The sequence below is a fragment of the Streptomyces sp. NPDC018693 genome, assembly GCF_044391385.1.
Taxonomy (GTDB): Bacteria; Actinomycetota; Actinomycetes; order Streptomycetales; family Streptomycetaceae; genus Streptomyces.
Genome location: NZ_JBIRZZ010000023.1, coordinates 25,943 through 81,293, shown reverse-complemented (window position 1 = coordinate 81,293; position 55,351 = coordinate 25,943). Strand labels below are relative to the sequence as shown.

The following is a 55,351-nucleotide window of genomic DNA, read 5'->3' as shown; positions in this document are numbered from 1 at the left end:
GAAGGTGTGACGCTGCTGGGCGTACCGGACGCCGAGCTCGAACGCACGCTGCGCGACACCGCAGCCACGTGCCGCGACATTGACGCGGCCCACCTCCACGCCGTCCATCATTTGGTAAAAACCTCGGCCGGTGACCCCGCCGAGCACCCGATCGGCCGGAATCCGCAGGCCATCCATGATCAGCTCGGTGGTGTCGACACCCTTGTAGCCCATCTTCTCGATCTTGCCCGGGATGGTCAGGCCGGGGCGGACCTCACCGAAGCCGGGCTCCTTCTCGATCAGGAAGGTCGTCATCGACTTGTGGGGCGCGGTGCCCTCGGCGTGTCCTTCGTCACTTCGCACGAGTACGGCGACCAGGGATGACGTCCCGCCGTTCGTCAGCCACATCTTCTGGCCGTTCAGTACGTACTCGTCGCCGTCCTTCACCGCCTTCGACGTGATGGCCGACACATCGGAGCCCAGACCCGGCTCCGACATCGAGAAGGCGCCCCGGATGTCGCCGGCCGCCATCCTGGGCAGGAAGTGGTCCTTCTGCTCCTGGGTGCCGTGCTGCTTGAGCATGTACGCCACGATGAAGTGCGTGTTGATGATGCCGGACACCGACATCCAGCCCCGGGCGATCTCCTCCACGCACAGCGCGTACGTCAGGAGCGACTCGCCCAGACCCCCGTACTCCTCGGGGATCATCAGGCCGAACAGGCCCAGTTCCTTGAGCCCGTCGACGATCTGCTGCGGGTACTCGTCACGGTGCTCCAGCTCGGTCGCGACCGGGATGATCTCCTTGTCCACGAAGTCGCGGACGGTGGAGAGGATCTCCTGCTGGATGTCCGTCAGACCGGCGGTCTGGGCGAGACGGGCCATCGTTACTTCCCCTGTTCCTTGAGCTCGGGGCGGCCCGGCTGCTCGCCGCCGCGCTCCTTGATGTACGTCTCGGTCGGCACCATCACCTTGCGGCGGAACACGCACACCAGCGTGCCGTCCTGCTTGTAGCCCTTGGTCTCGACGTGGACGATGCCGCGGTCGTTCTTCGACTTCGACGGCCACTTGTCGAGCACGGTCGTCTGCCCGTAGATCGTGTCGCCGTGGAAGGTCGGCGCCACGTGCTTGAGCGACTCGATCTCCAGGTTGGCGATCGCCTTGCCGGAGATGTCCGGCACGGACATGCCGAGCAGCAGGGAGTAGATGTAGTTCCCGACGACGACGTTCTTGCCGAAGTCCGTCGTCCTCTCCGCATAGTTCGTGTCCATGTGGAGGGGGTGGTGGTTCATGGTGAGGAGGCAGAACAGGTGGTCGTCGTACTCCGTGACCGTCTTGCCCGGCCAGTGCTTGTACGTCGCCCCGACCTCGAACTCCTCGTAGGTCCGTCCGAACTGCATGGCCGTCACGCCTCCGGGATCTCGAACTTGCTGGTGCGCCGCATGCCGGCCGCGCGTCCCTTGCCGGAGATGACCAGCGCCATCTTGCGGCTTGCCTCGTCGATCATCTCGTCGCCGAGCATCGCCGAGCCCTTCTTGCCACCCGCCTCGGACGTGTAGTAGTCGTACGCGTCCAGGATCAGCTCGGCGTGGTCGTAGTCCTCCTGCGACGGCGAGAAGATCTCGTTGGACGCCTCGACCTGGCCCGGGTGCAGCACCCACTTGCCGTCGAAGCCGAGCGCGGCGGCGCGCCGGGCGACCTCGCGGTAGCCGTCGACGTTGCGGATCTGCAGGTAGGGGCCGTCGATCGCCTGGAGGTTGTTGGCGCGGGCCGCCATCAGGATCTTCATCAGGATGTAGTGGTAGGCGTCCGCCGGGTAGCCGGGCGGCTGCTCGCCCACGACGAGCGACTTCATGTTGATCGACGCCATGAAGTCGGCCGGACCGAAGATGATCGTCTCGATACGTGGACTGGCCTGAGCGATCTCATTGACGTTGTTGAGGCCCTGTGCATTCTCGATCTGCGCCTCGATACCGATGCGGCCGACCTCGAAGCCCATCGTCTTCTCGATCTGCGTCAGCAGCAGGTCCAGGGCGACGACCTGCTGGGCGTCCTGCACCTTCGGCAGCATGATGCAGTCCAGGTTCTGCCCGGCGCCCTCGACGACCGTCACGACGTCGCGGTACGTCCACTCGGTCGTCCAGTCGTTGACGCGCACGACGCGGGTCTTGCCGGTCCAGTCACCCTCGTTGAGGAACTTGACGATGGTGTGCCGCGCCTCGGGCTTGGCGAGCGGGGCGCACGCGTCCTCCAGGTCGAGGAAGACCTGGTCCGCCGGGAGGCCCTGCGCCTTCTCCAGGAAGCGAGGGTTGCTTCCCGGCACCGCGAGACAGGAGCGGCGGGGTCGCAGACGGTTGACGGTCATGCGGGGACCTCCAGGGGGTCGAGCTTGTTCGCTTTGCGGATCTCGTCGACGATGCGGCCGATGATTCCGGTGATGTCGAAGTCCTTCGGGGTGAACACCGCGGCCACTCCGGCGGCCCGCAGCTGGTCGGCGTCACCATTCGGGATGATGCCACCGGCGATCACCGGTATATCTGTGGCACCGGCCACACGCAGCCGCTCCAGCACGTCCGGCACCAACTGCGCGTGTGAGCCGGACAGGATGGACAGGCCGACCGCGTGCACGTCCTCCGCGAGGGCCGCGTCCACGATCTGCTCGGGCGTCAGCCGGATGCCCTGGTAGACCACCTCGAACCCGGCGTCCCGGGCCCGCACGGCGATCTGCTCGGCGCCGTTTGAGTGCCCGTCCAGGCCGGGCTTGCCGACCAGGAAGCGCAGCTTGCCGCAGCCCAGCTCGCGGGCGGTGGCGTCCACCCGGGCGCGCACGTCGCCCAGCGCCGAGCCCTCCTCGGCGGGCACGGCCACCGGCGCCGACGACACGCCGGTCGGCGCCCGGAACTCCCCGAACACCTCCCGCAGCGCTCCGGCCCACTCACCCGTCGTGACGCCCGCGCGGGCGCACTCCAGGGTGGCCTCCATGAGGTTGTCGGTGCCCTTGGCGGCCTCCTTCAGCCGCTCCAGGGCCTTGCAGGGACGCGGGTGGTTGAAGGGCGGCTGGTAGCGGGTGTCGCGCCAGTTCTGCAGCGACGCGATGACGCGGGCCTCGACGGCTGGATCGACTGTCTGGATGGCTGTATCGAGATCCGCGGTCAAGGGACTGGGCTCGGTCGTCTCGAAGATGTTGACGCCCACGATCTTCTCTTGACCGGACTCAATGCGTGCCCGCCGCTCGGCGTGCGACGCCACCAGCTGGGACTTCAGATAGCCCGACTCGACGGCGGCCATCGCGCCGCCCATCTCCTGGATCCGCTCGATCTCCGCGAGCGACTCCTCGACCAGCCGGCCCACCTTCGCCTCGATCACCTTCGAGCCCTCGAAGATGTCGTCGTACTCCAGCAGGTCGCTCTCGTGGGCGAGAACCTGCTGGATGCGCAACGACCACTGCTGGTCCCAGGGCCGGGGCAGGCCCAGCGCCTCGTTCCAGGCCGGCAGCTGCACGGCACGCGCGCGTGCGTCCTTGGAGAGCGTCACGGCCAGCATCTCCAGCACGATCCGCTGGACGTTGTTCTCCGGCTGAGCCTCCGTCAGGCCGAGCGAGTTCACCTGGACGCCGTAGCGGAAGCGGCGCTGCCTGGGGTCCTCGATGCCGTAGCGCTCGCGGGTGAGGGTGTCCCAGATGCGGCCGAAGGCGCGCATCTTGCACATCTCCTCGACGAAGCGGACGCCCGCGTTCACGAAGAAGGAGATACGGGCGACCACATCGCCCATGCGCTCCTCGGGCACCTGACCGCTGTCGCGCACGGCGTCGAGGACCGCGATCGCCGTCGACATCGCGTACGCGATCTCCTGGACCGGTGTGGCGCCCGCCTCCTGCAGGTGGTAGCTGCAGATGTTGATCGGGTTCCACTTCGGGATGTGGGAGACCGTGTACGCGATCATGTCGGTCGTCAGCCGGAGGCTCGGCCCCGGAGGGAAGACGTGCGTGCCTCGGGACAGGTACTCCTTGACGATGTCGTTCTGGGTCGTGCCCTGGAGCTTGGTGATGTCCGCGCCCTGCTCCTCCGCGACGACCTGGTAGAGCGCCAGCAGCCACATGGCGGTGGCGTTGATGGTCATCGAGGTGTTCATCTGCTCCAGGGGGATGTCCTGGAACAGCCGGCGCATGTCACCGACGTGCGCGACCGGCACCCCGACCCGGCCCACCTCGCCGCGGGCGAGGACGTGGTCGGAGTCGTAGCCGGTCTGCGTCGGCAGGTCGAAGGCCACGGACAGGCCCGTCTGACCCTTGGCGAGATTGCGCCGGTACAGCTCGTTGGACGCCTCGGCCGTGGAGTGACCGGCGTACGTGCGCATGAGCCACGGCCGGTCCTTCTGACGCTCAGTCATCAATGACCTCGGGTGTCTCAGATGTTGCGGAAGCGGTTGATGGCGTCGATGTGCTGGGCGCGCATCTCCGGGTCACGCACGCCCAGGCCCTCCTCGGGCGCCAGGCACAGCACGCCGACCTTGCCCTGGTGGAGATTGCGGTGGACGTCGTAGGCCGCCTGCCCGGTCTCCTGAAGGGAGTAGACCTTCGACAGCGTCGGGTGGATCTTGCCCTTGGCGATGAGCCGGTTGGCCTCCCATGCCTCGCGGTAGTTGGCGAAGTGGGAGCCGATGATCCGCTTCAGGGACATCCACAGGTAGCGGTTGTCGTACTCGTGGTTGTAGCCGGACGTCGAGGCGCAGGTGACGATGGTGCCGCCCTTGCGGGTGACGTAGACCGAGGCGCCGAAGGTCTCGCGGCCGGGGTGTTCGAAGACGATGTCGACGTCCTCGCCGCCGGTGAGTTCGCGGATGCGCTTGCCGAAGCGCTTCCACTCGCGCGGGTCCTGCTCGTGCTCGTTCTTCCAGAACTTGTAGTCCTCGGCGGTGCGGTCGATGATCGCCTCGGCGCCCATCGAGCGGCAGATGTCCGCCTTCTGGTCGCTGGAGACGACACAGATCGGGTTGGCGCCGCCGGCCAGCGCGAACTGCGTGGCGTAGCTGCCCAGGCCACCGCTCGCGCCCCAGATCAGGACGTTGTCGCCCTGCTTCATCCCGGCGCCGTTGCGGGAGACGAGCTGGCGGTACGCCGTGGAGTTCACCAGGCCCGGGGCGGCGGCCTCCTCCCAGCTGAGGTGGCCCGGCTTGGGCATCAGCTGGTTGGACTTGACGAGCGCGATCTCGGCGAGGCCGCCGAAGTTGGTCTCGAAGCCCCAGATGCGCTGCTCGGGGTCGAGCATGGTGTCGTTGTGGCCGTCGGAGCTCTCCAGCTCCACGCTCAGACAGTGCGCGACGACCTCGTCACCCGGCTTCCAGGCGTTGACGCCCGGGCCGGTGCGCAGGACGACGCCCGCGAGGTCGGAGCCGATGATGTGGTACGGCAGGTCGTGGCGCTTGGTGAGCTCGCTGAGCCGGCCGTAGCGCTCCAGGAACCCGAATGTGGACAGCGGCTCGAAGATCGAGGTCCACACCGAGTTGTAGTTGACCGAGGAGGCCATGACGGCCACCAGGGCCTCGCCCGGACCGAGCTCCGGCAGCGGGACCTCGTCCAGGTGCAGTGACTTGCGGGGGTCCTTGTCGCGGGTGCTGATGCCCGCGAACATCTCCGTCTCGTCCTTGTGCACGGTGATCGCGCGGTACGACTCGGGGAGCGGCAGAGCGGCGATGTCGGCCGGCGTGGAGTCGGGCGACTGGATCGCGTCGAGGATGTCCTTCACGGTCACGGTGTTGCCTCCGGCGATGAGCGCCCTGAGGGAGGGGCGCTGAGGGTTACGTCGGTGCTGCTGAGGTTTGGGGAAAGTGCCGTCGGTTCGGCGGGTGGTGCTGTTCGGCAGCGCTTTGTGGCGCGGGAGGGTGCCTGTGACGCAGGCGTTCGGGCGGACAGGCGATGGCCTGCGGGGACATCCCGAACATCTTCAACGTATGGCACCGCGTGTCACCCCGCAAGGCACTGGGTGCCAGAACTTGCTCTCAGATGAAATCTTTACGTAACAGATGAGCGATGATCGATCGAATGGGGCCGCAGGAACGCTATGAAAGGGGCGTCGACATGCAAAAACGGCCACCCGAGGGGTGGCCGTTGTCACAGCGGTGAGAAGGGGGTCAGCGCTCCTTGAGGGCCTGCTCGATGGTGCGCATCACCTCGTCCAGCGGGGCGTCGGTACGGGCGACCGCGACCAGCACCTCGCCCTGCGCGGAGAGCGCCGCCGCCGGGCCGGCCGACTTCGGCGCGGTCCCCCGCCCCGCGCCGATCCCGGTGCCGAAGGTCTTGCGGACGATCGCGAAGGCGTGGTCGAGCTGCGCCTCCACATCGCCCTGGCCGCCGGCCCGCAGCCAGCGCCGCAGCACGTGGTTGTGCGCGGTGACCACCGCCGAGGCGGCGACCTCGGCCAGCAGCGGGTCGTCGTTGGCGTCGTCGTCGTGCGCGTGCTCGTCGAAGTGGCCGAGCAGATAGCGGGTGAAGAGGCGTTCGTAGCGGGCCACCGACGCGATCTCCGCCTCACGCAGGGTGGGCACCTCACGCGTGAGCTTGTAGCGGGCGACCGAGATCTCCGGCCGGGCCGCGTACATCTTCATGACTTCCTTGATCCCACGGCACACCGTGTCGAGCGGATGCTCGTGCGCGGGCGCCGCGTTCAGCACCGCCTCGGCGCGCACCAGGGTGTCGTCGTGGTCGGGGAAGATCGCCTCTTCCTTGGAACGGAAGTGACGGAAGAAGGTGCGGCGGGCGACCCCGGCCTGGGCCGCGATCTCGTCGACGGTGGTCGCCTCGTACCCCTTGGTCGCGAACAGCTCCATCGCCGCGGCCGCCAGCTCGCGGCGCATCTTGAGCCGCTGGGCGGCGGCGCGACTGCCTGCGGCACTTTCCGGCGCGTCGGGCGTGGCTGGTGTACGTGAGGACTTGGCGGGCTGGGACATGACCCGAACGTACTGCATGTGCGCAGCTCGGCGCGCCCGCCGTGGATCTTCCCCGCCCGCCGCGGGCGGCGGGCCGCCGGTCCGGGCGGGCGCCGCGGCCCCGCCCGGACCGAGCAGCCCGCCCCATTCCTCGCCGGTGCGCAGCCAGTCGCCGACGCCCTCAGCGGCGGGCATACTCGCGGAAGCCGCGGCCGGTCTTGCGACCGAGGCAGCCCGCGGCCACCAGGTGCTCGAGCAGTGGCGCCGGGGCGAGGCCGGGGTCGCGGAACTCGCGGTGCAGCACCCGCTCGATGGCGAGCGAGACATCGAGACCGACGACGTCCAGCAGCTCGAACGGGCCCATCGGGTAGCCGCCGCCCAGCTTCATCGCCGCGTCGATGTCGTCGAGCGACGCATAGTGCTCCTGCACCATCTTGATCGCGTTGTTGAGATACGGGAACAGCAGGGCGTTGACGATGAATCCGGCCCGGTCGCCGCAGTCCACCGCATGCTTCTTGATCCTGCCGCAGACCTCGTGAACCGTTGAGTGGACGTCGTCCGCCGTCAACACCGTACGGACGACCTCGACCAGCTTCATGGCGGGCGCCGGGTTGAAGAAGTGCATGCCGATCACGTCCTGCGGACGCGAGGTGGCCCGGGCGCAGGCCACGACCGGCAGCGAGGACGTGGTCGTCGCCAGCACCGCGCCCGGCTTGCAGACCTTGTCCAGCGCCGCGAACAGCTGCCGCTTGACCTCCAGGTCCTCCGCGACCGCCTCGACGGCCAGATCGACGTCGGCGAAGGCGTCGTAGGACCCGGCCGGGGCGATCCGGTCCAGGGCCTGCGCGGCGGCCTCGGCGGTCATCCGGCCCTTGTCGACGGACCGGGCCAGCGACTTGCCGATCCTGGCCTTCGCGGCCAGCGCCTTCTCCTCGCTGCGGGCGGCCAGGACGACCTCGTAGCCGGCCTTGGCGAACACCTCGGCGATCCCGGAGGCCATGGTGCCGGAACCCGCGACACCGACCGAGCTGACCGAGCGGCCGGGCACCGGGCTGCCGCCGGCCAGCGGCGTCAGCGCGTCCCGCACGACGGTGGCGCTGCCCGGGGCCTCGTAGGTGTAGAAGCCGCGCCCGGACTTGCGGCCGGTCAGGCCCGCCTCGCTGAGCTGCCTGAGGATCGGGGCGGGCGCGTGCAGCCGGTCACCGGAGGCGGCGTACAGGGCGTCCAGGACCGTCCGCGCGGTGTCCACGCCGATCAGGTCGAGCAGCGCCAGCGGACCCATCGGCAGCCCGCAGCCCAGCCGCATCGCCGCGTCGATGTCCTCCCGGGAGGCGTACTTCGCCTCGTACATGGCGGCGGCCTGGTTGAGGTAGCCGAACAGCAGCCCGTCCGCGACGAACCCGGGGCGGTCGCCGACCGCGACCGGCTCCTTGCCCAGCTCGATCGCGAGGTTCGTGACCGAGGCGACGGCCTGCGGCGCGGTCAGCACCGAGGAGACGATCTCGACCAGCCGCATCGCCGGCGCCGGGTTGAAGAAGTGCACGCCCAGCACCCGCTCCGGGCGGGCCGAGTCGGCGGCCAGCCGGGTGACGGACAGGGCGTTGGTGCCGGTCGCGAGGATGGTGTCGGGACGCACGATCCCGTCCAGCTCGCGGAAGATCTGCTGCTTGGTCTCGTACGACTCCGGCGCCACCTCGATGACCAGGTCGGCGTCGGCCGCCGCCCGCAGGTCGGTGGAGGTGCGCACCCGGCCGAGGATCTCGGTGCGCTCCTGCTCGGTGATCCGGCCGCGCTCGACGGCGCGGGCGGTGGCCGACTCCAGGGCGGCGACGGACCTGGCGGCCTGCGCCTCGCTGATGTCGATGCCGATCACCTCGCGGCCGGCCTTGGCCAGCACCTCGGTGATACCGGTGCCCATGGTGCCGAGACCGACGACGGCAACGGTGGTGAGCGGGGACAGGGAAGGGTCGGACAGGGGAGTGGCCATCGCGGGACTCCAGGAATGAGGGTGACGACTGGGAGCGCACCCCGGTGCGCCGAAGGGGCGCACCGGGGGCGGAAGAGATCACGGGTGATGCTGCTGAATGCGGGTGTCGCCGGGCTGCTCGCGCACACGCCCGGTGCCTGCCGTCGCCCCTGGGCGCGCACACGCCCTACGGGGATACGGCGGAGAATCCGACCGGCCCTGTCCCGAGGCCGAGTCGTACTGCGGTACCTGAGGTACCGAACCGACTGCTCTCACGACGGCTGCGTCACCAGGCCGCCGCGAGGGGTGCGAGTGGATAACCCGCTCGTATGAGCTTAACCGCCGGGTAACGAGCGCGCCACCCTCCGGACTTTGTGATCTGGCTCCCATCGCCCGCACGCCCCGCCTACCCTCGGCGTCATGGACGAAGAGTTGCGAACGCTCACGGAACGCTTACGGCGGGAGTCGGGCGGCACGGCGGCCTTCGAGCGGCTGGCGGCCACCGAGGACGCCGATGAACTGGCCGCCGTGCTCACCGAGGCGGGGCAGCCGCTGTGGGCCCGGGAGCTGGCCGCCTTCCGGCTGGGCACGGCCGGGGACCGGCGCGCCTTCGAGTCCCTCGTCCTGCTGCTCAACCACCGCGACCCGCCCCGCTGCGCCTCCGCCGCGCACGCCCTGGCCCGGCTGGACGACCCGCGCACCGCCCGCGCGGCGGCTGCGCTCGCCACCAACGAACTGCGCGTCGCCTACGCCCTGCACCCCGTCCGCCTCCTGGTGGAGCTGCGCGCACCGGAGTCCGTGCCGGCCCTGGTCACCACCCTGCGCCGCCGCCTCACCCCGCACGACCCCTACCGCCGCATCGCCCTCGCCTGCGTGGACGGCCTCGGAGAACTGGCCGACCCCCGCGCCCGCCCCGTCCTCGACGAGGCCCTCGCCCACCCGGCCCTGGCGCAGGCGGCGGTACGTGCGCTGGCCCGGATTCCGGGACCTGGGTGAGCGCCTGGGCGGCGACCCGTCGGCCCGGAAGCCGGCCCGCTCGTAGAAGCGGCGGGCCCGGGCGTTGTCCCTGCGGACCCAGAGGCACATGCGCGGGTGGTCCGAGGGCGGTGCGGTGGGCGCCGTCCCGGTACGGTCCGTGCGCGGCCCAGCCGGCGACCTGGTCCGCCCGCTGTGCGACGAGGTCCGTCCCGCTGCCGTCGGCCTGCGCGCACCGCCCCCGGAGGCGCCGGGCGTCCTCGGCCACGCTCATGGCGTCCGGATACGTCCGCGGGACCAGGCCCTGGTGGGCGGTCTGCCAGCCCCGGACGCGGATCTCGGCGACGCGGTCGCAGTCCGCCGGGGTCGACTCCCGGACCAGCGGCGTCATCGGTCCACCACCGCCAGGGCCTCGATCTCCAGCAGGAACTCGGGACGGACCAGCGCCGCGACCTGCACGGCCGAAGCGGCCGGGAGCCGGTCGTCGGGTATGTGCGCGGCGCGGGCCGCGCGGACGGCCGGCATATGGGCCATGTCCGTGACGAAGTAGGTGAGTTTGACGACGTCGTCGAAGGTCGCCCCGGCCGCGGCCAGACAGCGACGGAGGTTCTCGAAGACCTGACGGGCCTGGGCACCCGGGTCGCCCTCGCCGACCGGCTCGCCGTCCTCGTCGAGGGCGAGCTGGCCGGAGACCGCGACCAGACGGCCGGTGCCGAGGACGACATGCGTGTACTGCGCGGCGCGGGCGACCCCGTCGGGGGCGGGAATCCTGGTCAGCTCACTCATGCGTCCATGGTGGACCACGGGTGTGACAACGCCCGCCCCCGAGGGACCGTCAGCTGCCCGGCCGTCAGCCGCGGAAGCCCAGCAGCCCGTGCAGCACCGAGCCGGAGGCCGTGCTGGTGGCCACCTTGGAATCCAGAGGCTCGGGGTCGGGCAGCGCGGCGCACTCCGCGTCGACCTCACCGATGCCGCGCGGCACCGTGCCGTCGGTCAGATACCGGGCCAGATGCCCGTCCAGGCAGTCGTTCCCGCTCAGCGTGACGCCGTGGTTCCCGCTGCCCCGCTCGACCACGAGGCTGGAGCCGTGCAGCAGCGCGTGCAGCATCGCGCCGCCCTCGTACGGGGTGGCCGCGTCGCCGGTCGCCTGGAACAGCAGGACCGGCGGCAGCTCGCCGTTGGTGACGTTCACCGGGTTCAGCGTGCCCGTCGGCCAGAACGCGCACGGCGCGTTGTACCAGGCGTTGTTCCAGGTCATGAACGGCGCCTTCGCGGACACCACCCAGTTGTCCGACCGCCACTGCGACCAGCGGGCCGGCCATGCGGCGTCCCGGCACTGCACCGCCGCGTAGACGCTGTAGCCGTTGTCCCCGGAGGCGTCGACCGAAGCGAAGTTCTCGTACGCCTCGACCAGCGGACCGGTGTTCTCCTCGTTCACGTACGCGGCGAACGCCTCGGCGAGATAGGGCCAGTAGCCGTTGTAGTAGCCGCCGGGCAGGAACGTGTCCTCCAGTTCGGAGGCGCCCACTGTGCCGTCGGCCGGCTTCTCGGCCAGCGCCGCCCGCATCGCGTACCACTTGGTCTCGACCTCGGCGGGGTCGGTGCCGAGCCCGTACGTCGCGTCGTACCTGGCGATCCAGGCCATCAGCGCGCGGTGGCGGTCGTTGAAGGCGTGGTCCTGGGTGAGGTTGTCGTCGTACCACACGCCCGTGGGGTCGACGACCGAGTCCAGGACCAGGCGCCGCACCCGCTGCGGGAACAGCTTGGCGTACACCGCGCCGAGGTAGGTGCCGTAGGAGTAGCCGAAGTAGTTCAGCTGCTCGGCGCCGAGCGCCGCGCGGACGGCGTCCATGTCCCGTGCCGTGTCGAGGGTGTTGATGTGCGGCAGCAGATCCGCGTGCTTCTCGGCGCACGCCTCCGCGAACGACCGGGCCCGCTCGAGGTTGGCCCGCTCGATGGCGGGCGTGCTGGGCACCGACGCGGGGCGCACCGGGGCGAAGTGGCCCGGCCGGCAGTTCAGCGCGGGTGTGCTCCGGCCGACCCCGCGCGGGTCGAAGCCGACGACGTCGTACTGCGCCGCCACCGACTTCGGCAGCGACGACGCGACGAACCCGGCGAGGGACAGCCCGCTGGCGCCGGGGCCGCCCGGGTTGACCAGCAGGGGCCCCTGGGAGGTCCGCGCGGTGTGCGGGACGCGGGACAGCGCCAGCGTGATCTGTTTCCCGTGCGGGTCGTCGTGGTCGAGCGGCACGTCCAGGGACGCGCACTGCAGCGTCGGATAGTCGGTGGTGGCGCACTTCTTCCACGTGAGCTTCGGGGCTGGGGCGGACTCCGCGGGACCGGCGTTCGCGGGCACGGCGGTGAGCGTCCCGGCCACGACGGCGGCGGCAGCGCACAGCACGGCTGCGCGTTTCTTCATGGGGTCTCCCAGGGCGGAGGGGGAGCGGACCGCGTGGGTCACGGCCCTCGCCGCATCGTCCCGGAAAGGAAGCCCGGAAGAACCCGTTCTGGCAATACTTGACCCGATTGGGTCGCCGGATGCGCTCGAACGCGCTCAGATCAGAGTGAGTTGGGTCGGCCCGGCCGGCTCGGGCTCCTCCGCCGGTTCGGGCGCCGCCGTCCGACGGGGCAGTCCCGCGCGCGTGGGGCCGATCCCGTACTCCCGTGCCAGGTCGTGGACCTGACGGGTGATCCGGCGCTGGTACCACTTCGGGGCGTAGGCGCCGTCCGCGTACAGCCGCTCGTAGCGGCGCACCAGGTGCGGGTGGTGCCGGCCGAGCCAGGCCATGAACCACTCGCGGGCGCCGGGGCGCAGGTGCAGGGTGAGCGGGGTGACCGAGGTGGCCCCGGCGGCGGCGATCGACCGTACCGTCGCGCGCAGTTGGGCCGGCTGGTCACCGAGGAAGGGGATCACCGGCGCCATCAGCACGCCGCAGCCGATGCCGTGCTCGGCCAGGGTCCGTACGACGTCCAGGCGCCGCTCGGGAGCGGGGGTGCCCGGCTCCACCGTGCGCCACAGCTCGGCGTCGGTGAAGCCGACCGACACGGAGATGCCGACGTCGGTGACCTCGGCGGCCTGCCTCAGCAGCTCCAGGTCGCGCAGGATCAGCGTGCCCTTGGTGAGGATCGAGAAGGGGTTCGCGTGGTCGCGCAGGGCGGCCAGGATGCCCGGCATCAGCCGGTAGCGGCCCTCCGCGCGCTGGTAGCAGTCGACGTTGGTGCCCATCGCGACATGGTCGCCCCGCCACCGCGGCGAGGACAGCTGGCGGCGCAGCACCTCGGGGGCGTTCACCTTCACGACGATCTGGGTGTCGAAGCCGATCCCGGTGTCGAGGTCGAGATAGCTGTGGGTCTTGCGCGCGAAGCAGTACACGCACGCGTGTGTGCAACCTCGGTAGGGGTTGACCGTCCATTCGAACGGCATGCGGGAGGCGCCGGGGACCCGGTTGAGGACCGAGCGGGCCCGCACCTCGTGGAAGGTGATGCCGGCGAACTCGGGCGTGTCGAACGTACGGACGGTCACCGCGTCCGCGCCGAACAGTGCGGCGTCGGCCGCACGGCTGTGACCGGAGTCCGCGGAGAGGTTCTCCCAGCGCATGGCGCCTCCTCGGTAGAGCTGGCCCCAGAATAGAACATCTGTTCCCATGATCGTGTGAGGGTGTTTTCTGATCGTTTTGACAGGCCCCGATTTGGGGGGCCGGGGACCGGGGTGGTTGGCTTGCCCCAACCCCGAGAGAACAGAGCTGGAGGAGCCCATGGCGCAGGTGGAGGCCACCACGGAGCGGGTCGTCGCGGCGGACCCCGAGACGGTGTTCGACGCGCTCGCCGACTACAGCGGCACACGCGCGAAGCTGCTGCCCGAGCAGTTCAGCGAGTACGAGGTGCGCGAGGGCGGCGACGGCGAGGGCACCCTCGTCCACTGGAAGCTCCAGGCCACCAGCAAGCGGGTGCGCGACTGCCTCCTGGAGGTCACCGAGCCCACCGACGGCGAGCTCGTCGAGAAGGACCGCAACTCCTCGATGGTCACCACCTGGCGTGTCACCCCCGCCGGCGAGGGCAGCTCACGCGTCGTCGTGACCACCACCTGGAAGGGCGCCGGCGGCATCGGCGGCTTCTTCGAGAAGACGTTCGCGCCCAAGGGCCTCGGCCGGATCTACGACGCCGTGCTCGCCCGGCTCGCGGCCGAGGTCGAGAAGTCCTCGTAACGCCTCGGTCTCCCGGCGGGTTGATCCCCGTCACCGGTTCGAGTGGTTGTCGCTTCGGACCGGGTCGGTTCCGTAACTCGTCGCGCTTGTCGGGAGTTGCCGCTTCACGCGGCAGTTCTGTGGCAAGTGCGACGAGGGGAGCGGCACGTGGGCGGAACCACTCTGGAGCGCGAGGCGACGGCGGCACCAGCGCTCCCACCGGACGGCCCGGCCCCGTACCCGCCCCGACCACCGAACTCGCCCGCACTGGTCCTCGCGGCGCTGGAGCAGATATCGACGTCACCGGGGCGTACGTCCTGATCGCCGCCGCCGGCGGCCACCAGCCCCGGGCCTCACCGGACAGGTGCTCACCGCCGACGGCACCCCGGTGCGCGCCGCCGCCGTCACCCTCACCAATGCGCACGGCGAGGTCGTCGCCGGCATCCGCAGCGGGCACGAGGGCGGCTACGAGATCACCGTACTGATCGCCGGTGAGTACACCCTCTCCGTCGTCGGTCCCCCCTCCGGGCGGGCACCCGCCTTCCGCCCGGCCGGCCGCGCCGCCCGTCACCGTGCCGGCGTACCGGGAGGCCCGCCAGGACATCGAGCTCGCTCACGGCGCGGTGCTGCGCGGCACCTGCGCACGGGTGGCGGCCGTCCGGTGGACGACGCGCGCGTGACGCTGCGGGACGCGGCCGGCCGTGCCGTGGACACCTGAACACCGGGCCGGACGGAACCTTCCGGTTCGTCGACCTGGCCTCCGGCGAGTGCACCGTCATCGCCTCCGGCCACCCGCCGGTCGTCACCGTCCTCCGGGTCGCGGGCGGCGGCCGCACGGAACGCGATCTGCAACTCGGCCACGAGGACTGACGACGCGTCGGCACCGCGCTACCCAGCGACGACCCGGTGAAACCAATTCCAGAATTGCCGCACATCCCGACTGGCCCGCGCCGTACGGTGGTGGCAGCGGAACAGATCTTGCACAGCTCTGGGGAGAGAGGGTCAGGGCCATGGACCGTGGCACCGACAGGGACGCACCTCCCAGCCGCGGAGCGGGGGCCGATGCGGAGCCGCCGGCCTCCGATGCCGGGCGCGTCCCCCTGGCCGTGGTCGTGATCGACCGCGACGGCCTGGTCTCCCACTGGAGCAGCGGAGCCCGCAGGCTCTTCCGGGTCGGCAAGGAAGAGGCGATCGGACAGCCCGCGATCGACCTGCTGCCCGTCTCCGGCGCCCTGCCCGACGTGGACGAGGACCTCCCGTACGCGGAGTACGCCGCCTACGACGGCCTCGGACCCGGCCTCGGGCCCTCCCTGGACCGCGGTCTGTCCTACCCGGCAGCCGGCCGCGCCCGGCTCACCGTGCCCGTCGGAGACCGGGTCGACGTGCTGTGGTGGGCCTACCCGCTGGTCGGGCCCGGACCGGAGCGGCTGCTCGTCCTCGCCGCCGACGCGGGCGGACTCCACCCGGGCGACACACCCGACGACACCTTCGCCGTCGAGCGGATCGCACCCGGCTTCGCCCTGCACACCGACTTCCCCGGCGCCGAGCACCTCGCCCGGGAACTCCCGCAGATCCTGCCCAGCATGAGCGTCGGGGAGAGCGCCCGCATCGTCTCCCAGATCCTCGAACTGGGCTACCCCGTCCTGGAGTTCAGCCAGAGCGAGCGCGTCCCCGTCACCCCCGACTGGGGCGTGTCCCGGCGCGTCGAGCGCAGGGCGCGACGCGAGCGGGCCGCCCGGGCCGCCGCCGAAGGGCTGCCGATAGAGGAGGACCTCACCGACGAGGGCGAGGACCTCGAACACACCGCCGTCCGTGAACGCCTGGAGTTCCTCAACGAGGTCAGCGGCGCCATCGGCAGCTCCCTCGACCTCTCCCGGACGATCGTCGAGGTGAGCAAGGCCGTCGTGCCCCGCTTCACCGACGTCGCCGGCACCTATCTGCGCGAACAGGTCGTCGCCGGCGAGGGCTTCCCGGAGGGCGTGCCCGACACCACCACCATGTGGCACCGGGTCGCCCTGGAACACACCGACGAACCCGGCCGCTGGGACGATGTCGTGCCGGTCGGCGAGGCCATGCCGTTCCCGGCACACACCCCGTTCTTCCAGTGCATGACCACCGGCGAGCCGGTCCTCGTGCCGCGCATCAGCGAGCAGATGGGCCACGCCATCGCCTCGCAGTTCGAGAAGCGCGACATCCGGCCCCTGATCACCGGCCGGTCCATGCTCGTCGTACCGCTCAAGGCACGCAATGTCGTCCTCGGCTTCATGATCCTGCTGCGCCACCCCGAGCGCGTCGAGTTCAACGACATGGACAAGGTCACCGGCGCCGAACTCGCCGCCCGCGCCGGCCTCGTGCTCGACAACGCGCGCATGTACACGTACCAGGAGAACGTCGCCGAGACCCTCCAGGACAGCATGCTGCCGCACATCCCCGCGCGCATGGCGGGCTGCGACATCGCCACCCGCTATCTGCCGGGCACCCTGCTCGGCCGTGTCGGCGGCGACTGGTTCGACTCCGTGAAGCTCCCCGGCGCCCGCACCGCCCTCGTCGTGGGCGACGTCATGGGCCACGGCCTGAACTCGGCCGCGATGATGGGCCAGTTGAGGACGGCCGTGCAGACCATGGCGGCGCTCGACCTGCCGCCCGCCCAGCTGCTGCGCAACCTCGACGCCCTCGCCCAGCGGCTCGGCGACACCTACCTCGCGACCTGCCTGTACGCCGTGTACGACCCGATCGCCGGTGAACTGCACCTGGCCAACGCCGGTCACATCCCGCCCGTCCTGGTCCGCGCCGAGGACGGGCGCAGCGAGCTGCTCGACCTGCCCACCGGCGCGCCGATCGGCGTCGGCGGGGTGCCCTTCGAGGCCGTACGCGTGCGCGTACAGCCCGGCGACCGGCTGGTGATGTGCACCGACGGACTGGTCGAGGTGCGTGGCGAGGACATCGGCGTGGGACTCGCCACACTGTGCGAGTCCGCCGCCCATCCGGCCGCTTCCATGGACGACGCCTGCGACACCATCATCCGCTCCCTGGCCGTGACCTTTTCGAAGGCGGGCCGGGGCGACCGCAAGGACGACGTGGCGTTGCTGATGGCCCGGCTGGGCGGTGTGGAACCCGACGACGTGGCCGAGTGGCGCCTTCCGCCGGTGCCCGCCGAGGTGGGCCGGGCCCGCGCCGTCGTGCGCGAACAGCTCCACGAGTGGGGCCTGCTTAAGCTGGTCGACACGGCCGAGCTGCTGGTGAGCGAGCTGGTCACCAATGCCGTACGGCACTCCCGGGGCCGCCCCGTCGCCCTGCGGCTGGTGCGCGGCGACACCCTGCTGTGCGAGGTGGACGACGACGACCACGAGCTGCCGACGCTGCTGAACGCGGGGCCCGGTGACGAACTCGGGCGCGGACTGCGGGTGGTGAGCACCCTCGCACGGGAGTGGGGCACCAGCCGGACCGGCGCGGGCAAGTCGGTGTGGTTCGAGCTGACCCTGCCGCGCCGCTGACCGGCGCGGGGCCACGTGCCGCGCTTGTGGCGTCCGCCCAGGGGCGATAGACCGTACTCGCCCGTCGATGAGACGGATCGGCCGACCACCCTGGGGAGTTGGGCATGAGTGTGACGAGTCGGTACCGCGAGGCATGGGAGGGCTTCTGGCGTGAGGCGCCCGACACGCCGGGGGAGGTGTTCTGGGACGCCGAGGCGGAGGTGACCGCCGACCTCCATCTGCCGCTCCTCGCACCCCATCTCCTCGACGCGGGGCTGCCGTTGGTCGACCTCGGCTGCGGCAACGGCACCCAGACCCGCTTCCTCGCCGGCCACTTCGCGCGCGTGGTCGGCGTCGACCTCGCCGAGGCGGCCCTCGACCACGCCCGGCGCGCCGACCGTGCCGGGCGGGCGGACTACCGGCTGCTGGACGCGGCCGAGAAGGGCGCGGCGGAGACCCTGCACGCCGAGCTGGGCGATGCCAACGTGTACATGCGGGGCGTCCTGCACCAGTGCCCGCCGGACGACCGGCAGCCGCTGGTGGACGGTGTCGCGGCGCTGGTGGGGCGGCGCGGGCGGGTCCTCCTGGTCGAGCCGTCGGAGGCGGCCCGGGCCGTGCTCGGCGGACTGGCCCTGGGACCGTCCGGGCCGCCGCCCAAGATCGCGCCCATCTTCCGGCACGGCATCGCGCCCGGCGAGATACCTGACGCGGCGGTGCCCGAGCATCTGCGCAGCGCCGGCCTCACGGTCCTCGCCTCCGGCGAGCTGCCGCTGACCACCACGGAGTACGGCCCCGACGGACAGCGCGTCCAGCTGCCGTCACGCTGGCTGGTGGCGGGCCGGACCGACTGACGACTCACCGGGCGGCCGGGGCCCGGGCCCCGGCCGCGCGTCAGGTGCCCGTCCGGCTCGTAGGAAGTTCCCTCGGCGGCGCGTAACCTGAGGCAGCATGAAGATCCTCATCAGCGCCGACATGGAGGGCGCCACGGGGGTGACCTGGCCGGCCGACGTGTTGCCGGGGACCCCGCAGTGGGAGCGGTGCCGGGCGATGTTCACCTCGGACGTCAACGCCGCCGTGCTCGGCTTCCTCGACGGCGGCGCCGACGAGGTACTGGTCAACGAGGCCCACTGGACCATGCGCAACCTGCTCCTCGAGCAGCTCGACGAGCGGGTGCGGATACTCACCGGGCGGCACAAGACGCTGTCCATGGTGGAGGGCGTGCAGCACGGCGACATCGACGGCATCGCGTTCGTCGGCTACCACGCGGGCGCCGGCATGGACGGCGTCCTCGCCCACACCTACCTCGCCAACCAGATCACCGGCGTCTGGCTGAACGACGTACGCGCCAGCGAGGGACTCCTCAACGCGCATGTCGTCGCCGAGTACGGGGTGCCCGTCGTGCTGGTCACCGGGGACGACATCGCCTGCGAGGACGCGCTCGGGTACGCGCCCGAGGCGCTCAAGGTCGCTGTGAAGGACCATGTGTCGCGGTACGCGGCCGTGTGCCGTACACCGGCCCGTACCGCCGCCGACATCCGGGCCGCCGCCAAGGAGGCCGCCACGCTCGCCGTACGACAGGATCCGGTCGTCGGTGGACCGTATACAGTCGCCGTCGAGTTCGACGCCGAACACCTCGCTCAGGCCGTCACCGTGGTGCCCGGCGTCGACCGGATCGGCGAACGCAAGGTCGCGTACACCAGCGACACCATGTACGAGGGGATCCGCACCTTCAAGGCGGTCACCACGATCGCCTCGGCCGCGGTGGAGGAGCAGTATGGCTGACCGTCAGTCCCTTGAAGAGGTCGTGCGGTTCACGTCCGACCTGATCCGGATCGACACCACCAACCGGGGCGGCGGGGACTGCCGGGAGCGGCCCGCCGCCGAGTACGCGGCCGAGCAACTGGCCGGGGCGGGGCTCGACCCCGTACTGCTGGAGCGCACCCCGGGCCGCACCAACGTGGTCGCGCGGCTGGAGGGCACCGACCCGTCCGCCGACGCCCTGCTCGTCCATGGCCACCTGGACGTCGTCCCCGCCGAGGCCGCCGACTGGAGCGTGCACCCCTTCTCCGGGGAGATCCGCGACGGCGTGGTCTGGGGTCGCGGCGCCGTCGACATGAAGAACATGGACGCGATGATCCTGGCCGTCGTCCGGGCCTGGGCCCGCCAGGGCGTACGGCCCCGACGCGACCTCGTCATCGCCTTCACCGCCGACGAGGAGGCCAGCGCCGAGGACGGCTCCGCTTTCCTCGCCGACCGGCACCCGGGGCTCTTCGACGGCTGCACGGAGGGCATCAGCGAGTCGGGCGCCTTCACCTTCCATGACGGCGCCGGGCGGCAGATCTACCCGATCGCGGCGGGTGAGCGCGGCACCGGCTGGCTGAAGCTGACCGCGCGCGGCCGCGCCGGACACGGCTCCAAGGTGAACGGGGAGAACGCGGTGACCCGGCTCGCCGCCGCCGTCACCCGCATCGGCGAGCACGACTGGCCGCTGCGCCTCACCCCGACCGTGCGGGGCGCGCTCACCGAACTCGCCGCGCTCTACGGCATCGAGACCGACCTGAGCGATGTGGACGGGCTGCTGGACAAGCTCGGTCCGGCCGCCAGCCTCGTCGAGGCGACCGTGCGCAACAGCGCCAACCCGACCATGCTGAGCGCCGGTTACAAGGTCAACGTGATCCCGGGGGAGGCCGTCGCCTACGTGGACGGACGGTATCTGCCGGGCGGCGAGGAGGAGTTCAGGGCCACGCTCGACGAGCTGACCGGGCCGGACGTCGACTGGGAGTTCCACCATCGCGAAGTCGCCCTCCAGGCCCCCCTGGACTCACCGACGTACGCCCGGATGGCCGCCGCCGTACGGGAGTTCGCGCCCGACGGGCACGTGGTGCCGTACTGCATGTCCGGTGGCACCGACGCCAAGCAGTTCTCCCGGCTGGGCATCACCGGCTACGGCTTCTCGCCGCTGAGGCTGCCGGAAGGCTTCGACTACCAGGCCCTGTTCCACGGGGTCGACGAGCGCGTGCCGGTCGACGCGCTGCACTTCGGTGTCCGCGTCCTCGACCGGTTCCTGCGGACGGCCTAGGGACTGAGGGGGGAACGTGCGCATCCTGCCGTACGGGGCGTGGCCGTCGCCCGTCGACGCGGCCCTGACCGCCGCCCACGACGGGCGGCCCGAGTACGTCGGTTTCGTCGGCGACGAGGTGTGGTGGACCGAGCCCCGGCCCGACGAGGGCGGCCGCCGCGCCCTGGTGCGGCGGTGCCATGAGGAGGCGGGGCGCGCAGCGCCTCGCCGGAAGGGCGGTGGTGGGAGAGGGGAGGGCGGGCGTGAGGATGTCCTGCTGCCCGCGCCGTGGAACGTGCGCAGCCGGGTGATGGAGTACGGCGGCCGGCCCTGGGACGCGGTCGTCGGGCGGGACGGGCGGCCGTTGGTGGTGTTCACGCACTTCGCCGACCAGCGGCTGTACCGCTGGGAGCCCGGTGGTGAGCCCCGGCCGCTCACCCCGGTCTCGGCGGTGGGCGGCGGGCTGCGCTGGGCGGACCCGCAGGTGCTGGCCGACCGGGGTGAAGTGTGGTGCGTACTGGAGGAGTTCACCGGCGACGGGCCCACCGAGGTGCGCCGGGTCCTGGCCGCCGTGCCGCTGGACGGGTCGGCCGCCGACGACCGGGCCGCCGTACGCGAACTCACCGACGACCGGAGGCGGTTCGTCACCGGGCCGCGGCTGTCCCCGGACGGGAGCCGGGCCGCGTGGCTCGCCTGGGACCATCCGTGGATGCCGTGGGACGGCACGGAGCTGCTCGTGGCCGACGTCGGTGCCGACGGCACGCTGCGGGCGGCGCGGACGGTGGCCGGTGGGGCGGAGGAGTCGATCGCCCAGGTCGAGTGGTCGACAGACGGCGGTCTGCTGTATGCAAGCGACCGTAGTGGGTGGTGGAACCTGTACCGCGACGGGCGCCCCCTCTGCCGCCGCGAGGAGGAGTTCGGCGGGGCCCTGTGGAAGCTCGGCCGGCGCTGGTTCGCGCCGCTGGCGAACGGGTTGATCGCGGTCGTCCACGGCCGGGGGTCGACCGTCCTCGGCATACTGGATCCCGAGACCGGCGAGGTAGTCGACGCCGCCGGCCCCTGGACCGAGGTCGCCCCCACCCTCGCCGTCCACGGCGAACGCGTCGTCACCGTCGCCGCAAGCCCCCGTAGCGCCTACGAGGTCGTGGAACTGGACACCCGGACCGGCAGGGCCCGGGTCATCGGCGCCGACCACGACGACGCCGTCGACCCGGCCTACTACCCCGAGCCGCAGATCCGCACCTTCACCGGCCCCGACGGCCGCGAGATCCACGCCCACGTCTACCCGCCCCACCACCCCGGCTGCGCCGCCCCCGGCGCCGAACTGCCGCCCTACGTCATCTGGGCGCACGGCGGCCCCACCGACCGCGCGCCCCTCGTCCTGGACCTGGAGATCGCCTACTTCACTTCCCGCGGCATCGGCGTCGTCGAGGTCAACTACGGGGGATCCACCGGATACGGGCGCGCCTACCGCGACCGGCTGCGCGAGCAGTGGGGCGTCGTCGACGTCGAGGACTGCGCGGCCGTCGCCCTCGCCCTCGCCGCCGAGGGGACCGCCGACCGCGACCGGCTCGCCATCCGCGGCGGCAGCGCCGGCGGCTGGACCGCCGCCGTCTCCCTCACCACCACCGACGTCTACGCCTGCGGCACGATCAAGTACCCCGTCCTCGACCTCACCGGCTGGGCGACCGGTGAGACCCACGACTTCGAGTCCCGCTACCTGGACACCCTCGTCGGGCCGCTCACCGAGGTGCCCGGCCGCTACACGGAACGCTCGCCCGTCGAACACGCCGACCGGATCACCGTGCCGTTCCTGCTGCTCCAGGGGCTCGACGACGTGATCTGCCCGGCCGCCCAGAGCGAGCGCCTGCTCGCCCGGCTGGCCGGACGGCGGATCCCGCACGCCTACCTCGCCTTCGAGGGCGAGGGACACGGCTTCCGCCGGGCCGACACCATGCGCCGCGCGCTGGAGGCCGAACTCTCCCTGTACGCCCAGGTGTTCGGGTTGCGCGCGCCCGGCATCCCGACCTTGGAGCTGGCCAAGTGAAGGACCTCGTACGGCCGCCGCGGCTCACGCCCGGCGCCCGGGTGGCGATCGTCGCGCCCAGCGGACCCGTGCCCGAGGAGCGGTTGCAGGCCGGACTCGACCTGCTGTGCGGCTGGGACCTCGACGCGGTGGTCGCACCCCATGTCCTGGACCGGCACGGCGAGTTCCCCTACCTGGCGGGCACCGACGCCGACCGTGCGGCGGATCTCCAGCGCGCCTGGTGCGACCCGGCCGTCGACGCGGTGCTGTGCGCGCGGGGCGGCTACGGGGCGCAGCGCGTGGTGGACCTGCTCGACTGGGAGGCGATGCGGGCGGCCGGGCCGAAGGTGTTCGTCGGGTTCAGCGACATCACCGCGCTGCACGAGGCGTTCGCCACCCGGCTCGGCCTGGTCACGCTGCACGGGCCCATGGCGGCGGGCGTCGACTTCCTCAAGAGCGCGCGGGCGCAGGACCACCTGCGGGCCACGCTGTTCGCCCCGGAGACGGTCCGGATCATCGCCTCCGGCGGCGGCCCGCTCGTCCCCGGGCGGGCCCGGGGCGTCCTCCTCGGCGGCTGTCTGAGCCTGCTCGCCGCCGAACTGGGCACCCCGCACGCCCGCCCCGGCGCACGCGGCGGACTGCTGTGCCTGGAGGACGTGGGCGAGGAGACGTACCGGCTGGACCGGTACCTCACGCAGCTTCTGCGCGCCGGCTGGCTCGACGGGGTGCGCGGGGTGCTGCTCGGCTCCTGGCAGGAGTGCGATCCGTACGAGGAACGGGTGCGGCCCCTGCTGGCCGACCGGCTCGGCGGGCTCGGGGTGCCCGTCGTCGAGGAGTTCGGATTCGGCCACGGCGAGGACGCATTGACGATCCCCTTCGGTGCCTCGGCCGAACTCGACGCCGACGCGGGCACGCTGACCCTGGACGCGCCGGCACTGCACTAGCGGGGGCTGCCGACCAGTCGTACTTACTGGTCGGTAATCGTGGTCCTTCGGCGTGCGCGGCAGCTGCCTCGGGCGCACCCTGGACCCATGAGCCCCAAGACTTCCGAGCGCTCGACGAGGAAGGGCGGCGCCAGGGCCGCGATGACGCCCGCCCGGATCGCCGTGCTGGTGCTCGCCGTCCTCGCCCTGGTCTTCATCTTCGAGAACACGGCGAAGACGAAGATCAGAATCCTGGTCCCGGAGGTCACCATGCCTCTGTGGGCGGCCCTCCTCGCCACCGCCCTGATCGGCGCCCTGTGCGGGGCGTTCTTCGCCAGACGCAGGCGGTAGAAGTGGAAACGCCGAGGTCGGGACAGTCGTAGGCTGGCTGGATGCCGCACCACACCGGATCCCGCCACCTCGCGGAGGGCGCCCGCGTGGGCATACGTCCCTTCGCCTTCGAGGACGCCGCCGAGTTCACCGCCCGCGCCCGCGAGAGCCGGGAACTGCACCAGCCGTGGCTGTTCCCGCCCCTGACGGCCGCCGAGTACGACGCCTATGCCGGGCGGCTTATCAAGGACCCGACGAACGCGGGGTTCCTTGTGTGCACCCTGGACGACGGGGCCATCGCCGGCTTCATCAACATCAACAACATCGTCCGCGGCGGCTTCCAGTGCGGCGCCCTCGGCTACGGCGCCTTCGCGCACGCCGCCGGGCGCGGGCTGATGCGTGAGGGCCTAGACCTGGTCGTCGGCCACGCGTTCGGGCCGATGCGGCTGCACCGGCTGGAGATCAACGTCCAGCCCCGCAACGCGGCCTCGATCGCCCTCGCCCGGGCCTGCGGCTTCCGACTGGAGGGCTTCTCCCCGAAGATGATCCACATCGACGGGGACTGGCGGGACCACGAACGGTGGGCGCTCACCGCCGAGATGCGGGCTTCCGGTTGATCTTCATGGTGTCGAGGTCGGTGACCGTCGACCGCAGCGCCGTGAAGTCGCCCTGCGCCGCATTCGGCCGCCCCGGGCCGGCCGTGCCGAACTCGCCGGCCTGAAGATCCCCGTCGCCACCGTCGGGCAGCTGCGTGAGGTGGGCCCGGGCGACGTCGCCCGGGCGTGCTGGACCCCACGGTCATGCCCGCGGTGGACAGGCCAGATCCCGACCGGCTGCTGCCCGGTGAACTCCTCGCGATGCCGCGGCCGGGTCGTCAGGCGGGGCGGCGGTCCGCGTACTCGTAGACCGTGCCGTCCGGATGACGGGCGATCAGATTGCGGCCGACCGGGGTCGGGACCGGGCCGGCGATGACCTGCGCGCCGAGTTCGGTGAGGGTCTTGTGCGCCTCCTCGACGTCCGTGACCGCGATCGTCGCCGCCACCTTGCGCAGCACCTCCAGTTCCGCCTCGGGGCCGCTCATCAGCAGGAAGCAGCCGACGGCGGCCACCTGGACACCGCCGCGTTCGAAACGGAGCGCCGAGGTGCCGGCGAGCCGCTCGTAGAAGGGGACCGCGGCCTCCAGATCGTGGACGCAGATACGCAGGGTGGTTCCCAGAATGTCCATGGTCCGAGCCTAGTCGGGGCCGCTCGGAGGAGGTGATCGCTTGCGGTGAACGGGGTGTGGAGGTCCGGCCGCGCCGGGTCGTTACGGCCCGGTGACCACGGGTACCCGGCGCGCATGGAGCGCATGGATCACCGGGACCACCGGGACCACCGGGATCGACTGGACCATCTGGAGCATCTCGACAGGCACCTGGTCGACGAGCTCGCCCAGGTCGCGCGGGAGACCGTCCGCGACGAACTGCGCGAGCAGGGGCGCCGACGCCGTCGTACGGCGATGCTGTACGCCGCGTCCGGGGCCGTCGCCCTGTACGCGGGCGCCGCCCTCGCAGTGGCACTCGGCCTGGCCCTGGCCGCCGGACTGCCCGACTGGGCCGCCGCGCTGATCACGGCGGCCGTCCTCGGCGTCGTCGCGTACGCCCTGCGCGGCGCGGCCCGGCCGTCCGCCTCCCGCCCGATCCCCGAGCGCGAGGCCGGGCTCGCCGCGTCGGCCGGCCGGGGCGCTGCCCCGGGGGACGCCTTCGGCGCGGGCCATCCGCCGGTGCCGCCCGTCGCCCCCGGCGGCGTGGCCGGAGTCGGGCCGGCGCCGGCCGGTGCCCCCGGTGCCGCCCCTCCGGCGCCGCCGCCGGGCGACATCGACCCCGAGGCACCGCACCACCGGGCGTGAAGCGCCGTGCGGGCCCCGTGGCGAGTGGACGCCGGCCGGCGGGTCGTCGTGGTCACCGGCGCCAGCGGCGGCGTGGGCCGGGCGGCCGCCCGTGCCTTCGCCGCCCGGGGTGACCGGGTCGCTCTGCTGGCCCGGGGCCGCGAAGGGCTCGCCGCGGCGGCGGACGAGGTGCAGCAGGCCGGCGGTGAGGCGCTCGTCGTCGCCGTCGACGTGGCCGACGCCAGGGCCGTCGACGACGCCGCGCAGCAGGTCGTGGACGCCTTCGGGCGCATCGACGTGTGGGTCAACAACGCCTTCGCCGGGATCTTCGCGCCGTTCACCGAGATCACGCCCGACGAGTTCCGCCGGGTGACCGAAGCGACGTACCTCGGCTATGCGTTCGGTACCCGGGCCGCCCTGCGGCACATGCTGCCGCGCGACCGCGGCACCATCGTGCAGGTGGGGTCCGCGCTCGCCTACCGGGGGGTGCCGCTGCAGACTGCGTACTGCGGGGCCAAGCACGCGATCCAGGGGTTCCACGAGTCGCTGCGCTGCGAGCTGCTGCACGCGGGGAGCCGGGTGCGGACGACGATGGTGCAGCTGCCCGCCCTCAACACCCCGCAGTTCGACTGGGTGATGGATCGGATGCCGGGGCGGGCCCGGCCGGTGGCTCCCGTGTACCAGCCGGAGGTGGCGGCGCGGGCGATCGTGCACGCGGCCGGGCACGGGCGGCGGCGGGAGTACTGGGTCGGCGGCTCCACGGCGGCGACGCTGATCGTCAACGCGGTGGCGCCCGGGTTCCTGGACCGGTACCTGGCGCGGAACGGGTTCGCGGCGCAGCAGGACGAGCCGGATGCGGGTGCGGACGGGGCCGGCCGGGTGGGCAACCTGTGGAGTCCGGCGGACGGGCCGCACGGGCGGGACCACGGGGCGCACGGCCGCTTCGACGAGGAGGCCAGGGCGGGGAGCGCGCAGGCGTGGGCCTCCCGGAACCGGGGGCGCATGGGCGCAGGGCTGCTGGCCGGTGCCCTGGGTGCGGTAGTGGCCACCGGAGTGCGCCGGCACGGGCGGGTGTAGCCGGCGCGGGCGGGTCCAGGGGCGCTCAGTTCAGCTGCGGCAGCACCTTCGTCCGGTAGAAGTCGAAGAAGCCGCGCTGCTCGGGGCCGATCTGGTTGACGTAGATCCGGTCGAAGCCCGCGTCCGCGAACTCCCGCAGGGTCGCGACGTGCTGGTCCACGTCGTCCCCGCACACCGTGTTCTCCGCGACCATCTCCTCGGTGATCAGCGGCTCCAGCTGCTCGAAGTGGCTCGGGGTGGGCAGGATCTGGCCCATCTCGCCGGGCAGCAGCTGGTTCGACCACAGCGAGTGCACCGTACGGACCGCCTCGTCGCGGTCGGGGCCGTAACACACCTTCGTGCCGCCGAGGACCGGCTTGGCACCGCCCCCGCCCTTGCGGAACTGCTGGACCATCGCCTCCTGCGGCATCATCGTGATGTAGCCGTCGCCCACCCGCGCCGCGAGCGAGGTTGCCTTCGGGCCGAAGCCGGAGATGTCGATCGGTACCGGCTCGTCGGGGACGGTGTACAGCCGGGCGTTCTCCACCGTGTAGTGGCTGCCGTGGTGGCTGATCTCCTCGCCCGTGAACAGGCGGCGCATCACCAGGATCGCCTCCTCCAGCATGTCCAGGCGTACGTTCGCCGGCGGCCAGGGGTCGCCGAGGATGTGCTCGTTGAGCGCCTCGCCGGTGCCGACGCCCAGGCGGAAGCGGCCGTTCGTCATCACCGCGCTGGTCGCGGCCGCCTGTGCGATCACCGCCGGGTGCGTGCGCACGGTCGGGCAGGTCACCGCCGTCTCGATCGGCAGCGACACCGCCTCCGACAGCGCGCCGATCACCGACCACACGAACGGGCTCTGGCCCTGCGCGTCGTTCCACGGGTGATAGTGGTCGGAGATCCACAGCGCCTGGAATCCGGCCTGCTCGGCCATCCGCGCCTGCTCGACCAGGTCCGCGGGGCCGAACTCCTCGCAGGACAGGAAGTAGCCGTACTCGGGCATGGGGGGTACCTCCGGGGTGTGGGCGGTGGGGGCGGGTCCCTGAGCGTCCCGGGGACGCGGGTCGGCCGCCGTTCGGGTACCCGGCGGCCGGGTGGGAAACCGACGTGGTCCGGTGGTGGGGGCCGGGGTGGCCTGGCGGCGGGTGGTCCGGTGGCTGGGCGGGAAGCCGGGGCGGTACGGCGGCGGCGTGGAGACCCGGGGCGGCCGCGGGCCGGGCGGTGGTCCCGTGGCGGGGTGGGGGACCGGAGGCCCCGGGTTCTGGCGGGGACTGGAGCGCCCGCGGCCGGGCGGCGCACGTTTGGCCGGGGCGGCCAGGGGGACGCGGAACACCTCGGACGTCGAAGAGCTCGTACGACACCCACACCGCCGGAGGCGAAACCGTGAGTCGACCCCGCATCGTGATCGTCGGTGCCGGCTTCGCCGGGTACCGCACGGCCCGCACCCTGGCCCGGACGGCCCGGGGCCGCGCCGACATCACCCTGCTGAACCCGACCGACTACTTCCTGTACCTGCCCCTGCTGCCCCAGGTGGCCGCCGGCATCCTCGAACCGCGCCGGGTCACCGTCTCCCTCGCCGGCACCCTGCCGGACGTACGGCTGGTCCTCGGCGAGGCCGACCACATCGACCTCGACGCACGCACCGTGCACTTCACCGGCCCCGAGGGCGACATCGGCGCCCTGGCCTACGACCGGCTCGTCCTGGCGGCCGGCAGCGTCAACAAGCTGCTGCCGCTGCCCGGGGTCGCCGAGCACGCGCACGGCTTCCGGGGCCTGCCCGAGGCGCTGTACCTGCGCGACCACGTGACCCGGCAGGTCGAGCTCGCCGCGGGGGGCGACGACCCGAAGAGCTGCACCGCCCGCTGTACGTTCGTGGTGGTCGGCGCCGGCTACACGGGCACCGAAGTCGCCGCGCAGGGGCAGCTGTTCACCGACGCGCTGGTCCGCAAGCATCCCCTGCGCCAGGGGATCCGGCCGCGCTGGCTGCTGCTCGACATCGCCGAGCGGGTGCTGCCCGAACTGGACCCACGGCTGTCACACACCGCCGACCAGGTACTGCGCGACCGGGGCGTCGACGTGCGTATGGGGACCTCCGTGAAAGAGGCCACGCACGACGGAGTCCTGCTGACCGACGGGGAGTTCGTCGACACCCGTACGGTGGTGTGGTGCGTGGGCGTACGGCCCGATCCGCTCGCCGAGTCGCTCGGACTGCCCATGGAACGCGGGCGGCTGCTCGTCGAACCCACGCTGCAGGTCCCCGGCCGGCCCGAGGTGTTCGCGTGCGGTGACGCGGCCGCCGTGCCGGACCTCGATCAGCCCGGGCAGTTCACCCCGATGACCGCCCAACACGCCTGGCGGCAGGGGAAACTCGCCGGGCACAACATCGCCGCGACCTTCGGCGAGGGCCGCCTGCGGCCCTACCGGCACAAGGAGAAGGGGTTCGCCGTCGACCTCGGCGGGGTCAAGGCCGCCGCCAATCCGCTCGGCGTGCCGCTGTCCGGGGTGGTGGCGGGTGCGGTCACCCGCGGCTACCACCTCGCCGCGATGCCCGGCAACCGGATCCGGGTCGCCGCCGACTGGCTCCTGGACGCCGTACTGCCCCGCCAAGGCGTGCAGTTGGGGCTCGTCCGGTCCTGGTCCGTGCCGCTGGACACGGCGTCGCCGGAGCTGGCACGGGTCCCCGGAGGGCCGTCGGGTGGTGAGCCTGCGAAGAACCAGCCGGGTGGCGAGCCTGCGAAGAACCAGCCTGGTGGCGAACCCGCCAAGAACCAGCCGGGTGGCGAACCCGCCAAGAACCAGCCCGGCGGGGAGCCCGCCAAGAACCAGCCGGTCCCCGAGAGCCCCGACACCCCCGCCGAAGGAGACCAGTAGAGCCATGGACACCGCCGAACTCGCCGCGCTCGGACAGCAGTTGCGTGTCGACAGCGTCCGGGCCTCCGCCGCCGCGGGCTCCGGGCATCCGACCTCCTCGATGTCCGCCGCCGACCTGATGGCGGTGCTGCTGGCACACCACCTCCGCTACGACTTCGACCGACCCGACCACCCCGCCAACGACCGCTTCATCCTCTCCAAGGGGCATGCCTCGCCCCTGCTGTACGCGGCCTACAAGGCGGCCGGCGCGCTCGACGACGCGGAGCTGCTGACCATGCGCAAGCTGGGCAGCCGTCTCGAAGGGCACCCCACCCCGCGCCGGCTGCCCTGGGTGGAGACGGCCACCGGCTCGCTCGGCCAGGGGCTGCCCGTCGGCGTCGGTGTGGCGTTGGCGGGCCGGCGGCTGGAGCGCGCCGACTACCGGGTGTGGGTGCTGTGCGGGGACAGCGAACTCGCCGAGGGCGCCGTGTGGGAGGCCGCCGAGCACGCGGCGTACGAGCACCTGGACAACCTGACCGCGATCGTCGACGTCAACCGGCTCGGCCAGCGCGGCCCGACGCGGCACGGCCATGACCTCGACGCCTACGCCCGCCGCTTCCGGGCGTTCGGCTGGCACACCGTGGAGATCGACGGGCACGACGTCGACGCCGTCGACCGCGCCTACGGCGAGGCCCGCTCCACCCTCGGCCAGCCCACCGCGATCCTCGCCCGCACCCTGAAGGGCAAGGGCGTCGCCGACGTGGAGGACAGGGAGGGGCTGCACGGGAAGCCGCTGAAGCACGCGGAGGAGGCGGTCGAGGAGCTGGGTGGGGTGCGGGACATCCGGGTGCGGGTGCAGGATCCGGGCGACGGTACAGGGGCCGCCGCCGACCGTCTGCCGCATACACGCGCGCGGACACTGTATGCAGTCGACGGTGGACCGGATATCGACCTCCCCACCTGGGATCCCGGCGACCAGGAGGCGACCCGCACCGCCTACGGCCGCGCACTCGCCGCCCTCGGCACCGCCCGCGCCGACGTCGTCGCCCTCGATGGCGAGGTCAGCGACTCCACCCGCGCCGAGTACTTCGCCAAGGAACACCCCGACCGGTTCTTCGAGTGCTACATCGCCGAACAGCAGATGGTGGCCGCCGCGGTCGGCATCGCCTCGCGGGGCTGGGTGCCGTACGCCTCCACCTTCGCCGCCTTCCTCACCCGCGCCCACGATTTCGTCCGCATGGCGTCCGTCAGCGGAGCCGGCCTCAACCTCGTCGGATCGCACGCCGGTGTCGCCATCGGGCAGGACGGGCCCTCGCAGATGGGCCTGGAGGACCTGGCGATGATGCGGGCCGTGCACGGTTCCACCGTGCTCTACCCCTGCGACGCCAACCAGACCGCCCGGCTCGTCCTCGCCATGGCCGCACTGGACGGCGTCCGCTATCTGCGCACCTCCCGCGGTGACACCCCGGTGATCTACGGGCCCGACGAGGACTTCCCCGTCGGTGGCAGCAAGGTGCTGCGCACCGCCGGAGAGCGGGACCGCGTCACGCTCGTCGCCGCGGGCGTGACCGTGCCCGAGGCGCTCGCCGCCGCCGACATACTGGAGGCGGCGGGCATCCAGGTCCGCGTCATCGACCTGTACTCCGTCAAGCCCGTCGACCGGCTCACGCTGCGCCGGGCCGCCGAGGAGACCGGCTGTCTGCTCACCGTCGAGGACCACCACCCCGAGGGCGGCCTCGGTGACGCCGTCCTCGACGCCTTCGTCGACGGGCGCCCGATGCCACGCCTGGCCCGCCTCGCGGTCCGTACGATGCCGGGCTCCGCGACCCCGGCCGAGCAGTTGCACGCGGCCGGCATCGACGCCGAGTCGATCGCCGCGGCCGTACGCCTGCTGGTGGAGCACGCGGTGGTGCCATGAGCGGCGACAAGGCGCTGAGGGTGCGCGCGGGCCGCCGTACGGTCGAGGTGCGGCGGGCGGACAAGGTGATGTTCCCGGGCGGCGACGGCGGCGGGGGCGAGGCCGGCAAGGAGTACACCAAGGGCGACCTCGCCGAGTACTACCGCTCCGTCGCCTCGTTCATGCTGCCTCACCTGCGCGGCCGCCCCCTGATGCTGGAGTGCCACCCCGACGGGATCGGCGGCCCCCGGTTCATGCAGAAGAACACCCCGGAGCACTACCCGGACTGGATCACCCGGATCGAGGTGCCCAAGGAGGGCGGCACGGTCTGCCACACCGTGTGCGACGACGCCGCGACCCTCGTCCACCTCGCCGGCCAGGCATGTCTCACTCTGCACCGCTGGCTCTCCCGCACCGGGCAGCTGAACCGGCCCGACCTGATGGTCTTCGACCTCGACCCTCCCGACGACGACTTCGCCGCCGTGCGCCGGGCCGCCCGGTGGCTGGGTGAACTGCTCGACCAACTCCGGCTGCCGTCCGGCCTGATGACCACCGGATCGCGCGGACTGCACGTCGTGGTGCCGCTCGACGGCCGCCACGACTTCGACGAGGTGCGCGCGTTCGCCCGCGACACCGCCGAGCTGATCGCCACCGAGCACCCCGGTGAACTGACCACCGCCGCCCGCAAGAAGGACCGCGGCGACCGGCTGTACCTCGACGTGCAGCGCAACGCCTACGCGCAGACCGCCGTCGCCCCCTTCACCGTCCGCGCCCGGCCCGGCGCTCCCGTCGCCGTCCCGCTCGGCTGGGACCAACTCGACGACCCGGACACCGGCCCGCGCCGCTGGACCGTCGCCGACGCAGCCGACCAGGCCCGCACCCGCCCCTGGTCCGGCCTGACCCGCCGCGGCCGCGCGCTCGGCCCGGCCCGGCGCCGGCTCGATGCGCTGCGCGGGGAGGAGCCGCGCGGGGAGGAGCCGCGCGGGGAAGAGGGGAAGGAGGCCGAGGAGTGAGTACCTACGTCTACGGCATCGTCGCACGCGAGCACGCGACCGTCCCGGCCGGCACGACCGGCGTGGGGGACCCGCCGCAGCCCGTGCGCGTCCTCACCGAGGGCGACCTGGCGGCCATCGTCAGCGACGCGCCCGAGGGACTGCGCCCCCGGCGCAGCGACTTGATGGCGCATCAGAACGTGCTCGCGCGGGCGGAGTCCGCCGGGTGCGTGCTGCCCATGCGGTTCGGCAGCCTCGCCCCCGACGACGACGCGGTCACCGGCGTCCTCGCCGAACGCGCCGAACACTACAAGGAGCGTCTGCGGGCCCTGGACGGCAAGGTCGAGTACAACGTCCGGGCCGCCCACCACGAGGAGGCCGTCCTGCACCGCGTGCTGTCGGAGAGCCCCGAGCTGCGCGCCCTGGCCGAGGCCAACCGGCAGGCGGGCGGCGGCACCTACGAGCAGAAGCTGCAGCTCGGCGAGATGGTGTCGGCCGCCGTCAAGGCACAGGAGGCCGAGGACGCGGCCGAGGCACAGCACGCCCTGGAGTCGTCCGCCGCGGCCGTCAGCGTGGGCCCCGGGTCCACCGGCTGGCTGGTCAACGTGTCCTTCCTGGTCGACCGGGACGCCGCCCCCGAGTTCCTGGCCGCCGTGCAGACACTGCGCCGCAGCCACCCCCACCTCGACCTGCGCGCCGACGGCCCGCTGCCGCCGTACAGCTTCGTCGAACCGGGGCCCGCCGCACCCGCGGGCACGGTGGTCCCCGACGAGGAAGCGGAGTAGGCAGGGGATCCCGCCCCCGGAGAAGGAGGACGCCCCATGGCCGGACTGCGGTACGTGTACGCCGTCTGCCGTCCCTTCGACACACCCCTCCAGTCCCAGCTGATCGGCGTCGCGGGCGCCCCGCCGAAGCTGGTGCACCACCACGGCCTGGTCGCCGTCGTCAGTACGGTCCCGGAGGCGGACTTCGCCGAGGAGCCGCTGCAGGCACATCTGGCCGATCCGGACTGGCTGGCCCGGATGACCCGTGCGCACCGGCAGGTCGTCGACGCGCTCACCGTCGTCACCACCCCGCTGCCGCTGCGGCCGGCCACCGTCGTCCCCGACGACAGCATGGTCCGCGTGATGATCGAGGAGCGTGAGGAGCGCTTCCGGCACGTCCTCGACCGGCTCCAGGGGCGGGTGGAGTGGGTGGTCCGGGTCCATGCCGACCCGGACGAGGACGACACCCGGCGCACCGCCGAGGCGGTCGCCGAGCGCCTGCACGCGCGCCTCGCGGCGCGCGCCGACGCGGCCCGGCTGCGCACCCCGCCCGCCCGATCGGCCGTGCTGGACGCCGCCTATCTCGTGGCGCGCGCCGGCAGCGAGGAATTCGTCGAGATCATCGACCGGACGAAGCGGACGGAAGCCGGGGTGCGGACAGAACTCACCGGGCCGTGGGCGGCGTATTCCTTCGTGGAATCAGCTGAGGAACCGGAGTAGTCGGAGTAGTCGGAGCAGTCGGATACTTCCGCTGCTTCCGATGCGGAGGGGACGGGATGTCACCACCTGTACCAGCGGCCCCTCCCTCCCGCCGCCGTGGTCCCGGTCAGCAGGAATCCCAGCAGCCAGAAGACGAGGACCGCGATCGCGATCCACCAGAGCAGATCAACCGCGAAGCCGGCACCGAAAAGCACCAGCGCCAGCAGCAGTACCAACAGGATGGGAACCATGATGTGAACCTCCTGCGCTCCGGGTTTCCAGAAAACCGCGGATAATCCGCGCTCGTCCGGCGTCAGGCGTCCTTACGGCAGAGGATCTCGCCGTGCAGGACGGCGAACCAGCCGTCCTCCTGCCGCCCCCACTCCCGCCACGCCTCGGACACCACCCGCAGTTGCTCCTCGGTCGTGTGCCCGCCCTCCGTGGCCCGCTCGGCGTACGCCGAGGCCAGGGTGCGGTCGGCCCACAGACCGCTCCACCAGGCGCGCTCCTCGGGGGTGGCGTACGTCCAGGTGCTCGACGTGGCGGTGACGTCGGTGAAGCCCGCCGCCCGCGCCCACGCGAGCAGTCGGCGCCCGGCGTCCGGTTCGCCGCCGTTGGCGCGCGCCACCCGGTGGTACAGGTCCAGCCAGTCGTCCAGGCCCGGTGACGCGGGGTACCAGGTCATCGCCGCGTAGTCGGCGTCACGTACCGCGACGAAGCCGCCCGGCCTGGTGATCCGCCGCATCTCGCGGAGAGCCCGCACCGGGTCGCCGACGTGCTGGAGCACCTGGTGGGCGTGGACCACGCAGAACGTGTCGTCCGGGTAGTCCAGGGCGTGTACGTCCGCCACCGCGAAGTCGACGTTGGTCAGGCCGCGTTCGGCGGCCGTGGCCCGCGCCTGCTCCAGGACGCCCGGCGCCCGGTCGACCCCGGTGACCCGCCCGTCGGGGACCAGTGCGGCCAGGTCGGCGGTGATCGTGCCCGGGCCGCAGCCGATGTCCAGGACCCGCATGTGCGGCCGCAGCGAACCGAGCAGGTACGCCGCGGAGTTGGCGGCGGTGCGCCAGGTGTGCGAGCGCAGTACCGACTCGTGGTGCCCGTGCGTGTAGACGGCCGTCTCCCGTGCCTTCGGCATGGCTGTACCCCTTCGCGTCGTCCTGGAGCGATGGGTGTCACCGTACGCCGTCATTCGCATACTGAGACGGTATGTCTCATCATTCGGGCCGACGATCCGACAAATGATCTGCGGTGGCCGCTCCGCCGGATAAGCGTTTGCCCGCCCCGCCCGCCGCCCGCAGAATGCGTCCTCATGGGACATCTGGAAGCCGCGCACCTCGAGTACTACCTCCCTGACGGGAGGGCGTTGCTCGGCGACGTGTCCTTCCGGGTGGGCGAGGGGGCCGTGGTGGCGCTGGTCGGGCCGAACGGCGCCGGCAAGACGACCCTGCTGCGGCTGATCTCCGGCGAGCTGAAAGCGCACGGCGGGACCGTCACCGTCAGCGGCGGCCTCGGTGTGATGCGGCAGTTCGTGGGTTCCGTACGGGACGAGACGACCGTACGCGACCTGCTCGTGTCGGTCGCACCGCCCCGCATCCGGGAGGCCGCGCGGGCCGTCGACGCCGCCGAGCACGCCATCATGACGGTCGACGACGAGGCCGCCCAGCTGAAGTACGCGCAGGCGCTCGCCGACTGGGCCGAGGCGCGCGGGTACGAGGCGGAGACACTGTGGGACATGTGCACCATGGCGGCGCTCGGCGTGCCGTACGAGCGGGCCCAGTGGCGGCAGGTGCGCACCCTCTCCGGCGGCGAGCAGAAACGGCTGGTCCTGGAGGCCCTGCTGCGCGGCACGGACGAGGTGCTGCTGCTCGACGAGCCCGACAACTACCTAGACGTGCCCGGAAAGCGCTGGCTGGAGGAGCGGCTGAAGGAGACCCGCAAGACGGTCCTGTTCGTCTCCCACGACCGTGAACTCCTCGCCCGAGCCGCCGAGAAGATCGTGTCGGTGGAGCCCTCGCCGGCCGGCGCCGACGCCTGGGTGCACGGCGGTGGCTTCGCGACGTACCACGAGGCGCGGCGCCAACGGTTCGCTCGCTTCGAGGAGTTGCGCAAACGCTGGGACGAGAAGCACGCCCAGCTGAAGAAGCTCGTGCTGACGCTCCGTCAAGCAGCGGAGAACAGCCCCGACATGGCCTCCCGCTACCGTGCCGCGCAGACCCGCCTGCGCAAGTTCGAGGAGGCCGGGCCACCGCCGGAGCCGCCGCGCGAGCAGGACATCAGGATGCGACTGAAGGGCGGCCGGACCGGTGTAAGGGCCGTGACCTGCAAGGGCCTTGAGCTCACCGGCCTGATGACTCCCTTCGACCTGGAGGTCTTCTACGGCGAACGCGTCGCCGTCCTCGGCTCCAACGGCTCCGGCAAGTCGCACTTCCTGCGGTTGCTCGCCGGGGACGACGTGGCGCACACGGGAGAGTGGAAGCTGGGCGCGCGCGTCGTGCCCGGGCACTTCGCGCAGACCCACGCGCACCCCGAACTCCAGGGCCGCAGCCTCCTCGACATCCTGTGGAAGGAGCACTCCCAGGACCGTGGTGCCGCCATGTCCCGGCTGCGCCGCTACGAGCTGACCCAGCAGGCCGAGCAGACCTTCGACCGGCTCTCCGGCGGCCAGCAGGCCCGCTTCCAGATCCTGCTGCTCGAGCTGGAGGGCGCCACCGCGCTCCTGCTCGACGAGCCGACCGACAACCTGGACCTGGAATCCGCCGAGGCCCTCCAGGAGGGCCTGGAGGCGTTCGAGGGCACCGTCCTCGCCGTCACCCACGACCGCTGGTTCGCCCGCTCCTTCGACCGCTACCTGGTCTTCGGCAGCGACGGCCGGGTCCGTGAGACCCCGGACCCGGTCTGGGACGAGCGGCGGGTGGAGCGGGCGCGGTAAGGACCTCGCCGGGCGCGGTGAGCGACCTCGCCGGCCGGTCACTTCCAGCGCAGCAGCGCGCCGAGGCCGCCCGCCGGGGTGTCCTCGCCCGCGTCCGGCAGGGCCGGGGCCACCGAGATCGCCGGTGCGTTGGTCTCGACGGCCGCGCGGATCAGAGCGTCGTCCGCGCGGGCCGACCAGGCGTTCTGCTCGCCGAGCGCCTTCAGCTCCGTACGGCGCACCGCCAACTGGTCGGGCTCGTCGCCGATCCACACCTCGCGGTGGGTGTCGGGCCCGTCCAGCCGGATCAGCAGCTCGTCGATCCGGTGCTCCCGGGCTGCCTCGACCAGTGCGGGCACGCCCTCCACCGCGCTCGTCCGGCCCTCGCCGTCCGGGGTGCGGGCCGCCAGGAACCGCTCCAGGTCCTCCTGCGCCCGCAGCCGCACATGCTCGGCCCGCGCCCGCCGCACCTCCTCGTCCAGCAGCCGGCTCCCGGTGCCGTGCTCGGCCTCCACCACCCGGTCGTGCAGCCGCTGCGGCAGCCGCTCGTGCACGGCCCGGCGCTCCCGGTCGTCACCCACCAGGATCAGCAGGTCGGCCTGGGTCTCCTCCTGGCAGACGGCGAGCGCGTCGGCGATCTCCGCCGCGTTGTGCTCCCAGGTGTTCTCCACCCTCAGCTGGAAGTGCCGCTCCGACCAGTCGACCGTGCTGGTGCGGTGCACCGGCCACTGCCGGCCCTCCACTCCGCCGATCTCACGGCCCTCGACCCCGCTGCGCAGCTCGAAGTCCGCGCCCTTGCGGTCGACGTACGCCACCACGCACACCGGGTCCTCGCCGGCCAGCTCCAGCAGCGGCGCCACATGCGGCAGCGGCGCCCAGTGGGCGGTCGTACCGCCCGGAGGACGGCGGGCCAGCGGCGGGTCGAGCACGATCTCACCGGCCCGCGCGAACAGGGCGCGGCCGTGCGGGTCGGTGGCGTGCCGCATGCCGTGCACGGCCTCCCGTACGGCCGTGCAGGTCGCCTCGTCCGCCCCTTGCGCGGACAGGTCCCGGGCCACCGCCACCGCCATCAGCTCGCGCGCGTGCGGCGTGTCCTCGGCATGCTGGGAGAGGTCGACGTACACCGAGGCCCAAGGGCCGGAATGTTCGTACAGTGGATGCAGAAAAGCGAGGTCCATGGCGCCCTCCCGGATGCCGCTCGGGGTAGTGCTCCCGCAGCGGGTACCCGAACGGCATGGACGAACACGACGAGCGGGGCAACACCATGACCGGAGTCGACCCGGGCCGGCTGGACGACCAGCAGCTCATGAAGGAGCTGGAGACCATCCACCGCACGCGCCACGACACCCTGCTGTACGGCTCGAACGACGCGCTGCGGGCCCACAACGAGCGCATGGCCCAACTGGAGGGCGAGTATCTGCGGCGCAACCCACGCCGCTTCGTCGCCCCGGGCCGCACCCGCGAGGGCGCCCGGGAGCGGGCCGCCGCGGACGGCAGCGCCCGCATGGAGCCGAAGGCCGGCACTCCCGTGGGCAAGTGGGGCGTGCCCGGCGGGACGTGAGCCGGGCACGCGTGGGGCGCGTACGGCTCTGAGCGGCCGTACGCGCCCGCGCTTCTCCGAGGTTTTCGGGTGGCCTGTGCGGCGAGGGTCGTCAGGCGGCCTGCTCGGCGAACACCTCCAGGAACGTCTCGCAGAACGCCTTCAGGTCGTCCGGCCTGCGGCTGGTGATCAGCTGGTTCGGGCCGTGGTCGCAGACCCGCACCTGCTCGTCGACCCAGGTGCCGCCAGCGTTGCGGATGTCCGTGCGCAGACTGGGCCACGAGGTCAGCACCCGGCCCCGTACGACGTCGGCCTCGACCAGCGTCCACGGGGCGTGACAGATCGCCGCGACCGGGCGGCCCCGCTCGAAGAAGTCCCGTACGAACGCGACGGCCCGCTCGTCGGTGCGCAGGAAGTCAGGATTGGCGACCCCACCGGGCAGCACCAGCCCGCCGAAGGACTCCGCGGACGCCTCGCCCACGACCTCGTCCACCGCGAACGTGTCCGCCTTGTCGAGGTGGTGGAACGCCCGGATCCGGCCCGGCTTCGTCGACACGAGCACGGGCTCGTGGCCCGCGTCCGCCGCGGCCTGCCAGGGATCGGTGAGTTCCACCTGCTCCACGCCCTGGGGCGCGGTCAGAAAAGCGATGCGCATGATGATTCCCTCTGGACGTCCGCTCGGTTGCTCCTGTCCGTGCTCCCCCGGCGGCCCGGCCCTGCCTCAGCCGCGTTCCCGTATCAGCGCCTCGGCCACCTCCCGGGCGTTCGTCCACCGGGTCTTCGCGGGCAGCGCCCGCACCGCCTCGACCAGGGGGTCCGGCGCGTTGTGCCGGCGCAGATCGCCGACCAGCGCGTTCGTCTCGGCCGGGAAGGCGCCCCGGCCCAGGGTCCGCGCCAGCTCCAGACGGATCGTGTCCGCCGACGCGGCCGCCGGTGCCACCGGTCCGCCCCAGATCTCCGGGTCGTCGTCGGCGGCGGGCTCCGGATCGTGCCACTCCTCGGACCGCGTGGGGTGCCCGGACCTGAGCAGCCCCTTCAGCTCGTGCTTCATCTCGTCGTCCCGGTGCACGTTCAGCCGGTCACTGCCTCGCTGCATGTCTCCCTCCAGAGGTCGGGGGACCCATCGCGTACCCGGCCAGCGCAAGCCGACACGGCCTTCGCCCGGGTTTGCCGGAGCGTCGGCCCGGCATCCGATCAAAATCGGACTGGCATTCGATCCAAAACGAGCAGCGGCGCCGGACGGCCCCGCCTAGCCTGGCCGTCATGGGCATCAGCAATCACGCGTCGCACCCCGCCGACAGTCACGATCTGATCCGCGTCCACGGGGCGCGGGAGAACAACCTCAAGGACGTCAGCATCGAGATCCCGAAGCGCCGGCTGACCGTGTTCACCGGCGTCTCCGGCTCGGGCAAGAGCTCGCTGGTCTTCGACACCATCGCCGCCGAGTCGCAGCGGCTGATCAACGAGACGTACAGCGCCTTCGTCCAGGGCTTCATGCCGACCCTGGCGCGGCCCGAGGTCGACGTCCTGGACGGGCTGACCACCGCGATCACCGTCGACCAGCAGCGCATGGGCGCCGACCCGCGCTCCACGGTCGGCACCGCCACCGACGCCAACGCGATGCTGCGCATCCTCTTCAGCCGGCTCGGCGAGCCGCACATCGGCCCGCCCGGCGCCTACTCCTTCAACGTGGCCTCGGTGAGTGCCAGCGGCGGCATCAAGGTCGACCGGGGCGCCGAGAAATCGAAGACCGAGAAGGTGACCTTCACCCGCACCGGCGGCATGTGCACACACTGCGAGGGCCGGGGCACGGTCTCCGACATCGACCTCGCCCAGCTCTTCGACGACTCCAGATCGCTCTCCGAGGACCCCTTCACCATCCCCGGCTACACCGGCGACGGCTGGGTGGTGCGGGTCATCGCCGAGTCGGGCTTCTTCGACCGGGACAAGCCGATCCGCGAGTACACCAAGAAGGAGCGCCACGACTTCCTGTACCGCGAGCCCACCAAGGTCAAGATCAACGGGATCAACCTGACCTACGAAGGGCTGATCCCCAAGCTCCAGAAGTCGATGCTCGCCAAGGACCGGGAGGCGATGCAGCCGCACATCCGGGCGTTCGTGGACCGGGCGGTCACCTTCACCCGGTGTCCCGAGTGCGACGGCACCCGGCTCAGCGAGCAGGCCCGGTCCTCGAAGATCGAGGGGATCAGCATCGCCGACGCCTGCGCGATGCAGATCAGCGACCTGGCCGAGTGGGTGCGCGGGCTCCACGAGCCGTCGGTGGCGCCGCTGCTGGCCGCCCTGCGGCACAGCCTCGACTCGTTCGTGGAGATCGGCCTCGGCTATCTCTCCCTCGACCGGCCGGCGGGCACCCTGTCCGGCGGTGAGGCACAGCGCGTCAAGATGATCCGCCACCTCGGCTCCTCGCTCACCGACGTCACCTACGTCTTCGACGAGCCCACCACGGGCCTGCACCCGCACGACATCCAGCGCATGAACAACCTGCTGCTGCGCCTGCGGGACAAGGGCAACACGGTGCTGGTCGTGGAGCACAAGCCCGAGGTGATCGCGATCGCCGACCACATCGTCGACCTCGGCCCCGGCGCCGGCACGGCGGGCGGCACCGTCTGCTTCGAGGGCACCGTCGACGGGCTGCGCGACAGCGGCACCATCACCGGCCGCCACTTCGACGACCGGGCCGCCCTCAAGGACACGGTCCGCAAGCCCACCGGCACGCTGGAGATCCGCGGCGCAGGCACGCACAACCTGCGTGACGTCGACGTCGACATCCCGCTCGGCGTGCTCTGCGTCGTCACCGGCGTCGCAGGCTCCGGCAAGAGCTCGCTGCTGCACGGGTCGATCCCGGCCGACGCCGGCGTGGTCTCCGTCGACCAGAGTCCGATCCGCGGCTCCCGGCGCAGCAACCCGGCGACGTACACCGGGCTCCTCGACCCGATCCGCAAGGCGTTCGCCAAGGCCAACGGGGTCAAACCGGCCCTGTTCAGCGCCAACTCCGAGGGCGCCTGCCCCACCTGCAACGGCGCCGGCGTGATCTACACCGACCTGGGCATCATGGCCGGCACCGCCACCACCTGCGAGGAGTGCGAGGGCAAGCGCTTCCAGGCATCGGTGCTGGAGTACCGCTTCGGCGGCCGCGACATCAGCGAGGTGCTGGCGATGTCCGTCGAGGAGGCCGAGGAGTTCTTCGGCGCCGGCGAGGCGCGCACCCCGGCCGCCCACCGGATCCTGGAGCGGATGGCGGACGTCGGCCTCGGCTACCTCAGCCTCGGCCAGCCGCTCACGACCCTGTCCGGCGGCGAGCGGCAGCGGCTGAAGCTGGCCACGCACATGGGCGACAGGGGCGGGATCTACGTCCTCGACGAGCCGACCACCGGCCTCCACCTCGCCGACGTCGAGCACCTGCTCGGCCTGCTGGACCGGCTCGTCGACGCCGGCAAGTCGGTCATCGTCATCGAGCACCACCAGGCGGTCATGGCACACGCCGACTGGATCATCGACCTCGGCCCCGGCGCCGGCCACGACGGCGGCCGCATCGTCTTCGAGGGCACCCCCACCGACCTCGTCGCCGCCCGCTCCACCCTCACCGGCGAGCACCTGGCGACGTACGTCGGCGCCTGAGGGACGTACCTGCGGGGCGGGTCACTTCTTGTCCCGCCCCGGCAGGAACTCCTGCATCTTCGCCTTCAGCCCCCGCTTCACCACCGAGCCGCGCTCCGCGTCGCCCTTGAGCAGGGACGCGGCCGTCGCCTCCATCTGCTCCCAGGTGGCGTGCGGCGGGATCGGCGGCACCGACGGATCGGTCAGGAACTCCACCACCGCCGGCCCGTCCGCCGCCAGCGCGGTACGCCAGCCCGCCTCCACGTCCTCCGGCTTCTCCACCCGTACGCCGGTCAGGCCGAGCGACCGCGCGAACCCCGCGTACTGCACGTCCGGGATCTCCTGCGACGGCAGGAAGGACGGCGCGCCGCCCATGGCCCGCAGCTCCCAGGTCACCTGGTTGAGGTCATGGTTGTTCCACACGGCCACCACCAGCCGCGGATCCGACCACTGATCGGCGTACTTCGCGGCCGTGATCAGCTCCGCCAGCCCGTTCATCTGCATCGCCCCGTCGCCCACCAGCGCGATCGCCGGCCGGTCCGGGTGGGCGAACTTCGCGCCGATCGCGTACGGCACCCCGCAGCCCATCGTCGCCAGCGTCCCGGACAGCGACGCCCGCATACCGGGCCTGAGGTGCAGATGCCGGGCGTACCAGTTCGCCACCGAACCCGAGTCCGAGGTGACGATCGCGTCCTCGGGCAGCAGCGGGTCCAGGGCACTGGCCACGTACTCGGGGTTGATCGGGTCGGCAGACAGGCCCGCCCGGCGCTCCATCACCTCACGCCAGCGCGCCACGTTGTCGCACACCGTCTCGAACCACCGGCGGTCGCGCCCCTCGTCCTCGATCATCGGGATCAGCCGCCGCAGCGTCTCACGCGCGTCACCGACCAGATTGACCTCGTACGGATAGCGCATCCCCACCATGTGCGGGTCGATGTCGATCTGCACCCCGCGCGCGGTGCCGAAGTCCGGCATGAACTGCGTGTAGGGGAAGGACGACCCGATCGTCAGCAGGGTGTCGCAGTCCCGCATCAGCTCGTACGACGGCCGCGTGCCCAGCAGCCCGATCGCGCCCGTGACATACGGGAGTTCGTCGCTCAGCACGTCCTTGCCGAGCAGCGCCTTGGCCACCCCCGCGCCCAGCAGAGCGGCGATCCGCTCCACCTCCGCGCGCGCCCCGGACGCGCCCTGGCCGACCAGGATCGCCACCTTCTCCCCGGAGTTGAGGATGTCCGCGGCCCGCCGCAGCGACTCCTCGGAGGGAATCGCCGTCCACGCGCTGCGGTCCAGGCTGGAGGGCACCATCTTGAACTCGTGCGTGGGCGGCGCGTAGTCCAGCTCCTGCACATCGGCCGGGATGATGACGGCGGTCGGGCAGCGGCGCGCGTACGCGGTGCGGATCGCCCGGTCCAGCACGTTCGGCAGTTGTTCCGGCACCGTCACCGTCTCCACGAAGTCGGACGCGACGTCCTTGAAGAGGGTGTGCAGGTCGACCTCCTGCTGGTAGGAGCCGCCCATCGCGGTGCGGGCCGTCTGACCGACCACCGCGAGCACCGGCACATGGTCGAGCTTCGCGTCGTACAGACCGTTGAGGAGATGGATCGCGCCGGGCCCCGAGGTCGCCGCGCACACTCCGAGACGGCCGCTGAACTTGGCGTAGCCGACCGCCTCGAACGCGGACATCTCCTCATGCCGCGACTGTACGAACCGCGGCCGGTCCTCGGCGCGGCCCCATGCGGCGAGCAGACCGTTGATGCCGTCACCGGGGTAGCCGAAGACATCCGTCACCCCCCACTCGCGCAGTCGCTCCAGGACATGGTCGGCGACCTTGGTGCTCATGTGTGACCTCCCCGGTCAGGGCTCAGGACGTGGTCGGCACCGGGACGAGTCACCCCGGCGGGCAGGCGGAAACCTGCGCGGGTGTTTCACGGCGGGGACCGGGGGCAGGCGGTGAGAACCAGTGCTTCGGACCGGAGGCACGTCCGTGGGAGACCGCGCACCGCGGCCCTTCGGCATCCGCGTCCGGCCGCTCCCGCGCTCCCCACGGTGACCGTCCAACCCAGAGCACGTCCGAGGGAGTTGCGACGCACCATGCGAGACAGCATGCGAGGCACCACGCTCGGCAGCACCACGCGCGGCAAACGCGGCACCACACGCGGTGCCACGCGCGGCGTCACGCGAAACGGAGCGAGCGCGCAGCACCACCCCCATGACGACGCCCCTGACACCGAGGCCGCCTTCCGCGGGCTCGCCGCGCTGCCGCCGGGTCCCGAGCGCGATCGTCTGCGCGCCGAGATCGTCGAGGCATGGCTGCCGATGGCCGACCGGCTGGCGGGCCGCTTCCGCAGCCGGGGCGAGAGCTACGAGGACCTGCGCCAGGTCGCGGCGCTTGGGCTCGTCAAGGCCGTCGACCGCTACGACCCCGAGCGCGGCAACGCGTTCGAGAGCTATGCCGTCCCCACCGTCACCGGGGAGATCAAACGGCACTTCCGCGACCACATGTGGACCCTGCACGTGCCGCGCCGGGTCCAGGACCTGCGCAACCGTGTGCGCTTCGCCTGCCAGGACCTCTCCCGCGGAGTGTCCGGACAGCGGCCGAGTGTCGCGGAGATCGCCGAGCACGCGCACATGAGCGAGGAGGACGTGCTGGTCGGGCTGGAGGCGCTGGAGAGTTTCACCGCGCTGTCCCTGGACGCGGAGCTGCCCGGGAGCGAGGACGGGTACTCGCTCGGCGACGCGCTGGGCTCGCTCGATCCGGCGCTCGACACGGTGGTGGACCGCGAGGCGGTGAAGCCGCGGCTCGCGGCGCTGCCGGAGCGGGAGCGCGCGATTCTGTACATGCGGTTCTTCGGGGACATGACGCAGAGTCGGATCGCCGAGCAACTGGGGATCTCGCAGATGCACGTGTCCCGCTTGATCAGCCGGTGCTGCAGCCAGTTGAGGGAGCAGGTCCTCAAGGACGCGACCTAGGTTTCACCCGGTTGGACCTGTGAGTGACGCCAATGGGGGGTCCACGCGCGCGTGTCCACCCGGTGCGGGCTCTGATGAGGGTGTACGACCCCCGGCTGAAGGAGCAGCCCCATGCGCCGCACCGTCCGTGTTCTGGCCGTCTCCGTGCTCGGCGGTGCCGTACTGGGTGTCGCCCCGGTCGCGTACGCGGAGCCGGCCGTGGAGGTGAGTCCGGCGAGTGTGGAGCCCGGAGGCAGTGTCACGGTGTCCGTCAGCTGCGATCCCCTGGGCGGACCGGCGCCGAAGACGATGGACGCGACCTCGCAGGCGTTCGCGGAGGACACCGTGGAGTTGCAGAAGGTGTCAGCGAACGACGACGAGCTGTCCGGGCCCGCCTACCGGGGCACCGCGCGGATCGCGGACGCGGCGGCCTTCGCCGATGTCGACGGGACGGGGCCCGACTCCGCGTGGACCGTCGACGGGACCTGCCCGGTGCCGCCCGGCGGACAGGGGCAGCCGTGGAGCGCCACCTTCGACGTGACCAGGACGGGGCCGAGCCACGGCCCGAGCCACCGCCCGGCACATGTCTCGGACCCGAGCCACCGCCCGGACCAGCTGTCGGGGGACCCCCTTCCGGACCATCTCCCGGACGCCGCTCCGGACCATCTCCCGGACGCCGTCCCGGACCATCTCCCGGACGCCGCTCCGGACCACCGCCCGGACCCCGTCCTGGACCACCTCCCGGACCATCTCGCGAGCCGCAGTCCGTGTCCGTCGCCCCATGGCAGCCCGCCGCCGCGGCCGTCGTCCTGCGGTGGGGCGGTCGTCCAGCGCGGGGTGCGGGCGGGGGAGGGCGGCGCCTTCACCGACTCCGTGCCCGCGCTGGTCGCCGGGGGCGCGCTGATCGCGGGCGCCCTGGGGGCCGCCGTGCACCGGCTGTGGCGCCGCGGCACCATGCCGGGTGCCTGAGGTCCCCGCCGGGCTCCCTCAGGGCCGTACGAGGCCCAGCGGGCGCCCTCAGGGCCGTACGACCGAGCGGGCGGCCATGGGAAGGGGCCGCGCTGGGTACTCACAGCCCGAGGGCACGACCGGCCCCGTGCGGGATGTCCCGCCTCACCCGTCCCCGGCGGCGGGAGTGCGGCCGCTCGGCGACGGTACGGGACACCAGGCGGACGGACTGCGCGGAGGACCAGATGCGGCGGACGGCACCCGAGGACCACGGGCCCGTCCGGTACGGGCCGCCGCTGCCCGTGGACGGCCTGCCCGTGCTGCCCGAGGTCGCCGAGGTGCTCGCCCGGGCGGCGGTCCGCGCCGACGCCGAACCGGTCGGGGGCGGCGAGGTCCTGCTGGAAGCGGCCCACGGGTACTGGGAGCGGCGGGGCGTCACGGCCGCCGCCGACCGCCTCGCCGCCGGGCCCGGCGCCCCCTCCCTGCTGCTCGCCCTGACCGCCGCGCTCGGCGGCGACGTCCTGGTGCCGCGGCCCTGTGCCGCCTGGTGGGCGCCGTACGCGCGCCTGCTGGGCCGACCGGTGTTCCATGTGGCGACGCCCGCCGAGTGCGGCGGGGTCCCCGATCCGTACGCCCTGCTGGAGACCGTCCGCCGGGTGCGTGAGGAGGGTGGTGACCCGCGGCTGCTGGTGCTGTCCGTCGCCGACGACCCCACCGCCACCGTCGCCCCGCCCGAGGTGCTGCACGAGGCCGTGGAGGCCGCCACCGGCGCGGGGCTGCACCTGGTCAGCGACGAGACCTGGCGCGACACCCTGCACGACCCGCACGACACCGTGCCGCTCAGCCCCGCCGAGATGCTGCCCGACCGGGTCACCGTCGTCACCGACCTCGCCGGCGCGCTGCTGCCGGCGGGCTGGCCCGCCGCCGTCGCCCGCTTCCCCGCCGGCCCGGACGGCGACGGTCTGCACGCGCGCGTACTGGACGTCCTCACCGCGCTCGGCGCGCGCGTCGGCGCCCCCGTCGCCGCGGCCGCCGCGTACACCCTCGGCGAGCCCGAACCGGTCACCGCGCGCGTGGCCGCCACCGTACGCCTGCACGCGCGTGTGGCCGCCGCCGCGCACGGCGCCGTCGTCGCCGCGGGTGCCCTGGCCCGGCCGCCGCGCGCGGGCCGCCACCTGTACGCCGACCTCGCCCCGCTGCGCACCGCGCTGTCCGCGCACGGGGTGGGCGACGCGCAGGAGCTGGAGGACTTCCTCACCGCCCGGCTCGGTCTGCCCGCGCCCGGCGGCCACCGCTTCGGCGACGACCTCGGCGCGCTGCGGGTGCGCCTGTCCACCGGTCCGCTGCTCGGCGTCACGGACGACGAGCGCACGGAATGCCTCACGTCACCCAGTCCGTTGGAACTGCCGCACCTGCACCGTGCGTTGATCCATCTGAGGTCGGTCTTCGACGATCTCCGCGACGACGCCGATCTCCGTGACGACGCTCAGCGATGGGAGCCTCCTCGATGACGCAGCAGTCCGAGACGACCACCACCGAGAGTGTGCCCACCGAGACCGTGACCACCGAGGGCGCGCCCACGGCGCTCGTGGCCGCCCCCATGAGCCCCGGCGCCACCCCCGGCGCGCCCCCGTACCCGCCGCTCGCCGAGCCCCGCCCGCTGGGGGAGCGGCGGGTGTGGCCGCGGGCCTTCCACGACCGGCTGACCTCCCCCCTGCCCGGCCTCAAGGCCCTGGCCCGCTTCGCCCGCGAGGGTTGCGTACGGCCCGGCCGGGAGGGCCTCGCCGACATCCCGCTGCTGCCCTACGAGCCCGCTCCGCTGCCCCGCGTCGACGCCCGCACCGTCGCCGTCACCTGGGCCGGGCACGCCAGTTGGGTGGTGCGCGTCGGTGGCCTGACCGTGCTGACCGACCCGGTCTGGTCCCGCCGCATCCTCGGCACGCCCGCCCGCATCACGCCCGTCGGCGTGCCCTGGGGGGACCTGCCGCACATCGACGCCGTCGTCATCAGCCACAACCACTACGACCACCTGGACGACCCCACGCTGCGCCGGCTCCCGCGCGACACACCGGTACTGGTGCCGGCCGGGCTCGGGCCGTGGTTCCGGCGCCGCCGCTTCACCTGTGTCACCGAGCTCGACTGGTGGGAGGCGGCCGAGGTGTCCGGTGTGCGCTTCGACTTCGTGCCCGCCCACCACTGGTCCAAGCGCACCCTCACCGACACCTGCCGCAGCCTGTGGGGCGGCTGGGTGTGCACCGCCCCCGACGGACAGCGCGTGTACTTCGCCGGCGACACCGGCTACGGCCACTGGTTCGGCCGCATCGGACGGCGCTATCCCGGCATCGACCTCGCCCTGCTGCCCATCGGCGCCTACGACCCGCGCTGGTGGCTCAGCGACGTCCACTGCGACCCCGAGGAGGCCGTCCGCGCCGTCCAGGACCTCGGCGCCCGCCGGATGGCCCCCATGCACTGGGGCACCTTCGTCCTCTCCGCCGAGCCGGTCCTGGAGCCGCTGACCCGGGTACGGATCGCCTGGGAGAAGGCGGGACGGGCGCGGGAGGACCTGTGGGATCTGCCGATCGGCGGCTCCCGGATCCTGGAGTAACTCCGCAGGAAAAGGGCAAACAGTGATCTTATTCTCCGACTATGGCACCTTCGCGCCCCGGCACCCGCCCGCTCGTCCTGGCCGTCGTCCTCGGCCTCGTGGCGGTGCTGGGGGTCGTATGGCTCGTCCGAACCGCGACCATCGACGGCGAGAACACCTCGGGCGAGAAGTCGACCAGCTCCGCGGAGGCCACGGACGGCTCCGATCCCACCGGCGGTGACACGCCGGAGGACGGCGGAAGGGACGGGTCCGCGTCGGCCGGGCAGACCAAGGCCACCGCCGGCAGCGGCACGCCGAGCGACGGCGGCAGAACGGACGGAGGCCGGCGATCCATCCAAGTGAACGGCGTGCGTCTGGACGGCGCCCGCAACGACCCGGGCTGTCTGACCGTCATCAACAAGACGGCCACAGCCGGAACCATCGAGAACGTCTCCTTCGTTGTGGTCGGCGGACCGGCCAGGCCGGCGGTCAGCTCGGACAATGCCGCGCACTGCGACAAGACCGGCGACCCTCCGTGCCGAGGCGTCCGGCTGGTGGAGGGCGGCCAGTGCCTCGCGGGGGCCGTCCTTGCGGCCAACGCCCCGCAGGGCACCTACACGGTCGAGGCGGTGGTCCACTACAGCTATCTGTGCGACAACACCGAGAACGCGCCGTGCACCAGGGAGGAGATCCCCGACTGGGGCGGTCCGCCCCCCACGCCCCAGTCGCCGGTGCTGGTCCGTGGCACCAGCTCCACCAACGTCCCCCGCCTGACGATGGTGGTCGGCGACACGGACGACGACACCTCTGAGGAGGACTCCCCGACCCCGTCCGAGACCACCACATCCACTCCCTCCCCGCAGGACACTCCGCCCACCTCCCCCGAGGAGGACCCGCTCGACGACCTGGAGCTGGACTGATGGCCGAGGCGGAGCCGCCGCCCCCGCCGCCCAACACCGCTCGGCCGACGCCGGAGCCCGAACCGGAGCCGGAGTCCACCGCGGACCGGCAGCCTGTCGCCGCCCGCGTCCGCCGGCTCGCGGAGGCACTCGGCCCGACGACGCTGGCGACCGCGCTGCTGATCTACTTCGGCTACGTCGCCACGCGCGCGCGGTACGACTACTTCGGCGTCCCCCTGGACATGACCGGCCTGTCCAACCAGGACCTCATGCTGCAGGGGCTGGAAGTGGTCTACGTACCGGCGGCCCTGATGTTCCTGGGCATCCTCACGGCCGTCGGCATCCACGCGCTCATCCAGTGGCTGCTGTCCCGCGACCCGCGCAGCGGCACCCCCGCCGCCAGCCCGCTCCTGCCGTACCTCATCGTCCTCGTCGGCGTCCTGCTGATCGCCAGGGCGCTCATCGGCATGTTCCTCCAGGGCCCCGGCACCAGCGTGGTCATCGGCGCCACCCCGCTGGCCCTGGCCTCCGGCCCCGCCGCGGTGGCGTACGGGATCTGGGCGTACGGACGACAGCGCGGACGTCCGCTGCTGACCCGGCGCCTGGCGAGGAACGGTGTGCTGTCCGCGCTGGGACTGGCCGTCGCCGGACTGTTCTGGGCGTCCACGCAGCTGGCCTGGGCCTACGGCATCGGCCGGGGCGAGGAGGACGCGGCCGACCTGGTGGACCGCCCCGAGGTCGTCGTCGACACCAAGGAGCCCCTGGAGGGACTGCCCACGGGAGTGACCGCGACCCGCCTCGACACGGCGGGGGAGGGAGCGCGGACGTACCGCCACCGCTATGAGGGGTTCCGGCTGCTGCTGGCGGCAGGCGGCCGGCTGTTCCTGGTCACGCCGGACTGGGAGCCCGGCCGCGACCGGACGGTCGTACTGCCCTACGGCAACGACATCCGCGTACAGCTGACACCCCGGCAGCCCTGAGCCCTCGGCGCCGCGCGCGTCAGGATCCGGCGGCGCCGGATCCCCGCAGCCGCCGCCACACCCCCGGCGCCGCGCTGATCAGCAGCGTCAGGACGACCGCCGCCACCACGCCCTCCCAGGGCTCCGGGAACAGCGAGCCGCCCAGGATCCCGATCAGCTGGTACGTCACCGCCCAGGCCAGGCAGGCCGGCAGGTTGCCGCGCACGAAGCGGCGCAGCGGCCAGTGCGCCATCAGACAGGCCAGCATCACCGGGATCCGGCCGGCCGGCATCAGCCGGGACAGCACCAGCACCGCCACCCCGTGCTCGCCGAGCTTCTCCTGCGCCCGGGCCAGCCGGTCCTGCGGGGCCCGCGCCCGGAGTGCCGCCAGCCACCGCGAACCGTTCCTCGACCCCATGCCGCGCTGCCCCAGCCAGTACAGCGTCGCGTCGCCGAGGAACGCTGCCAGCGACGCCGTCGCGAACACCAGCGCCAGCGCGAACGGCGCCGTCTGATGGAACGCCACCACCGCCGCCGAACTCACCAGCGCGCCCGTCGGCACCACCGGCACCAGTGCCCCGATCAGCACCAGCAGGAACAGCGACGGATAGCCGATCGCCTGCTGGGTGGACTCCGGCGGCACCGTCGTGGCCGTGGCGGCCCACGCGCTCATCGGGTCACCTCCGGGCGCACGCTCTCGCCGTGCCCGAGCCGGTGCACCGTCACCTCGGGGGCCAGCGCGGCGGCGTGCCGGACGAACTCCTCGCCGGGCGCGTGGAACTCGTGCGGCCGCACCGCGTCCATGCCGATCGGCCAGTACGTGCCGTAGTGCACCGGCACCGCGCTGCGCGGCGCCAGGCGGGCCAGCGCCTGCGCCGCCCGCACCGCGTCCAGGTGCCCTTCGCCCAGGTACGGCCCCCAGCCGCCCACCGGCAGCAGCGCCACGTCGACCGGGCCGACGTCCTTCGCCATCGTCTCGAACAGGCCGGTGTCCCCGGCGAAGTAGGTGCGCGCGTCACCCTCGACGACATACCCGAGCGCGGGGGAGCGATGCGGGCCGAACGGCAGCCGCCGCCCGTCGTGCCGCGCGGGCACCGCCCGGATCGTGAGATCGCCGACCACCGTCTCGTCCCCCGGCGCCACCTCCGTCATCCGCAGGTGCGCCAGACGCCTCAGGCCCGGCACGGCGCGCGGTGCGCCCCGGGGCACCAGCAGGCGCGTGCCCGGCGCAAGGCGCGTCAGCGACGGCACATGGAGGTGGTCGGCGTGCAGATGCGAGACCAGCGCCACGTCCGCGCGCCAGGCCGGGGGCGGGGGGAGCGCGCCCCGGCGTCGACGCAGATGCGCGAGCCGGCGAGCGAACAGGGGATCGGTGAGCACGCGTACGTCCGAGTCCTCGACCGTGCAGGTGGCATGACCCCACCAGGTGACCTCCACCGGCACCTCTTTGCCTCCTTCGCGCGACTCCCCCGAAGCCTACGGGCAGGAGTAGGGTCGGCGGCGAAACCCGGAGGTGAGGGGGACGCCATGGGACCGGTCCGCGTCACGGCGATCGCGAGTCTGACGCCGCTTCAGGAGCTGGACGCCGATCCCTTCCTGGTGGACTCCCGCACCCAGCACGCGATGTGCGCGCGCTGGGCCGAGGAGCGCGGCTATGTCGTCGTACGGGAGCTGCTGGTGCGCGGGCTGCGGGCCGACCACTGCGTGCTGTGGGACGGGGTCCGGCCGGGCGCCGACCTGTTCGTCGCGCCCAGCCGGCGGGTGCTCGAGAGCGCCCTGTCGTCGGTGGACGAGTTCGCGGCGGAGTGCGCCCGGCGCGGGGTGCGGGTGGAGACGGTGGGATGCGCGGAGCCGTCGTACGACGCGCAGATGAAGGCCCGGGTGCACCGGAGGCTGTCGATGCCGACGGCCGGCTACGACGGGCGGTAGGGGGGCGCGTGGTGGTGGAGGAAATGCGCCGGGAGTGCGGACGGCCGGTGTGACAGGCTGGGGGTGACACAGGCCCCACGGGCGGCGGCGGGGCCGGGACGTGAGGTGGCTGGGAGTGCTCTCAGGGCGTTGGCGGCGGGTCGTGTCCCAGGTCGGGCGGAGTGTCACCGTGTGGGCGGTGTCCACGGTCACCATGCTCGTGCTCGCGGGCATCCTGCCGGACTTCCGGCTGCAGTCCGCCGACGGTGACAGCGCCACCACCATCGCCGTCACCGCCGCGATCGGCGCCGGGGTGTTCGGTGTGCTGTCGGCCGCCGTCTGGCCGCTGCTCGTACGGTTCCTGCTGCTCGTGCCGGCGCTGGTGCTCGGGCTGCTGGTGTTCTTCCTCAACGGCTCGCTGCTGCTGGTCGCGCTGCGGCTGACACCCTCGGGGCAGAGCGAGGCGGCGCCCGAGACCGCGGTGATCGTCGCCGCCGTGATGTCCGCCGTCGCCTCCGCGACCGGCGGTGCGCTCGCCGTGCGCGACGACGACGCCTACCGGCGCCGCCTCTACCGCCTCGCCGACCGCCGCCGCGGCAGTGCGCCGCCGTGCCCCTCCTCGCCCGGCACCGTCTTCCTGCAGTTCGACGGCGTCGGCCACGACGTGCTGCTCACGGCCGTCGGCAAGGGCCTGCTGCCGACCGTCGCCCGCTGGCTGGGCCACGACGAGAGCCACGGTGCGGGCCACACCCCTTCTCACCGGCTCACTCCCTGGCGTACCGACTGGTCCAGCCAGACCGGCGCCAGCCAGCTCGGGATCCTGCACGGCTCCAACCACGACATCCCCGCCTTCCGCTGGTACGAGAAGGACCGCGGCGAGGTGATGGTGTGCAATCGACCCACGAACGCCGCCGAACTGCAACGCCGCGCCATACTGCATACAGGCGACAGTGGACTGCTCGCCGTCGACGGCGCCAGCCGCGGCAATCTCTTCGGCGGCGGCGCCGACGAACAGGCCCTGGTGCTGTCCGTCGCGATCAACCGCCGCGGCCGCGAGAACCGCTCCCGAGCCGGCTACTTCGCCTACTTCTCCGATCCGGCCAACGCCGTGCGCACCGCCCTGTCCTTCGTCGCCGAGGCCGCCCGCGAGATCGGCCAGTCCACCCGCGCCCGGCTGCGCAAACAGCGCCCGCGCGTCGCCCGCGGCGGCCTCTACCCCTTCATACGGGCCTTCGCGACCGTCGTCGAACGGGACGTCGTCGTGGCCGCCGTCATGGGCGACATGCTCGCCGGCCGCACCGCCGTCTACGCCGACCTCGTCGCCTACGACGAGGTCGCCCACCACTCCGGGCCGCTCAGCGGGGACGCCGAGAAGGTCCTCGCCCGCCTCGACCGGGCCCTGGCGCTGATCGAGAAGGTCGCCGAGCACGCCCCCCGCCCCTACCGCATCGTCGTCCTGTCCGACCACGGCCAGAGCCCCGGCGAGACCTTCCGCGCCCGCTACGGCCTCAGCCTCGGCGACCTGGTGCGGGCCGGCTGCGGCCTGCCCGTCCCCCGCCGCGCCCGGCGCACCCGCAGCGGCGCCGAGGCCCGGGCCGCCGTACGCGCCGCGCTGCGCCGCCCCGTCGAGGAGGGCGGCGAGCCGCAACGTCCCGCCCGGCGCCGCTCCGAGCCGATCGTGCTGGCCTCCGGCAACCTCGGCCTGGTCTCCTTCCCGGACGTGCCGCACCGTATGACCAAGGAGGAGATCGACGCCCGCCACCCCGGCCTGCTCACCACCCTCGCCAACCACCCGGGCATCGGCTTCCTGCTGGTGGGCAGCGAAGAGCACGGCGGCGTCGTACTCGGCGCGTACGGCGCGGAGATCCCCGTCGACGAGCTGAAGGACTGTGTGGGCCCGCTCGCTCCCTTCGGTCCGGGCGCGGCCGACGCCGTGCGCCGCACCCACTCCTTCCCGCACACCGCCGACATCATGGTCAACTCCTTCCACGACCCGGCCGACGGCGAGGTCCTCGCCTTCGAGGAGCAGATCGGCTCCCACGGCGGCCTCGGCGGCGCCCAGGCCCGGCCGTTCCTGCTGTCGCCGCGCGCCCTGTCCCTGCCCGTGGCCGACGGGCAGGACCTGGCCGGCGCCGAGCACGTCCACCGCGTGCTGCGCCGCTGGCTGGACGAGGCGAGCGGGCCCCAAGTGCCGCTGGACGTCGAGCCGGAGGAACGGGCGGCCTGAGGAGAAGGGAGTCCCTGCCGTGCAGGCGCGGGACGCCCGACTGGCCGGCTGGTTCGACGAGTTCGTGCCCCGCCCCGAGCCCGTACGGTCGTACGCCCGCCCCTCCGGCCGCCAGGCCGCCACCGACCGCGTCCTGCTCGGCAAGGCGCTGGGCGCCATCGCCTCGTACGCCGAGGCCCGGGCCGTGCGAAGTCCTGCGGGTGCTTGCGGTGTGAGCACGCGGATCTGATTCCGCGGGGTGCCCGGCTGCCGTTCACCACCCGTGGTCCGGTGTTCCGCGTACGGTGAGCCGGAATGTGATCGGATGGGGTCACGCAAGCCGATGCGAAAGGATCACACGTGGCTACCACACGCTCCGCACACACCGTCTGGGAAGGCGACCTGCTCAAGGGCAACGGCGTCGTCACCTTCGACTCCTCCGGGGCCATCGGTGAGCAGCCGGTGACCTGGGCCTCCCGCGCCGAGGAGGCGAACGGGAAGACCAGCCCCGAGGAGCTGATCGCGGCCGCCCACTCCAGCTGCTTCTCCATGGCCTTCTCCAACATGCTGGCCAAGGCGGGCACCCCGCCCACCAAGCTGATCACCTCGGCCGATGTGACGTTCCAGCCGGGCGAGGGCATCACCGGCATCCACCTCACCGTCGAGGGCACGGTCCCCGGCATGGAAGAGGACAAGTTCCTGGCCGTCGCCGAGGAGGCCAAGACCGGCTGCCCGGTCAGCCAGGCGCTGAAGGCCGTACCGATCACGCTGTCGGCGAAGCTGTCCTGAGGCCGGCGGGGGGGGGGGGGGGGGCCCCCCGGGGGGGCCCCCCCCCCCCCCCCCCCCCCGCCCCCCCAAAACCCCCCCCCCCAACT

At 72.5% G+C, this 55,351-nt stretch carries 50 protein-coding genes and 2 pseudogenes (1 of these 52 only partly in view); 32 read left to right on the top strand and 20 right to left on the bottom strand.

Features of this window, described 5'->3' with window-relative positions; translation table 11 throughout:
* The 7 genes from ACH5AC_RS35680 to ACH5AC_RS35650 all read right to left on the bottom strand — a co-directional run.
* Positions 1-861, bottom strand: partial view of an acyl-CoA dehydrogenase family protein gene (locus tag ACH5AC_RS35680; RefSeq protein WP_398866475.1) — the 5' portion only. It extends 345 nt beyond the left edge of the window; 861 of the gene's 1,206 nt are visible here — the first part of the coding sequence; the start codon lies at positions 859-861; its stop codon lies beyond the left edge, outside the window.
* 2 nt (positions 862-863) lie between these two features.
* On the bottom strand, positions 864-1,376 hold the full coding sequence (locus tag ACH5AC_RS35675; protein ID WP_398866474.1) for a MaoC family dehydratase: 513 nt from the start codon (positions 1,374-1,376) through the stop codon (positions 864-866).
* 5 nt (positions 1,377-1,381) lie between these two features.
* Entirely contained in the window at positions 1,382-2,341 is a 960-nt protein-coding gene (locus ACH5AC_RS35670) for an HpcH/HpaI aldolase/citrate lyase family protein (RefSeq protein ID WP_398866473.1), read from the bottom strand.
* On the bottom strand, positions 2,338-4,365 hold the full coding sequence (locus tag ACH5AC_RS35665; protein WP_398866472.1) for a protein meaA: 2,028 nt from the start codon (positions 4,363-4,365) through the stop codon (positions 2,338-2,340). Before ACH5AC_RS35665 ends, ACH5AC_RS35670 begins: the two co-directional genes overlap by 4 nt.
* Before the next feature lie 17 nt (positions 4,366-4,382).
* Entirely contained in the window at positions 4,383-5,720 is a 1,338-nt protein-coding gene (ccrA, locus tag ACH5AC_RS35660) for a crotonyl-CoA carboxylase/reductase (protein ID WP_398866485.1), read from the bottom strand.
* A gap of 385 nt (positions 5,721-6,105) precedes the next feature.
* Positions 6,106-6,939 (bottom strand): TetR family transcriptional regulator, encoded by an 834-nt coding sequence (locus tag ACH5AC_RS35655; protein ID WP_398866484.1) that lies wholly within the window; start codon positions 6,937-6,939, stop codon positions 6,106-6,108.
* Between the two features lie 142 nt (positions 6,940-7,081).
* Positions 7,082-8,887: a 3-hydroxyacyl-CoA dehydrogenase family protein gene (locus ACH5AC_RS35650; protein ID WP_398866471.1), complete on the bottom strand. Its 1,806-nt coding sequence runs from the start codon at positions 8,885-8,887 to the stop codon at positions 7,082-7,084.
* Positions 8,888-9,286: 399 nt separating this feature from the next.
* Here ACH5AC_RS35650 and ACH5AC_RS35645 point away from each other — a divergent pair, with 399 nt between their 5' ends.
* On the top strand, positions 9,287-9,862 hold the full coding sequence (locus ACH5AC_RS35645; RefSeq protein ID WP_398866470.1) for an adenylosuccinate lyase: 576 nt from the start codon (positions 9,287-9,289) through the stop codon (positions 9,860-9,862).
* Positions 9,863-10,228: 366 nt separating this feature from the next.
* On the opposite strand, the gene ACH5AC_RS35640 is transcribed toward ACH5AC_RS35645, so the two are convergent.
* From ACH5AC_RS35640 to ACH5AC_RS35630, 3 genes are all read right to left on the bottom strand, one after another.
* Positions 10,229-10,627 (bottom strand): RidA family protein, encoded by a 399-nt coding sequence (locus ACH5AC_RS35640; RefSeq protein WP_398866468.1) that lies wholly within the window; start codon positions 10,625-10,627, stop codon positions 10,229-10,231.
* 64 nt (positions 10,628-10,691) lie between these two features.
* Positions 10,692-12,260 (bottom strand): alpha/beta hydrolase, encoded by a 1,569-nt coding sequence (locus ACH5AC_RS35635; protein ID WP_398866467.1) that lies wholly within the window; start codon positions 12,258-12,260, stop codon positions 10,692-10,694.
* A gap of 135 nt (positions 12,261-12,395) precedes the next feature.
* A complete protein-coding gene (locus ACH5AC_RS35630) occupies positions 12,396-13,439 on the bottom strand; it encodes an Rv2578c family radical SAM protein (protein ID WP_398866466.1) in 1,044 nt (347 codons plus the stop codon).
* Positions 13,440-13,596: 157 nt separating this feature from the next.
* Between ACH5AC_RS35630 and ACH5AC_RS35625 the strand changes: the two genes are divergently transcribed.
* From ACH5AC_RS35625 to ACH5AC_RS35575, 11 genes and pseudogenes are all read left to right on the top strand, one after another.
* Entirely contained in the window at positions 13,597-14,046 is a 450-nt protein-coding gene (locus tag ACH5AC_RS35625; RefSeq protein WP_398866465.1) for an SRPBCC family protein, read from the top strand.
* Between the two features lie 147 nt (positions 14,047-14,193).
* Positions 14,194-14,346, top strand: a complete 153-nt coding sequence (locus tag ACH5AC_RS35620) for a hypothetical protein (protein ID WP_398866487.1) — start codon at positions 14,194-14,196, stop codon at positions 14,344-14,346.
* A pseudogene (locus ACH5AC_RS35615) lies at positions 14,328-14,895 on the top strand (collagen binding domain-containing protein); the annotation flags it as partial. The gene ACH5AC_RS35620 and the pseudogene ACH5AC_RS35615, both read left to right, overlap by 19 nt.
* 140 nt (positions 14,896-15,035) lie before the next feature.
* Positions 15,036-17,519: a SpoIIE family protein phosphatase gene (locus ACH5AC_RS35610; protein ID WP_398866464.1), complete on the top strand. Its 2,484-nt coding sequence runs from the start codon at positions 15,036-15,038 to the stop codon at positions 17,517-17,519.
* Between the two features lie 104 nt (positions 17,520-17,623).
* Positions 17,624-18,349, top strand: coding sequence for a class I SAM-dependent methyltransferase (locus ACH5AC_RS35605; protein ID WP_398866463.1), 726 nt, complete (start codon positions 17,624-17,626; stop codon positions 18,347-18,349).
* Positions 18,350-18,446: 97 nt separating this feature from the next.
* Positions 18,447-19,280 (top strand): M55 family metallopeptidase, encoded by an 834-nt coding sequence (locus tag ACH5AC_RS35600; RefSeq protein ID WP_398866462.1) that lies wholly within the window; start codon positions 18,447-18,449, stop codon positions 19,278-19,280.
* Positions 19,273-20,577, top strand: a complete 1,305-nt coding sequence (locus tag ACH5AC_RS35595; RefSeq protein WP_398866461.1) for a M20/M25/M40 family metallo-hydrolase — start codon at positions 19,273-19,275, stop codon at positions 20,575-20,577. The genes ACH5AC_RS35600 and ACH5AC_RS35595 overlap by 8 nt, the downstream gene beginning before the upstream one ends.
* Positions 20,578-20,593: 16 nt before the next feature.
* Entirely contained in the window at positions 20,594-22,603 is a 2,010-nt protein-coding gene (locus ACH5AC_RS35590; protein WP_398866460.1) for a prolyl oligopeptidase family serine peptidase, read from the top strand.
* Positions 22,600-23,526, top strand: a complete 927-nt coding sequence (locus tag ACH5AC_RS35585; protein ID WP_398866459.1) for an LD-carboxypeptidase — start codon at positions 22,600-22,602, stop codon at positions 23,524-23,526. Before ACH5AC_RS35590 ends, ACH5AC_RS35585 begins: the two co-directional genes overlap by 4 nt.
* Before the next feature lie 87 nt (positions 23,527-23,613).
* Positions 23,614-23,856, top strand: coding sequence for a DUF1049 domain-containing protein (locus ACH5AC_RS35580; RefSeq protein ID WP_398866458.1), 243 nt, complete (start codon positions 23,614-23,616; stop codon positions 23,854-23,856).
* Between the two features lie 41 nt (positions 23,857-23,897).
* Positions 23,898-24,452, top strand: coding sequence for a GNAT family N-acetyltransferase (locus tag ACH5AC_RS35575; RefSeq protein WP_398866456.1), 555 nt, complete (start codon positions 23,898-23,900; stop codon positions 24,450-24,452).
* A 257-nt stretch (positions 24,453-24,709) separates the two neighbouring features.
* Here ACH5AC_RS35575 and ACH5AC_RS35570 read toward each other — a convergent pair whose 3' ends face one another.
* On the bottom strand, positions 24,710-25,060 hold the full coding sequence (locus tag ACH5AC_RS35570; RefSeq protein ID WP_398866455.1) for a VOC family protein: 351 nt from the start codon (positions 25,058-25,060) through the stop codon (positions 24,710-24,712).
* A 114-nt stretch (positions 25,061-25,174) separates the two neighbouring features.
* Here ACH5AC_RS35570 and ACH5AC_RS35565 point away from each other — a divergent pair, with 114 nt between their 5' ends.
* Positions 25,175-25,723 carry a phage holin family protein gene (locus ACH5AC_RS35565; protein WP_398866454.1) on the top strand — a complete coding sequence of 183 codons (549 nt, stop codon included), beginning with the start codon at positions 25,175-25,177 and terminating at the stop codon, positions 25,721-25,723.
* A 6-nt stretch (positions 25,724-25,729) separates the two neighbouring features.
* Complete coding sequence (locus tag ACH5AC_RS35560) at positions 25,730-26,779, top strand: SDR family oxidoreductase (RefSeq protein ID WP_398866453.1); 1,050 nt, start codon at positions 25,730-25,732, stop codon at positions 26,777-26,779.
* Positions 26,780-26,804: 25 nt separating this feature from the next.
* Here the strand turns inward: ACH5AC_RS35560 and ACH5AC_RS35555 are convergent, their stop codons facing one another.
* Positions 26,805-27,758: an LLM class F420-dependent oxidoreductase gene (locus ACH5AC_RS35555; protein WP_398866452.1), complete on the bottom strand. Its 954-nt coding sequence runs from the start codon at positions 27,756-27,758 to the stop codon at positions 26,805-26,807.
* Positions 27,759-28,138: 380 nt separating this feature from the next.
* On the opposite strand from ACH5AC_RS35555, the gene ACH5AC_RS35550 reads away from it, so the two are divergent.
* The 5 genes from ACH5AC_RS35550 to ACH5AC_RS35530 are packed head-to-tail and all read left to right on the top strand — an operon-like array spanning position 28,139 to position 33,978.
* Positions 28,139-29,626 carry an FAD-dependent oxidoreductase gene (locus tag ACH5AC_RS35550; RefSeq protein ID WP_398866451.1) on the top strand — a complete coding sequence of 496 codons (1,488 nt, stop codon included), beginning with the start codon at positions 28,139-28,141 and terminating at the stop codon, positions 29,624-29,626.
* 4 nt (positions 29,627-29,630) lie between these two features.
* A complete protein-coding gene (locus tag ACH5AC_RS35545) occupies positions 29,631-31,523 on the top strand; it encodes a transketolase (protein ID WP_398866450.1) in 1,893 nt (630 codons plus the stop codon).
* Positions 31,520-32,515 (top strand): non-homologous end-joining DNA ligase, encoded by a 996-nt coding sequence (gene ligD / locus ACH5AC_RS35540; protein WP_398866449.1) that lies wholly within the window; start codon positions 31,520-31,522, stop codon positions 32,513-32,515. Before ACH5AC_RS35545 ends, ligD begins: the two co-directional genes overlap by 4 nt.
* The gene (locus tag ACH5AC_RS35535; RefSeq protein ID WP_398866448.1) at positions 32,512-33,279 is read left to right on the top strand and encodes a GvpL/GvpF family gas vesicle protein; all 768 of its coding nucleotides are present in this window, start codon (positions 32,512-32,514) and stop codon (positions 33,277-33,279) included. The genes ligD and ACH5AC_RS35535 overlap by 4 nt, the downstream gene beginning before the upstream one ends.
* 36 nt (positions 33,280-33,315) lie before the next feature.
* Positions 33,316-33,978 carry a GvpL/GvpF family gas vesicle protein gene (locus ACH5AC_RS35530; RefSeq protein WP_398866447.1) on the top strand — a complete coding sequence of 221 codons (663 nt, stop codon included), beginning with the start codon at positions 33,316-33,318 and terminating at the stop codon, positions 33,976-33,978.
* A 59-nt stretch (positions 33,979-34,037) separates the two neighbouring features.
* Here the strand turns inward: ACH5AC_RS35530 and ACH5AC_RS35525 are convergent, their stop codons facing one another.
* Complete coding sequence (locus ACH5AC_RS35525) at positions 34,038-34,208, bottom strand: hydrophobic protein (RefSeq protein ID WP_398866446.1); 171 nt, start codon at positions 34,206-34,208, stop codon at positions 34,038-34,040.
* 62 nt (positions 34,209-34,270) lie between these two features.
* Positions 34,271-35,092: a class I SAM-dependent methyltransferase gene (locus ACH5AC_RS35520; protein ID WP_398866445.1), complete on the bottom strand. Its 822-nt coding sequence runs from the start codon at positions 35,090-35,092 to the stop codon at positions 34,271-34,273.
* Positions 35,093-35,266: 174 nt separating this feature from the next.
* On the opposite strand from ACH5AC_RS35520, the gene ACH5AC_RS35515 reads away from it, so the two are divergent.
* The gene (locus ACH5AC_RS35515; RefSeq protein WP_398866444.1) at positions 35,267-36,886 is read left to right on the top strand and encodes an ABC-F family ATP-binding cassette domain-containing protein; all 1,620 of its coding nucleotides are present in this window, start codon (positions 35,267-35,269) and stop codon (positions 36,884-36,886) included.
* Between the two features lie 38 nt (positions 36,887-36,924).
* Here ACH5AC_RS35515 and ACH5AC_RS35510 read toward each other — a convergent pair whose 3' ends face one another.
* The gene (locus ACH5AC_RS35510) at positions 36,925-38,043 is read right to left on the bottom strand and encodes a Vms1/Ankzf1 family peptidyl-tRNA hydrolase (RefSeq protein ID WP_398866442.1); all 1,119 of its coding nucleotides are present in this window, start codon (positions 38,041-38,043) and stop codon (positions 36,925-36,927) included.
* Between the two features lie 56 nt (positions 38,044-38,099).
* On the opposite strand from ACH5AC_RS35510, the gene ACH5AC_RS35505 reads away from it, so the two are divergent.
* A complete protein-coding gene (locus ACH5AC_RS35505) occupies positions 38,100-38,426 on the top strand; it encodes a DUF6158 family protein (protein WP_398866441.1) in 327 nt (108 codons plus the stop codon).
* Positions 38,427-38,517: 91 nt separating this feature from the next.
* On the opposite strand, the gene ACH5AC_RS35500 is transcribed toward ACH5AC_RS35505, so the two are convergent.
* Positions 38,518-39,060 (bottom strand): type 1 glutamine amidotransferase domain-containing protein, encoded by a 543-nt coding sequence (locus tag ACH5AC_RS35500; RefSeq protein ID WP_398866440.1) that lies wholly within the window; start codon positions 39,058-39,060, stop codon positions 38,518-38,520.
* 66 nt (positions 39,061-39,126) lie between these two features.
* The gene (locus ACH5AC_RS35495; RefSeq protein ID WP_398866439.1) at positions 39,127-39,501 is read right to left on the bottom strand and encodes a DUF2795 domain-containing protein; all 375 of its coding nucleotides are present in this window, start codon (positions 39,499-39,501) and stop codon (positions 39,127-39,129) included.
* A gap of 167 nt (positions 39,502-39,668) precedes the next feature.
* Here ACH5AC_RS35495 and ACH5AC_RS35490 point away from each other — a divergent pair, with 167 nt between their 5' ends.
* Positions 39,669-42,044 (top strand): ATP-binding cassette domain-containing protein, encoded by a 2,376-nt coding sequence (locus ACH5AC_RS35490; protein WP_398866438.1) that lies wholly within the window; start codon positions 39,669-39,671, stop codon positions 42,042-42,044.
* Between the two features lie 21 nt (positions 42,045-42,065).
* On the opposite strand, the gene ACH5AC_RS35485 is transcribed toward ACH5AC_RS35490, so the two are convergent.
* Complete coding sequence (locus ACH5AC_RS35485; RefSeq protein WP_398866437.1) at positions 42,066-43,862, bottom strand: thiamine pyrophosphate-requiring protein; 1,797 nt, start codon at positions 43,860-43,862, stop codon at positions 42,066-42,068.
* Positions 43,863-44,114: 252 nt separating this feature from the next.
* On the opposite strand from ACH5AC_RS35485, the gene ACH5AC_RS35480 reads away from it, so the two are divergent.
* The 6 genes from ACH5AC_RS35480 (at position 44,115) to ACH5AC_RS35455 (ending at position 50,383) form a co-directional block, all read left to right on the top strand.
* Entirely contained in the window at positions 44,115-44,993 is an 879-nt protein-coding gene (locus tag ACH5AC_RS35480) for an RNA polymerase sigma factor SigF (RefSeq protein WP_398866435.1), read from the top strand.
* A 111-nt stretch (positions 44,994-45,104) separates the two neighbouring features.
* Positions 45,105-45,941, top strand: a complete 837-nt coding sequence (locus tag ACH5AC_RS35475; protein ID WP_398866434.1) for a hypothetical protein — start codon at positions 45,105-45,107, stop codon at positions 45,939-45,941.
* Between the two features lie 224 nt (positions 45,942-46,165).
* Positions 46,166-47,431: an aminotransferase class I/II-fold pyridoxal phosphate-dependent enzyme gene (locus ACH5AC_RS35470; protein WP_398866483.1), complete on the top strand. Its 1,266-nt coding sequence runs from the start codon at positions 46,166-46,168 to the stop codon at positions 47,429-47,431.
* The gene (locus ACH5AC_RS35465) at positions 47,428-48,525 is read left to right on the top strand and encodes an MBL fold metallo-hydrolase (RefSeq protein ID WP_398866433.1); all 1,098 of its coding nucleotides are present in this window, start codon (positions 47,428-47,430) and stop codon (positions 48,523-48,525) included. Before ACH5AC_RS35470 ends, ACH5AC_RS35465 begins: the two co-directional genes overlap by 4 nt.
* Before the next feature lie 41 nt (positions 48,526-48,566).
* Entirely contained in the window at positions 48,567-49,424 is an 858-nt protein-coding gene (locus tag ACH5AC_RS35460) for a hypothetical protein (protein WP_398866432.1), read from the top strand.
* A complete protein-coding gene (locus tag ACH5AC_RS35455; protein ID WP_398866431.1) occupies positions 49,424-50,383 on the top strand; it encodes a hypothetical protein in 960 nt (319 codons plus the stop codon). The genes ACH5AC_RS35460 and ACH5AC_RS35455 overlap by 1 nt, the downstream gene beginning before the upstream one ends.
* Positions 50,384-50,402: 19 nt before the next feature.
* Here ACH5AC_RS35455 and ACH5AC_RS35450 read toward each other — a convergent pair whose 3' ends face one another.
* Positions 50,403-51,035, bottom strand: a complete 633-nt coding sequence (locus ACH5AC_RS35450; protein WP_398866430.1) for a DedA family protein — start codon at positions 51,033-51,035, stop codon at positions 50,403-50,405.
* Positions 51,032-51,805, bottom strand: a complete 774-nt coding sequence (locus ACH5AC_RS35445) for an MBL fold metallo-hydrolase (protein ID WP_398866428.1) — start codon at positions 51,803-51,805, stop codon at positions 51,032-51,034. Before ACH5AC_RS35445 ends, ACH5AC_RS35450 begins: the two co-directional genes overlap by 4 nt.
* An 84-nt stretch (positions 51,806-51,889) precedes the next feature.
* Here ACH5AC_RS35445 and ACH5AC_RS35440 point away from each other — a divergent pair, with 84 nt between their 5' ends.
* The 4 genes and pseudogenes from ACH5AC_RS35440 (at position 51,890) to ACH5AC_RS35425 (ending at position 55,265) form a co-directional block, all read left to right on the top strand.
* Positions 51,890-52,291: a hypothetical protein gene (locus tag ACH5AC_RS35440; protein WP_398866427.1), complete on the top strand. Its 402-nt coding sequence runs from the start codon at positions 51,890-51,892 to the stop codon at positions 52,289-52,291.
* 115 nt (positions 52,292-52,406) lie between these two features.
* Positions 52,407-54,497 (top strand): phage holin family protein, encoded by a 2,091-nt coding sequence (locus ACH5AC_RS35435; RefSeq protein ID WP_398866426.1) that lies wholly within the window; start codon positions 52,407-52,409, stop codon positions 54,495-54,497.
* Between the two features lie 31 nt (positions 54,498-54,528).
* Positions 54,529-54,785: pseudogene (locus ACH5AC_RS35430) on the top strand (hypothetical protein); the annotation flags it as partial.
* Positions 54,786-54,836: 51 nt separating this feature from the next.
* A complete protein-coding gene (locus ACH5AC_RS35425) occupies positions 54,837-55,265 on the top strand; it encodes an OsmC family protein (RefSeq protein ID WP_398866425.1) in 429 nt (142 codons plus the stop codon).
* Positions 55,266-55,351 lie beyond the last annotated feature (86 nt).

What these genes read in the sequence shown, in the direction of transcription:
- ACH5AC_RS35675 (WP_398866474.1), bottom strand. Translation starts at nt 1,376, where the DNA reads ATGCAGTTCGGACGGACCTACGAGGAGTTCGAGGTCGGGGCGACGTAC.
- ACH5AC_RS35670 (WP_398866473.1), bottom strand. Translation starts at nt 2,341, where the DNA reads ATGACCGTCAACCGTCTGCGACCCCGCCGCTCCTGTCTCGCGGTGCCG.
- ACH5AC_RS35665 (WP_398866472.1), bottom strand. Translation starts at nt 4,365, where the DNA reads ATGACTGAGCGTCAGAAGGACCGGCCGTGGCTCATGCGCACGTACGCC.
- ACH5AC_RS35655 (WP_398866484.1), bottom strand. Translation starts at nt 6,939, where the DNA reads ATGCAGTACGTTCGGGTCATGTCCCAGCCCGCCAAGTCCTCACGTACA.
- ACH5AC_RS35650 (WP_398866471.1), bottom strand. Translation starts at nt 8,887, where the DNA reads ATGGCCACTCCCCTGTCCGACCCTTCCCTGTCCCCGCTCACCACCGTT.
- ACH5AC_RS35645 (WP_398866470.1), top strand. Translation starts at nt 9,287, where the DNA reads ATGGACGAAGAGTTGCGAACGCTCACGGAACGCTTACGGCGGGAGTCG.
- ACH5AC_RS35640 (WP_398866468.1), bottom strand. Translation starts at nt 10,627, where the DNA reads ATGAGTGAGCTGACCAGGATTCCCGCCCCCGACGGGGTCGCCCGCGCC.
- ACH5AC_RS35635 (WP_398866467.1), bottom strand. Translation starts at nt 12,260, where the DNA reads ATGAAGAAACGCGCAGCCGTGCTGTGCGCTGCCGCCGCCGTCGTGGCC.
- ACH5AC_RS35630 (WP_398866466.1), bottom strand. Translation starts at nt 13,439, where the DNA reads ATGCGCTGGGAGAACCTCTCCGCGGACTCCGGTCACAGCCGTGCGGCC.
- ACH5AC_RS35625 (WP_398866465.1), top strand. Translation starts at nt 13,597, where the DNA reads ATGGCGCAGGTGGAGGCCACCACGGAGCGGGTCGTCGCGGCGGACCCC.
- ACH5AC_RS35610 (WP_398866464.1), top strand. Translation starts at nt 15,036, where the DNA reads ATGGACCGTGGCACCGACAGGGACGCACCTCCCAGCCGCGGAGCGGGG.
- ACH5AC_RS35605 (WP_398866463.1), top strand. Translation starts at nt 17,624, where the DNA reads ATGAGTGTGACGAGTCGGTACCGCGAGGCATGGGAGGGCTTCTGGCGT.
- ACH5AC_RS35600 (WP_398866462.1), top strand. Translation starts at nt 18,447, where the DNA reads ATGAAGATCCTCATCAGCGCCGACATGGAGGGCGCCACGGGGGTGACC.
- ACH5AC_RS35595 (WP_398866461.1), top strand. Translation starts at nt 19,273, where the DNA reads ATGGCTGACCGTCAGTCCCTTGAAGAGGTCGTGCGGTTCACGTCCGAC.
- ACH5AC_RS35580 (WP_398866458.1), top strand. Translation starts at nt 23,614, where the DNA reads ATGAGCCCCAAGACTTCCGAGCGCTCGACGAGGAAGGGCGGCGCCAGG.
- ACH5AC_RS35575 (WP_398866456.1), top strand. Translation starts at nt 23,898, where the DNA reads ATGCCGCACCACACCGGATCCCGCCACCTCGCGGAGGGCGCCCGCGTG.
- ACH5AC_RS35570 (WP_398866455.1), bottom strand. Translation starts at nt 25,060, where the DNA reads ATGGACATTCTGGGAACCACCCTGCGTATCTGCGTCCACGATCTGGAG.
- ACH5AC_RS35565 (WP_398866454.1), top strand. Translation starts at nt 25,175, where the DNA reads ATGGAGCGCATGGATCACCGGGACCACCGGGACCACCGGGATCGACTG.
- ACH5AC_RS35555 (WP_398866452.1), bottom strand. Translation starts at nt 27,758, where the DNA reads ATGCCCGAGTACGGCTACTTCCTGTCCTGCGAGGAGTTCGGCCCCGCG.
- ACH5AC_RS35545 (WP_398866450.1), top strand. Translation starts at nt 29,631, where the DNA reads ATGGACACCGCCGAACTCGCCGCGCTCGGACAGCAGTTGCGTGTCGAC.
- ligD (WP_398866449.1), top strand. Translation starts at nt 31,520, where the DNA reads ATGAGCGGCGACAAGGCGCTGAGGGTGCGCGCGGGCCGCCGTACGGTC.
- ACH5AC_RS35530 (WP_398866447.1), top strand. Translation starts at nt 33,316, where the DNA reads ATGGCCGGACTGCGGTACGTGTACGCCGTCTGCCGTCCCTTCGACACA.
- ACH5AC_RS35525 (WP_398866446.1), bottom strand. Translation starts at nt 34,208, where the DNA reads ATGGTTCCCATCCTGTTGGTACTGCTGCTGGCGCTGGTGCTTTTCGGT.
- ACH5AC_RS35520 (WP_398866445.1), bottom strand. Translation starts at nt 35,092, where the DNA reads ATGCCGAAGGCACGGGAGACGGCCGTCTACACGCACGGGCACCACGAG.
- ACH5AC_RS35515 (WP_398866444.1), top strand. Translation starts at nt 35,267, where the DNA reads ATGGGACATCTGGAAGCCGCGCACCTCGAGTACTACCTCCCTGACGGG.
- ACH5AC_RS35510 (WP_398866442.1), bottom strand. Translation starts at nt 38,043, where the DNA reads ATGGACCTCGCTTTTCTGCATCCACTGTACGAACATTCCGGCCCTTGG.
- ACH5AC_RS35505 (WP_398866441.1), top strand. Translation starts at nt 38,100, where the DNA reads ATGGACGAACACGACGAGCGGGGCAACACCATGACCGGAGTCGACCCG.
- ACH5AC_RS35500 (WP_398866440.1), bottom strand. Translation starts at nt 39,060, where the DNA reads ATGCGCATCGCTTTTCTGACCGCGCCCCAGGGCGTGGAGCAGGTGGAA.
- ACH5AC_RS35495 (WP_398866439.1), bottom strand. Translation starts at nt 39,501, where the DNA reads ATGCAGCGAGGCAGTGACCGGCTGAACGTGCACCGGGACGACGAGATG.
- ACH5AC_RS35490 (WP_398866438.1), top strand. Translation starts at nt 39,669, where the DNA reads ATGGGCATCAGCAATCACGCGTCGCACCCCGCCGACAGTCACGATCTG.
- ACH5AC_RS35485 (WP_398866437.1), bottom strand. Translation starts at nt 43,862, where the DNA reads ATGAGCACCAAGGTCGCCGACCATGTCCTGGAGCGACTGCGCGAGTGG.
- ACH5AC_RS35480 (WP_398866435.1), top strand. Translation starts at nt 44,115, where the DNA reads ATGCGAGACAGCATGCGAGGCACCACGCTCGGCAGCACCACGCGCGGC.
- ACH5AC_RS35475 (WP_398866434.1), top strand. Translation starts at nt 45,105, where the DNA reads ATGCGCCGCACCGTCCGTGTTCTGGCCGTCTCCGTGCTCGGCGGTGCC.
- ACH5AC_RS35470 (WP_398866483.1), top strand. Translation starts at nt 46,166, where the DNA reads ATGCGGCGGACGGCACCCGAGGACCACGGGCCCGTCCGGTACGGGCCG.
- ACH5AC_RS35465 (WP_398866433.1), top strand. Translation starts at nt 47,428, where the DNA reads ATGACGCAGCAGTCCGAGACGACCACCACCGAGAGTGTGCCCACCGAG.
- ACH5AC_RS35460 (WP_398866432.1), top strand. Translation starts at nt 48,567, where the DNA reads ATGGCACCTTCGCGCCCCGGCACCCGCCCGCTCGTCCTGGCCGTCGTC.
- ACH5AC_RS35455 (WP_398866431.1), top strand. Translation starts at nt 49,424, where the DNA reads ATGGCCGAGGCGGAGCCGCCGCCCCCGCCGCCCAACACCGCTCGGCCG.
- ACH5AC_RS35450 (WP_398866430.1), bottom strand. Translation starts at nt 51,035, where the DNA reads ATGAGCGCGTGGGCCGCCACGGCCACGACGGTGCCGCCGGAGTCCACC.
- ACH5AC_RS35440 (WP_398866427.1), top strand. Translation starts at nt 51,890, where the DNA reads ATGGGACCGGTCCGCGTCACGGCGATCGCGAGTCTGACGCCGCTTCAG.